Below are 48,022 nucleotides of genomic sequence, written 5' to 3' on the forward strand. Positions count from 1 at the left end.
GATAGGCTATAGATGTAAAGGCAGTAATGTCATAGTCGAGTAGTACTAATAACCCGTAAGCTTATGTACACTTTTCCTCCCGAGCAATCGGGAGGGAGAAACTTTCTTAATACTGAACTAGTTTCAGTATCTTTTTAATGGTTCCTGAAATAAATTCAGGATAAATCTTTATCTCAGTATGTTAAGATATTATGTAATTGCTAGTTATCATATGATAAGTATCATTACAATAATTGCCCAAAGCAATTGTAACCTCTTAAGGTGGTTATTGCGGCGGGGCTCACCTCTTCCCATCCCGAACAGAGTAGTTAAGCCCGCCTGCGCAGATGGTACTGCAGTTATGTGGGAGAGTATGTCGTCGCCTTTCTTTACCCTGAATTTATTTCAGGGTCTTTAAAAACCCTGTTCTAACGAACGGGGTTTTTTGTTTTTAATTGGATCGACGGGTTCGCTAAGCTCGGATCAAGCGCAAAAGTTGGGATCAAGTCGAAAACCTGTGGAGCGATAAAAATTAGGCATAAATATTAGTTAGCCTAAAAAGAAAGTAAATCTTTAATTTAATGTTAAATCAATTTAGTTGTTCGTCATTATTACCATAGATGTAAATCAGTTTGTTGTTTAATGCTTATTTTTGTATTCAAAAAATAAATTTAAAGATGAAAAAACTAATTTTGTTTTTGGCTGTTATTATCATGTCAAATTTACAAGCACAAGAGCGACCTAAACTGGTTGTTGGTATCGTTGTTGATCAAATGAAAATGGAATACTTGTATCGTTTTTCAGATGATTTTTCGCCTAACGGATTTAAAAGATTAATGGGTAATGGGTACACGTTTCAAAACATGCATTTTAATTATATGCCAACGTATACTGCTCCCGGACATGCGTCTATTTATACAGGAACTACACCTGCAACTCATGGAATTGTAAGCAATGAATGGTTTAGTAGAAAGTTAGGTAAAGAAATGTACTGTACCGATGATACAAGCGTAAGCACTGTGGGAGACGGAACAAAAGAAGAAGGTGAAATGTCTCCTAAAAATTTGCTGACCACGACTATTACAGACGAATTGAGAATGGGCACTAACTTTAAAGGAAAGGTAATCGGTTTGAGTCTTAAGGATCGCGGCGCCATTTTGCCTGCAGGTCATTTTGCAAATTGGGCTTTTTGGTATAGCAAAACGGGTTCTTTTATTTCTAGTTCTTTTTATGGTGAAAAACTACCGGATTGGGTTCAGAAATTTAATGATGAAAAGCATTATATGCCATACATCAATAAAGGATGGGATTTATTAAAACCGAAAGCAACTTATGATGAAAGTTTAGAGGATAATAATCCATATGAGGGTAAGTTATATAATAGTACTTCTCCAGTTTTTCCTTATGATTTAAAGGATATGTATGCTAAGAATGATGCTGGTGTATTACGTTCTACTCCGTTTGGTAATAATCTATTAGCTGAATTTGCGATGAAAGCAATAGAAAAAGAAGAATTGGGGAAAGATAATATCACTGATTTTTTAACGGTTAGTTTTTCTTCTACGGATTATGTAGGTCATTTATTAGGGCCAAGGTCTATGGAATTACAAGATACTTACTTGCGATTAGATCAAACAATTGCTGATTTCTTAAATTATTTAGACAAGACAGTAGGAAAAGACAATTACTTATTGTTTTTGACTGCGGATCATGCTGGTGCAGAAAACGTAAATTACTTAAAAGATCATAAGTATAATGTAAATAGCGTTAGTCCAAAAGACATTAGGAATAATTTAAAGGATTTTTCTATCAAAACTTTTGGAGCTGATTTAGTTTTGAATTACTCTAGTTTTAATTTATTTTTTAATAAAGAAACTATAAAAGCAAAAAACCTGGATTTGAATGTAGTTAAAGAGGCTTTTAAAGGGTATTTAATGACTCAAGATTATGTAAAAAGAGTTTATACTGAAGAAGAAATTTTACATTCAACAGGAAATGATTACTATTTGAACTTTATTGCTAAAGGATATGATGTTACTCAAAATGGTGATTTAATAATTCTTGATAAGCCTGGATATATTGAATATCAAGGTACGGGAACTTCTCATGGAACGACTTATACTTATGATACGCACGTTCCGGCAATTTTTTACGGATGGCATATTAAAAAAGGAGAGTCTTTTAATAAAAAGGAGATTACTCAAATTGCTCCTACTATCGCTCAGAAAATAAAAATTTCTTTTCCTAATGGTACTGAAGCAAACGTTCTGGAAGAAGTTTTAGGTGATAAGTAAAATAAAACAGCTTTAGAATAATAAAAAAATCCCATCTCTGTAAATATTGAGATGGGATTTTTATTTTGTTATGCTTTTGTAGCTTCTATCGGTAATGGAATTTGATTTTTAAGTAGATCTTCAAACGTCTCATGTGCTCGTATTAAATGACCTTTTCCATTCATCCATAATACTTCAGCAGGTCTGTATCTTGAGTTGTAATTGGAGGCCATAGAGTAGCAATAGGCACCAGCATTTCTAAAGCTTAGTATATCTCCTTCTTTAATTTCTGATATTCTTCTGTTATTTGCAAAAGTATCTGTTTCACAAATGTATCCTACCACTGAGTAGAAACGCTCTTTTCCTTTAGGATTTGAGATATTGTCAATATGATGTTGTGAACCATATAACATTGGACGAATTAAATGGTTGAAACCACTATCAACTCCTGCAAAAACAGTAGAAGTAGTTTGTTTGATTACATTAACTTTTACTAAAAAAGATCCTGCTTCACTCACTAAGAATTTGCCTGGTTCGAATATTAAAGTTAAATCTTTACCGTATTCAACGCAGAACGCGTTGAATCTTTTTGATAGTTTTTTACCTAACTCTTCAATATCGGTTTCGATATCGTCTTTTTTGTATGGTACTTTAAATCCACTTCCGAAATCTAGGAATTCAAGATTTTTAAAGTTTTTTGCAGCATCAAATAAAATTTCGGCAGCATATAAAAACACTTCGATATCTAATATGTCTGAACCTGTATGCATGTGGATACCTACGATGTTCATTTTTGTGTTTTCAACAATTCGAACTAAATGAGGCAATTGGTGGATTGATATTCCAAATTTACTATCAATATGTCCAACAGAAATGTTAGTGTTTCCACCTGCCATTACATGAGGATTGATACGTATACAAACTGGAACGGTAGGATGTTTTGTTCCAAATTGTTCTAATATAGATAAATTATCAATATTGATTTGTACTCCCATGGCATGTACTTCTTCAATTTCTTCCAGAGATACTCCGTTTGGTGTATAAAATATTTTTTCTGGATCATATCCTGCATGAAGTCCTAATTGAACTTCTTGTATAGATACTGTATCAAGACCTGATCCCATTTCTTTTAATAGCTGAAGTATGGCAACGTTAGACAATGCTTTCATTGCATAATTGATACGCAACTTCTCTACCTTAGAAAATGCCTTTGTTAATCTATTGTATTGAGATTTTATTTTTTCGGCATCGTAAACATATATTGGACTTCCAAATTGTTCGGCCAATTGAAGTAGGTCTTTTGATTGCATCGTTATTATTTTTTAGCAAATTTATTATTCTTTATTGATATGACAAGGGAATATTTAATTTTTAACAATTTGTAACAAAAAGTTATAAATTAAACAAATGCATATGTTTTTAGTAGTGTTGTTCTTTTTTGGGTGAGGGATAGAAGCGAATAGCCCGCAGATGCTGAAGCTTTTGCGAAAGCGACGAGGACTTGTAGCGGATAGCCCGACCAAGCTGGAACGATAGTGTATGCGTGGTCAGCCCCAAATTAAAATGGCTGTCGGAAAAATTATTCTGACAGCCATTTTTCAGTATTATTATGATTTATAAGGCTGGTAAGTCTCCATTTCCCTTCGTAGGTAGATTAGTATAACCCATTAAATAATTATCGACTTCTCTCGCTGCTTCACGACCTTCAGATATTGCCCAAACAATTAAAGATTGTCCTCTTCTCATATCACCAGCGGTGAAAATGTGTGGTACATTTGTTTGATAATTACTCGCTTTATAGTTGCTTCGCATGTCTGTTTCTAAACCTAACTGATTGCTTAATGTTTTTTCAGGGCCAGTAAAACCAAGAGCCAATAACGCTAAATCACAAGGCCATATTTTCTCAGAACCTTCTTTTTCAATTAATTCAGGTCGTTGTCCTGGTGTCATTTTCCAAGCTACTTCTACAGTTTTTAATCCTACAAGTTGTCCTTTTTCATCAGCAATAAATTCTTTAGTATTGATTAACCAATTTCTATTACAACCTTCCTCGTGCGAAGAAGAGGTCTTTAATTGTAAAGGCCAATACGGCCAAGGTGTAGTTTCGCTTCTTCCAACAGGGGGTTTAGGCATGATTTCAAAATTGGTAACCGATTTAGCTCCCTGTCTGTTTGAAGTTCCTACACAGTCTGAACCCGTATCTCCACCACCGATTACAATTACATCTTTCCCAGTAGCTTTGATTTGGTTAGGGATTTCCTCTCCATAAACTACTTTAGTTTGCTGAGTTAAAAAATCCATTGCTTGAACAACTCCATTTGTTTCAATTCCTTTTGTTGGTAAGCTTCTTCTTTCGGTAGCGCCACCACATAATACAATTGAATCGAATTGATTTAATTCTTCTATACTATAGTTTACACCAACATTTACATTAGTTTTAAAAACAATTCCTTCGGCTTCTAGTATTAATACGCGTCGGTCAATAATTCCTTTTTCTAATTTAAAGTTGGGAATTCCATATCGCAATAATCCTCCGATAGCATTATCTCTTTCAAAAACTGTTACAGTATGACCTGCTCTGTTTAATTGTTGAGCAGCGGCTAATCCTGCAGGACCAGAACCTATTACAGCTACTGTTTTTCCTGTTCTTTGAGCAGGAATTTGTGGTTTGATCCATCCCTCTGCAAACCCTCTTTCTATTATGTTTTTTTCAATATTTTCGATTGCTACAGGCTCTTCGATAATACCTAGCACACATGATTTTTCACATGGAGCAGGGCATAAGCGACCTGTAAATTCTGGAAAGTTATTAGTTGATTGCAAAATTTCTAAAGCACTTTGCCATTCTTCTTGATGTACCATATCATTAAAGTCAGGAATTAAATTCCCTAATGGACAAGCGCTATGGCAAAATGGAATTCCACAGTCCATACATCTTGATCCTTGTTCTTTAATTTTATCTTTTGCTAAAGGAATGGTAAACTCATTATAATTTGAGACACGTTCCTTTACTTCTACATTACTTTCGTCAGTTCTATTGTATTCTTTAAATCCACCTATCTTTCCCATGACTATGCTATTAGTTCTTCAATTTTCTTTTCTTCTGCTAATCGTTGTAATGCTATTTTATAATCTTTAGGCATTACTTTGATGAAATGTTTCTGTTGGTTTTCCCAATCTTCCAATATTCTTGTTGCCAATGGACTGTTGGTGTACATTGCGTGATTTTTGATTAAACGTCTAAGTTTTTTCAAGTCATCGTCTTCCAATGTTTCTAAAGCAACCATTTCCATATTACACAATCCATTTTCGAATTGTTTTTTCTCATCAAAAACGTAAGCAACACCACCACTCATTCCAGCAGCAAAATTTCTTCCTGTTTTACCTAATACCACTACAATACCTCCGGTCATATATTCACATCCGTGATCTCCAATTCCTTCTACAACTGCTGTTGCTCCAGAATTTCTTACCCCAAAACGTTCTCCAGCCATACCGTTAATGTATGCTTCACCAGTTATGGCACCATATAATGCTACGTTACCGATAATTATGTTTTCTTCTGGTTTAAACGTTGCAGTAGGAGGGACTTTAATAATTAATTTTCCTCCTGATAGTCCTTTTCCTAAATAGTCATTACAATTTCCATGAATTTTAAATGATAATCCATTAGTGGCAAAAGCACCAAAACTTTGTCCGGCAGAACCTTCAAAATCAACTAGGATAGTATCTTCTGGTAATCCTTGGGCACCATATATTTTGGAGATCTCATTACTTAAAATAGCACCTACAGAACGGTCTGTATTTTTAATTTTAAAGTTTACTCTTGTTTTCTCTTTTCTATAAATAGAAGGAATTGCTTCTTTTATGATTGCAAAATCAAGTACATTTTCTAATGCATGGTCTTGAGTTGTTGTATTGTGATTCGGTACTGTTTTTGCTTTTTCAGGCTTGTACAAAATAGTAGATAAATCTAAACCACTTGCTTTATAATGCTTAATGGCTTTGTTTACATTCAGTTTTTGTGATTGTCCTACCATTTCTTTTAAAGTTCTAAAGCCTAACTGAGCCATGATTTCTCTTAGTTCTTCAGCAATAAAATACATGAAGTTAATGATGTGCTCTGGAGTTCCTTTGAAATTTTTTCTTAACTCAGGATCTTGAGTAGCAATACCAACTGGACATGTGTTTAAATGACAAGCTCTCATCATGATACAACCTGAAGCTACTAAGGGTGCAGTGGCAAAACCAAATTCTTCTGCCCCTAGTAAAGCTGCAATTGCAACATCACGTCCTGTTTTTAATTGTCCGTCACATTCTAATACTACGCGACTTCTTAAATCATTTAGTATTAAAGTTTGTTGTGCTTCGGCAAGTCCAAGTTCCCAAGGAATACCTGTATGTTGTAATGAAGTTAATGGTGCTGCACCAGTTCCTCCATCATAACCTGAAATCAAAATCACATCTGCTTTTGCTTTAGCAACACCAGCAGCAATTGTTCCAACACCTACTTCAGAAACTAACTTAACATTTACGCGGGCTTCACGATTGGCATTTTTTAAATCAAATATTAATTGTGATAAATCCTCAATAGAGTAAATATCGTGATGTGGAGGCGGAGAAATTAGTCCAACATAGGGAGTTGAATTTCTAACTTTTGCAATCCACGGCACTACTTTTTCACCAGGTAGTTGTCCACCTTCTCCTGGTTTAGCGCCTTGAGCCATTTTAATCTGAATCTCTTTAGCACTTGTCAAATAATTGATAGATACACCAAAACGTCCAGAGGCAACTTGCTTAATCGCACTATTTTTTGAATCTCCATTTAATTCTTTTTGGAAACGTTTAGGATCTTCTCCTCCTTCTCCAGAATTACTTTTTCCACCGATTCTATTCATGGCAATTGCCAAGTTTTCATGTGCTTCCTGGCTAATTGATCCGTAAGACATGGCACCAGTTTTGAATTTTTTTACAATTTCTGTCCAAGGCTCCACTTCGTCAATTGAGATAGGGTCCAAGTTGTTGAATTCAAATAACCCTCTGATTGTCATTAGGTTCTTACTTTGGTCGTTGACCATAGTTGAGTATTCTTTATAACTTTCTGGACTGTTCAAACGTACTGCCTGTTGCAATTTAGCAATAGTAGTAGGGTTAAACATGTGTTTCTCACCAGTTCTTCTCCATCTGTAAATACCTCCAATTTCTAGAGATAATAAGCTGGCAACTGTCGAATTAGGAAATGCTTTTTGATATCTTTTCTTAACCTCTTTTTCAATTTCCATCAAACCGATTCCTTCGATTCTAGAAGGGGTATATGGAAAATATTTAGAAGTAAAAGTTTTGTTTAGACCTAAAATTTCAAAAATTTGAGCAGCTCGATACGAATGTAAAGTAGAGATGCCAATTTTATTCATAATTTTCAGAATCCCTTTTGCGATAGCTTTATTGTAATTTGCAATTGCATAATCTGGTTCTATTCCTGTGATGAAACCTTTATCCACTTGATCACGAATAATTTCGTTTACCAAATAGGGGTTGATTGCACTTGCGCCATATCCAAATAATAAGGCAAAATGATGTGGTTCGCGTGGTTCTGCAGACTCAATAATGATTCCGAATTTAGAACGAACTTTTAGGATATTCATCGAATGATGAATGTAAGAACAAGCTAATAGCATTGGTATTGGTGCCATTTTTTCACTAACACCTCTATCAGAAAGTATTATGATATTGTGTCCTTCTTGCACTGCCTTATAGGTTGCTTGAACACATTTTTCTAATGCACGCTCTAGTCCATTTGCTCCTTTTTCTATTTCATATAAGGTAGAAATGGTTTTAGACTTGAAATCTGGGTGATTGATATTTCTTATTTTATCAAGATCTTCTTTTGAAATAACCGGATTTTGAATTTTTAACTTCTTACAATGTTTTTGGTCAATATCAAATATATTGTAGTCTCCACCTATTGCCAAACTAACGTCTGTAATAATTTCTTCACGAATCCCATCCAACGGTGGATTAGTAACCTGAGCAAATAATTGTTTGAAATAATTATATAAAAGCTGTGGTCTATCTGATAATACGGCTAATGGAGTATCGTTACCCATTGAACTGATAACTTCAGTCCCTTTAGTTCCCATTGGGATTATTATTGTCTTTAAATCCTCAATAGTATATCCAAACAAACGTAATCTTGTTTCGTAATCTATATTTTCGGTAGGCGTACTATTATTAGTATAAGGTACTTGAGCTAAATGCAATAAATTGTCATCTAACCATTTTCTATAAGGGCGTTTAGTTACAATAGCATTTTTGATTTCATCATCTTCAATGATTCGACCTTCATTCATATCAACTAAGAACATTTTTCCTGGCTCTAATCGCCCATGTTGCACTACGTCTTCTGGTTTTATATCCAGAACACCTATTTCAGATGCCATGATTACAAAACCATCTTTTGTAAGTGTGTAACGAGAAGGTCGCAAACCATTTCTATCAAGAAGGGCACCTATCACATTACCATCCGTAAACGGAATAGAAGCAGGACCATCCCAAGGTTCCATAATACAAGAGTTATACTCGTAAAATGCTTTTTTGTCATCAGACATGGTTTGATGTTTTTCCCAAGCTTCAGGAACAACCATCATCATAACTTCTGGTAATGAACGTCCTGTCATTAATAACAGTTCAATAACCATATCCATAGAAGCCGAATCTGATTTTCCGTCTAATATTATGGGGAACAATTTTTTGATATCATCTCCAAATACATCACTTTTCATCAATTCTTCACGGGCACGCATTCTGCTTACATTTCCACGAAGAGTATTAATCTCTCCATTGTGACACATATATCTAAATGGTTGTGCTAATTCCCAAGAAGGAAATGTATTAGTAGAGAATCGTTGGTGAACTAATGCTAGTCGAGTCACTAAATCATCATCGGTTAAATCAGTATAGTATCTGCTGATGTCTTCTGGCATCAATAGCCCTTTGTATATTATTGTAGTAGTAGATAGACTAGAGAAATAAAACATATGACTTTCTGAAATCTTAGAATTCAGTATAGCGTGTTCTGCTATTTTTCTAGCTGCAAATAATTTGGCATTGAATTGTTGTTCGGTTAGTTCCAATCCATTCTTGCCAATAAATATTTGTTTTACTGTTGGTTCTTTTTCGGCTGCAATTTGTCCAAGATTAGATACATCTACAGGAACATCTCTCCATCCGATAATATTCAAATTTTGATTGCGAATAGCTATTTCAAAAGTAGATTTGCAAAAATCAACTTGGTTTTTCTTTTTTGGTAAGAAAACCATTCCCACTGCATATTCTCTCGTTTCTGGAATAGTGAAGTCACATACTTTTTTAAAAAAATCATGAGGAATATCAAAAAGAATTCCTGCTCCATCTCCAGTTCGTCCATCTGCACTCACTGCACCACGATGCTCTAATTTTATTAAGATATCGAGTGCTTTATGAATAATGTCATTAGATTTAATTCCGTTTAAATTACAAATAAATCCTGCGCCACAGTTGTCATGTTCAAATTCAGGCAAGTAAAGGCCTTGTTCTTTAATTTTCATGCTTTATAATTTTTTTTATACAAAAATAGAGTTTTCATTAAATATAATGTAGAGAATGTGTTTAAAACGGGTTATTTTTGCAGTAAAATTATAATAACGTTTAATAAATGATAATAATCATATTTAAGCGTATGTGAATTACAAAATCGGCAACCTGATTTAGTTTTAAAGACGATTTATCGTGATATATAATGGATGTTACCAAATTTACGCATTAAATTTCAAACGATATAGTGACTTTTGCTGCAATGTTTTAACAGACTTGTACTTTTATTAAAATTTAAATTTCTGTGTTATTTTGAAATTATTGTTTAAGTCGTAATATAAGAAATTTAAATAGGTAAAAGATTTTTCTGTTAAGATGAATTTTGCTATTTTTGTGCCACTTATATTCTGAAATAAATTCAGGATCCAGACAAATTCTATATTATGAACATACACGAATATCAAGGAAAAGAGATTTTAGCTAGTTACGGAGTTCGCATTCAGCGCGGTATCGTTGCTAATAATGCAGTTGAAGCTGTTGCTGCTGCAAAACAATTAACTACTGAAACAGGAACAAGTTGGTATGTAATCAAAGCACAAGTTCATGCAGGTGGACGTGGAAAAGGTGGGGGAGTAAAACTTGCCAAAAATTTACAACAAGTAGAAGAAGTTGCAGAACAAATTATTGGAATGCAATTGGTTACACCTCAAACTTCTGCAGAAGGTAAAAAAGTACACAAGGTTTTAGTTGCTGAAGATGTTTATTATCCTGGTGAAACTGAAACTTCAGAATTTTACGTATCTGTTTTATTGAATAGAGCGACAGGTCGTAATATGATCATGTATTCTACTGAAGGTGGAATGGATATTGAAGAAGTAGCAGAGCATACTCCAGATTTAATTTTTACTGAAGAAGTTGATCCTTCTGTTGGACTTCAAGGTTTTCAAGCAAGAAGAATTGCTTTTAACTTAGGTCTTTCTGGAAATGCTTTTAAAGAAATGGTGAAATTCATCGATGCTTTATATAAAGCATATATTGGTTCTGATGCATCAATGTTTGAAATCAACCCAGTTTTAAAAACATCTGACAATAAAATTTTAGCTGTAGATGCTAAAGTTAATATTGACGATAATGCTTTGTACAGACAAAAAGCTTATGCTGAAATGCGTGATATTCTTGAAGAGAATCCAATCGAAGTAGAAGCAAAAGAAGTAGGATTAAACTATGTAGATCTTGACGGTTCAGTTGGATGTATGGTTAACGGAGCTGGATTAGCAATGGCAACTATGGATTTAATTAAATATGCCGGTTTTGAGCCTGCAAACTTCCTTGACGTAGGTGGAACTGCAGATGCAAAACGTGTTGAAACTGCTTTCCGTATTATCTTAAAAGATCCAAACGTAAAAGCAATCTTGATTAATATTTTTGGTGGAATTGTTCGTTGTGACCGTGTGGCACAAGGAGTTGTTGATGCTTACAAAAATATGGGAGATGCTATTAAAGTGCCAATCATTGTTCGTTTACAAGGTACTAACGCAGCAATTGCAAAAGAATTAATTGATAATTCAGGAATGCCAATTTTATCGGCTGTTGAATTCCAAGAAGCAGCTGACCAAGTAAAAGCAGCTCTTTCTTAATTAGAAAATTAGTTAGATATAAAAAAATCCTGAGTGAAAGCTCAGGATTTTTTCTTTTTAAATCTATTTCGAGCCAATTGCATTATAGCCTCTTAATAGAATCTTATTTTCGTTGTCTAAATTTTCTTTGGTTTTCCCCAAGATATTAATGATATCAAATTGGGTTGGACTATTTCTAAAATTATAAAACTCGTTTGAATTGGTGATTTCAACTTTTAAAATATAGTTTTTATCTATTTTAAACGTTTCGTTATTTTCTTTAATAAAGGCTCCATTTACCATATAAATCACATCGTTACTTTTGATTTTGGTAAATTCAGATTTAACTTGCTCTAAACTTATAAAAGTATATTTTTTTGGATTTTTGGAAGTAATATGAATCTGTCCAACATAATGGTTGCTATCAATTATTGTATCATTTTTAATAATATTTATAGACTCTATTCCGTTAGGATCGATGTATTTCATTGATTCAGCAGAAATAAAAGTTGAATCAAGAAACATTGCAGCTTCTTTAGTTTTATTATTTTGTCCAAAAAATAGTGTCGTAATGAATAGTAATAAAAGAGTGAGTAGTGGTTTCATATTTAGGCAGCTATAATATTTCACAATAAATTAAATGTACAAAAAAATCCTATCTGCCATGGCAAATAGGATTTTTTGTTTTTATTAGTTTCCGATTTGTTGGAGTTCATCGGATTCATATATGTCAAAACCTTTTTTATTTTTTTGTGCAATTCTAAAAAGGGCTTTTGCTACGGTTTCACTTTCTATGGGTTTGTATTTTTTTAGTCCTCCAATAAATATAAAGGAAAATAGTTTCATAAAAATGCCGCCTATTTTTTCTCCCATCCTAAATTCCTTCCGGTCTCCTAGAAGTAACGAAGGTCTCATGATGGATACACTTTCAAAACTTGATTGTTTCAAGAATTCTTCTAGTTCTCCTTTAGTCTTCAAATAAAAATTCCCAGAAGCTTTATCTGCACCAAGGGATGAAATAGTTAGAAATTGCTTTACATCATTTTTTAATGCAAAAGTTGCAAAATGCTGAGGATATTTAAAGTCTACTTTTCTGAAAGCCTCTTTACTACCTGCTTTTTTTATAGTGGTACCAATGGTACAGAAAAAATCATCACCAACAACTAAATTTTGATAGGTCTCCGGTTTATCAAAGTCTATAATATGTTGTGTTAATTTGGGATGTGTTTTTCCAGTATCTCTTTTTACAAAAGCGATTACTTTATCGTAGGCTGGACTTTCTAAAAGAATATCCAATAATTGTGAACCAATTAAGCCTGTGCTACCAATAATTAATGCAGTTTTCAAAGGCGAGTTATTTTTTATTTTTTCCGAAATTGTATTTCACTTTTTCTACTACTTGAGTTTTTGAATTTCCTTTAGGGTAATCTTTCTTAGACGGTTTTTTTGTCGCAGATTTTGTTTTTGAAGGAGCTTCATCACCTCTTGACTTTTCTTGATCTTTTGGTTTTGCTTTAAATTCAGGTCTGTCTTTAGATCCTTCTTTTGCAGGTATTTGTGCTTTATGTTTTGCTAAAACGTCATTAGGGTTTTTAGGATTTTCTTTTGTTCCACGCAAGTGGATAACTAAAGCATTTAAGAAATTGCGTAACACTTGGTCACCACATTCCATATAATTTTCATGTTTTTCATCACGAAAAAAAGCACCTAATTCTGATTTAGTAATTCGAAAGTCTACTAATTCCAATATTTCAACTATTTGATCATCACGCAACATTAAGGCAACGCGTAGCTTTTTGAAGATATCGTTATTTGTCATCATATTCTATATTTTTTACAAAGGTACGTTTAAAAAGTAAGTGGTTGTAATTTTAGGTTCAGAATTGGTGTTGGTTCAGAATAGTAATTATTTTGTTTAAATCATCTTCTGTATGATTTGCGGTAAATATAATTCTGTTCAAATCTTTACCGCCGGTAGGATATTTAAAATTAGTAACGATTATATTATTAGCATTGAAGAGTTCGTTTACTCCTTCTATTTCTGGATAGATAACAGGATATTCAGGATTAAATGCAAACGCTTCATTTTTTACCAGATGTTTGTCAATGTAGTTAAGATTATTTTTTAACTTCATATGTTGGCTCTTGTAGATCGTCTCCGCTTCTCCCAATGCTTCAATTAGTGCTGGGCTCATTCCTGCACTTGAAACAAAAGAGGGATTATTCATTATTTGATTAATGAAGGATTGATCAGATGCAATTACACCGCCAGTAACTCCCATTGCTTTTCCCAGTGAAGCAACCATAATTTTTCGTTTGATGTTTTTAAAATCAATAGAGGAAATAATTCCGCATCCGTTATTTCCTAAAACACCTAAAGAATGAGATTCATCAACAACCAAAGTGATTTCCTTGTTAGCTGCAATTAAATCTATAGCGGCTAAATCAACTGCTTTTATCTGAAAGCTGGCAACTGCATCAGTTAAAATTGTTATCCTTTCGTTTTTACTGTCTAGTAAGCGGGGATTTAATTCGTTTTCGATAAAAAACGGTACGCTGTTGGCTACTTTTAGAGCTGTGTGAGTATTTGGAAAGTGAAAGTAAACATCTGTATGAGGGGTAAGCTCTTCTATTACTAATTTTGCGGCAAGCATTCCTGAGGAAACAGTAACTGTAGCTTCGGCATTAATATAGTTTTTTAGAAAATCTTCTCCTTTTTCGTATGCTGTAAGTTGGATGTTAGAATTTCTGGAACTTCCGTAAGCAGAGCCCCAGCGTAGTATGTTTTTAACAATGAGCTGCTGAAATTCTGGGTTGGCAGGCATTCCTAGGTAGGCTGTTCCGCCAAAATATAAATAACTTTCCTTCTCAAACTCAATTATTCTGTCTGGAAATTGATTGATTTTCATTTTAATTATTTTAAAACAACTCCAGTACCATTTCCTTCAGCATAAATAATTTTTCCATTTTTTATGGTGACGCCATTTGCTATATCTTCTGCCAGAAGTAGTGCGCCGTCCATATCAACATAATCTAACTGTGGAAGCAATTGAGCAATGGCTGAAATACCTACTGAGGACTCAGTCATGCATCCTACCATTGTTTTTAAACCCAGTTGCTTTGCTTCTTGAATCATGCGTCTGGCTGGAGTTAGACCGCCACATTTTACTAATTTGATATTTACTCCATGAAAATGGTTATGACATTTAGCAACATCTTCTTCAATAATACAACTTTCATCGGCTATTATTGGTAGAACAGAATGTTTGAAAACTTCCTTATGTCCTTCCCAGTTGTCAGCTTTCATAGGTTGTTCCAAGAATTCGACACCAAGTTTCTTTAAGGCGATTGCATTGTTGATTGTCTCCTCAACTCCCCAGCCGCAGTTAGCATCAATTCTAAAAATGGCATCAGTATGTTTTCGAAGTTCAGTTACAATAGCAAGGTCTTCTTGGGTTCCTAATTTAATTTTATAAATTGGCCACGGCAGTTCCTTCATTTTAGAAACCATTTTTTCTATCGACGCAATCCCGATAGTATAATCTGTTAATGGGTTATTCTCTGTAGTATAGTTCCAATATTCATATAATTTTTTTCCTTTTTTCCGTGCATACAAATCATTGTAGGCCATGTCTAAAGCGCATAGAGCAAACATATCCTCTTTTAAGTAAGGATACATTTTGTCCCAAAAATTTTCGGGGGTTTCACCATCGCTTGATTCGATAATACTGCGAATTTTGTTTAAATCTGCCGTCATTACTGGCACTGTAGTGTTGTAATACGGATTTGAAGTTGCTTCACCAAAACCGGAAAAATCTTCACTTTTTAATTCTACAATTAAAGAAGGCTGGAAATCGATTGATTCTCTTGAAATGGTAAACGTGTGTTTTAGTTTTAGGTCGTATGCTCTTATTATTAATTCCATAATTGATTGAAGCTGTAAAATTTTATATAAATCAGTAATAACTAGGTTTTGTAAATATAAGGAATAAGTTAATATCCCAACCATAGAATGGCCTCAGTAAATCCATCACGCCATAATTTTTCATTGTGTTGGCCTCCTTTTATAATTTTCTTTTCATTCAGATTTAAACAATAACACCGCTTTGTATTTAAGAGATATTCCATTTTATTCAATTCTGTGACCATATCTTCACTTTCTTTATCGCCACATAGAAAATAAATTTTGCTTTTTATTTTTTTTGTGTTTTCGGCGAAATCATATATTTTATCTGAAAACCAAAATGAAGGGCTAAAAACGGCCGCTTTTCCAAACACTTGTGGGTATTTCAAAATAGCGTAATAAGAAACTAATCCACCGAGGGAGCTTCCCATAATTAGAGTGTTTTTCTTTTCTGTCTTTGTCCTGTATTTTTGGTCAATTTGAGGTTTTAATGTTTTAACAATAAATTCAAGATAAGCATCGGCATTTCCTCCTCCATATTTTTCATTTTTAAAAGGCGTCAACTCTTCAATGCGTTTATCATTACCATGCTCGATACCTATAACGATGAGCTGTGCGTTGATACTGTCTAGCTTTTCGTCAACATTCCATTCGCCGGCATAGGAAGTTTTTGCATCAAATAAATTCTGCGCGTCGTGCATGTAAACAACAGAATATTTTTTTTTGGAGTTTTTATAATTCTTGGGAAGGTAAACCCAGATTTTTTTTGATGTGTGTAATTGAGGAGCTTCAATCATAAAGGTAGAAACTTGTTTTGAAGCAGTGCTTTCTTGAGCTATTGTGTTAGTTAGTGTAAAAAATAGTGCAAGAAGAAGGAAGAGTCGTTTGGTCATTAAGGTGATTTTTGATTTAGAAGTAATTTCGTAGCTAAAAATAGTGATTATTTTTATAATTTGATTTTGATTGCTATTTAAATCAGGAGTCTTTTATAAATATAGATGGCTAATTCTAAGAAATAAATTAGTCAATCTATAGAGCTTGATTTACTTGTTAGTTTGATTTAGTTCGAATACTATTTTTTAATCTATTGATTTTTATTTCTTTTTCGGTTTGCTAGTTTGATGTTTAAATAGTTGATATTGAATAGTTTGTTTTTTTATTCTGCAGTTTTTAGTTTGTTTTTGGAATTCTTACATTGCTCAGAATCATTAAGTGGCACAGTTATTGGCTTTAACCAAATAGCTAATAATTAAAATTTTGAAAAATGAAAAATATAAAACTACTCGCAATATTAGGAATTGCCTTTTTTGCCTCAAGTACAATAAATGCACAAGTTTCAGTGGGTGTAAATATTGGATTACCTTCAATAGTTCTATCGGGTCATTATGAGCGTGGATACGAACCACAAAGGCGGACTGTTGAATATCAGCAGGAGCGTGTCATTTACGTAGACAATAGAGATTATGATGAAGATAGATGGTATGATGAAAGAAGATGCGAAGAAAAAAAACATCATGGAAAATGGCATAAAGATAAAAAATATAAAGAAAGAGATCATGATGATAGGTATGATGATTAATTCCCCTTTCAAATAAATAGTAAAAAGAGAACTAATTTGGTTCTCTTTTTTTATTTGTTCGTTTCTCATCATTCGATTGTTGTTCTGATATGAATGTTTAGAATCTAGGGATGTTTTTATAGCTGTCTCTAGGACCTCTGGCTTTTTTTAATGAAATATACTTTGACGAAACAAATGAGTTGATAGTCATCAAAAAAAACAATATAATTAGGATAAATTGTTGAATACCTGCTTGTTTTAGGGTTTTAATTATAAAAGCTATATTTTAGCTAAAAAAAATAATTTGATGAACATGTACGAAGAAAAAAAGAGCTTACTTTTAGAGATGATTGCTTTTTCAACAGTTGACGGTCATTTAGATAAAAAAGAATATGAATTTTTATTTCTAATTGCCAATGAATTGAATATCAAAAAAGGAGGGTTCAATGATATGTGTCATCAAGAATTACCAAAATTGCCTGTGAAGAATGAATCTCAAAGGATTCAACAATTCTATAGATTAGCAGTATTATTGAATAGTGACGCTATCCTGAACGGTAAAGAAAGTACAGCCGTCAAGCAAATTGCAATGCGAATGGGGTTGAATCCAGATGCCGCCAAACGTGTATTGAAAAAAATAGAAAAAGCTCCCAATACTGCTATTCCAATGGATGTATTGTTGAAAATTTTTAAAGAAGAGCACAACTAGGTAAGCTGTTCCTGCAATTTCTTAATTTCATCACGCAATTTAGCAGCTTGCATAAAGTCTAGGTCTTTTGCCGCTTTCTCCATTGATTTTCGTTTTTCGCGAATGCGTTTTTCTATTTCTACTTTTGATAAATATTCTGTTTCAGATTCAGCAGCTGTATTTAAAGTGAGTCCTAATTCGTAATCTGCCAAAGGATTCTTTGTAAAAGCACTTTCAATTTTTTTGTTCAGTGCTTGGGGAACTTGGTTGTTCTCTACATTAAAATTAATTTGTTTCGTTCTGCGGTAGTTCGTTTCGTCAATTGTTTTTTGCATGCTAGAAGTGATTTTATCGGCATACATAATTGCTTTTCCGTTAAGGTTTCTGGCGGCTCGACCGATAGTTTGCGTGAGCGAACGGTGGCTACGCAGAAATCCTTCTTTGTCGGCATCTAAAATGGCTACAAGTGACACTTCTGGTAAATCCAGTCCTTCACGAAGTAAATTTACCCCAATCAAAACGTCAAACAATCCTTTTCGTAGGTCTTGCATGATTTCAATTCGTTCTAAAGTATCAATATCTGAGTGGATATAACGACAACGAATATTGATCTTTGTTAGGTATTTTGCTAATTCCTCTGCCATTCTTTTAGTTAAAGTAGTCACTAAAACTCTTTCGTCAACTTCACTACGCGCATGAATTTCCTCTATTAAATCATCTATTTGGTTTAAACTTGGTCGGATTTCAATTATGGGATCTAACAATCCTGTTGGGCGAATGACTTGTTCTACAACGACACCATCCGTTTTTTGCAATTCATAATCGGCTGGTGTTGCCGAAACATAAATAACTTGGTTTTGCATCGCTTCAAACTCTTCAAACTTCAACGGACGATTATCCATCGCAGCAGGAAGTCGGAAACCATATTCCACTAAGTTTTCTTTTCTGCTTCTGTCTCCACCATACATGGCACTAACTTGAGAAAGTGTCACGTGACTTTCGTCGACCACCATTAAATAATCTTTAGGGAAATAATCCAATAAACAAAACGGTCTTGTTCCAGGGAGTCTTCCATCCAGATAACGGGAATAGTTCTCAATTCCGGAGCAATAACCCAGTTCTCGAATCATTTCTAAATCAAAATTAGTGCGCTCTTCTAATCGTTTTGCTTCTAAGTGCTTTCCAATTTCTTTGAAATAGTCGACTTGCTTAACTAGATCTTGCTGGATTTCCCAAATAGCACCTTGCAGCACATCTGGAGAAGTCACGAACATATTAGCTGGGTAAATCGTCAATTTGTCAAATTTTTCGAGAACTTTAGAATCTTTTGTATCGAAACTTTCAATTTCCTCGATTTCATCACCAAAGAAATGAATGCGATACGCTTCATCTGCATAGCTAGGATAAACATCTACTGTATCGCCTTTTATTCTAAAACTTCCAGGATTAAAATCGGCTTCTGTTCTAGAGTATAAACTTTGTACCAGCTGGTGTAGCAGTTTAGTTCTTGAGATGATTTGTCCCTTCTCAATTGGGATTAAATTTTTCTGAAATTCCACGGGATTACCAATACCGTATAAACACGAAACTGATGCAACTACCAAAATATCTCTTCGTCCGGAAAGCAAGGAAGCCGTAGTAGACATTCGCATTTTTTCAAGCTCTTCATTGATGGATAAATCCTTTTCAATAAAAACTCCAGTAACCGGCATAAATGCTTCGGGTTGATAGTAATCGTAATAGGATACAAAATATTCTACTGCATTATTAGGGAAAAACTGTTTAAATTCTGAATACAGTTGAGCAGCCAACGTTTTATTATGTGCTAAAACTAATGTAGGCCTTTGTACTTCCTGAATAACATTAGCTACGGTAAATGTTTTACCGGAGCCAGTAACTCCTAGTAAAGTTTGGAATTTTTCTCCGTCAATGATACCTTGAGTTAATTTTTCAATGGCTTGTGGCTGGTCGCCTTTGGGCTGATAATCGGATTCTACTTGGAAATTCATTTGTATTAGGGACAATGTTTTAGAATTACAAAGTTACAACGTTTATAATTATTCTAATCGAAAGTTAAAACCAAAAAAAAACCATCATGCTTTGCATGATGGTTTTTTTAAAAACAAAGAAATTTTTATTAGAAACTGAAACTTAATCTAGCAAAAACAAATCTTCCGTTTTGTCCAAATTGAGATGTGTTTCTTGAATATGTAAATTGATTTGCATTTGATAAATCGATTGAATTGTTTGAAGATGTAGTAGGGGAATAAATAACATTTCCGCTAGTGTCAACTCCAGAGGCTCTTTTAGCAATTGTTTGTGGTCCTAAGTTAGCTGTTGGATAAATATCAAAAATATTATTAGCTCCTATAACAACTTTTGTCGAATTAGAAACTTTATACCCTACAGATAAATCAGTAATGATTTTTGCAGCCCATACTGGGTGCTCATTTTCAACTGCTTGGTTATTTACAACAATAGCATTGATAGTTCCGTCTCCATTTGCATCAGCTATGTTTGGATCAGTTACTTCACCAAAGTATACATTTCTCAAGAAGAAATCGAATTTTTTAACTGTCATAGAGTTTGTTAAATTTGCTTTTACTCTTGGTACAGCTTCTTGCAAGTAAACTCTACTAGATTCAGAGAAATATCTGTTTATTTGTCCATTGTCAATTAATATCTGTGAACCGTGTATATCACCTACTTTTTTAGTGTTTGATATAGTTCCAGATAAGTCTGTTTTTAAAGTTAATCCATTTCCAACTTCTGCTTTATGGCTTATTACGATGTCAATACCTTTAGATTCTGTGTCAATAGCATTGGCAAAGAATGTTGCAGCAGTAGCATTAGCATTATCAAATAAAGTGTTTAACTGTGCTGCTGAACTTCCAGCAACAGGAGTTCCTCCTGGTCTAGAAAATTGATCCGTAAGGACCACTCTGTCAGCAATTTTAACAAAATAAGCATCAGCTGTTATAGTCAGTTTTGCTTCAGGTACTTTAGCTGTGAAACCAACACTAGCACTTTTTGATTCTTCTTGTTTCAATTGTGGAATCCCTAATAGTTTTGCAGCAGGTGAATCGTTACTAAATGTTCCTACTTCAAATGGTACACCTCCTACAAATTGTGTAGCAGTTGAGTTAAAGTAGATTTGGTGTAAAGATGGCGCTCTAAATCCTGTAGATACTGCACCACGTAAGTTAATGTTGTCAGTTAATTTATAACGAGTAGCTATTTTATAATTAGTGGTACCACCAAAATCAGAATAGTTTTCATAACGTAATGCTCCGTTTAGCAACCATTTTTCAGTTACATCGTATTCTAAGTCTGCATATACAGCAGCACTATTACGGCCTTTGTCTACAGTGTTTGCCGGTTTGAACCCTGGAAAAACTTGCGCTCCACCAGCTCTTACTGAACCATAAAAATCGGTAGCTTTTAATGTAGCAGCAGTTGTTGCAGTAACAACTGCTCCATTTATATCATATTGATTGTATGAATCTGGTTCACCAGCTGTAATTTGGAAATTTTCATGTCTATATTCTGCTCCAAAAGCAACATTCAATTTGTCAATTTTTCTAGACACATCAAAGTTAGTTGTGTTTTGAGAGAAGGCTAATCCACCAGCATCAAATTCAGTTGAAGATTTTTCTCTCAGTGAAGAATTTAAAGTATTTTCAATATTATAATCGAAACCGTTTCTACCAAACGTGTTACTCAAATCAAAGTTCCATTCTTTAAAGATTTTACCTCTAAGACCAGCTGCAGCAGATACGTCATTTATAGTAGAGTGAATTTCAGGTAAGAAACCATTTGGATATAAGAAGGTATATGTTCTTGATTGATTTGGTTTTCTATAAAAACCTGCAGCTTCACCAGTTCTATGACTTGTTCCTCCAAAAGCGTATACTTCAAGATTCTCGTTAATAGGGTAAGCAGCATTCAAAAAGAACTGTGCGCTTTGTAGTGAAGATTGTCCCACTTTCATGTTGAAAGCACTTCTCTCTAATTTTCTATAAGCTAATTCCCCTGCAGTTGCATCAAAGTTTAATGCAGTTTGCATCTGTCCAATAGTCCCCGCATTCGATATTGCATCTTTTTGTGGCTGCGTAAAATAACTTATTTGCGGTGCATAAGCTTTAATAGCAGTAAGTATTTGTGCAGTATTTGGAGTGTTATTAATATTTCCCCATAATGAATTGATGTTTGTACCTGCTTCTGTAGCTCTTTGTTCAATAGCATTAAAAGCACTGAATAATCCACCAGTTACATCATTTGCTCTACTCGTTTGTCCTCTTAATTGAAAACTTCCAGTAGCGTTGATGAAACTTTTTTCTTTTCCTAGGCTTGTACCGTAATTTAAATCTATTTGTAAATTGTTACCGTCATTACCACCTCTATGGTCATTAGCACCACTAGATAACTGTGTTCCTCCTAGGATATTAATGTCTAATTTATTGGTTGCTTTTTTAACATTTACGTTAATTACACCTGCAATTGCATCTGAACCGTATTGTGCAGAAGCGCCGTCTCTTAAAACTTCGATTTTATCAATTGCAAATGCTGGAATAGCATTTAAATCTGTTCCTACAGACCCTCTTCCTGGAGAACCATTAATATTTACTAAGGAAGAAGTGTGTCTTCTTTTTCCGTTTACCAATACTAAAACTTGGTCTGGACCTAAACCTCTTAATTGAGCTGGGTCAATATGGTCTGTTCCATCAGCTACAGTTGTAGTATTTGATGTAAACGAGGGTGCTACCATATTTAAGATTTGGTTTAAGTTAGCTTGTGGCCCTTGTGACGCAATATCTTTCATGTTAATTACATCGATAGGAACGGCTGATTCCGTAACTGTTCTAGCAGAACTACGTGATCCTAATATGACTACATCTTGAAGTGTTTCACCGCTTTCAGCTAATGATACATTTACCGTGCTTCCAGTAACCTTTATGTTTTTTGATTCAAATCCAATAAAAGTAAATTGTAAAATATCGCCAATGGAAGCAGATATTGTATATTTTCCATCAGCATCAGTCGATGTTCCTTTTGTTGTTCCTTTCACGAGGATTGAGGTTCCTGGTAAGGGTCCTTTTGTGTTGTCAGTTACGACTCCTGTAACTTTAATCTCTTGAGCAGTCAATCCTGCCGAAAAAATTAAGGTTAAAATAAATAATAGTTTTTTCATGGTGTAGTTTGTTTAGTTTGAGCGTCAAATTTACAATTAAAAAAAATAATATGTTATTTAAATGTTAATTATTAATAATAAAGTAATAAAATCTTGTTAATGCGGTGTGATATTGAGTGTTTATTTGTTCTTAAGCCCTTTTTAAATTAAATCAATTTTTTTTTGACTAATTTGTGAATTAGAATTATACCAGTATTTAAATATTTAAAAAATAAAGAACTATTGCTTTATTTTAGACAGATAAAAACGACAAAGCCCTTTTCTCAATGAAAAAGGGCTTTGTCGTTTTTATCTGTTTTTCGCCGCTTTACGGGCTATATTTAATAAGTAACTGTATGATTTAACTATTCAAACTTCCATTGTTTTTGTTGTCCTTCGCTCAAAAAGGTCCAAGCGATTATCCGGCTTGTTTTTTGGCCTTGAGCCATATCAATGGTTTTTATTTCGACAACATTAACCTTGTTTAATGTTTTATAAATACTGGAAAGATGAGACTGTTTTGATACTAAAGTGGTGAACCAAAAACATTGCATCGGATATTTAGCACTTTCGTATATCATTTGTGTAATAAAGCCTAATTCTCCACCTTCACACCATAATTCCGCATTATGTCCTCCAAAATTTAAAACGGGTTTTGTTGCTTTATTTGAAAAATCACGAGATTCTAAATTATTAACTTTTCGCAAAGAGCCCTTTGTTGCTTCTTCTTGTGATTTGTGAAAAGGAGGATTGCAAATCGTAAATGCAAATTTATCTTCAGGTGTAATGATATTTTTAAAAATAAAACGAGCTTCAGTTTGTTGTTGCAGACTTATAAAATCGACTAACTTTGGATTGGCTTCAATTATTTTACTGCAATTCTCAATCGCTTTTTCATCAATATCAGTTCCTACAAAACTCCAGCCGTATTCTACATTTCCAATTACTGGATAGATACAGTTAGCTCCAACGCCAATATCTAAGCCTTGAATAGCATTGCCTTTTGGGATTATGCCATTGTTACTACTAGCTAGTAAATCAGCGATGTAATGGATGTAATCTGCTCTTCCCGGAATAGGAGGGCAAAGATAATTTGCGGGAATATCCCAATTTTGAATATCGTAATAGGTAGCTAATAGCGCTTTATTTAAAGCTTTTACAGCTTCAGGATCACTAAAATCAATCGTTTCTATATCGTGTTCATTTATTGAAACATATGTGTTTAATTCTGAACTATTTGCTATTAAAAGTTTAAAATCGTATCGAAATCGGTGTTGGTTCCTTGGGTGTAGATTTGTTTTCTCAGTATTCTTTTTAGGTGTCATTTTTTTTATTTCAAGGCAAATATAGAGATTTATTTTAAAATCAAGATTTGTAGCAAGTTATGTAAAAAAGTATAGCTTTAGTGATTTACTAAAGATTTGTTTTAGTTTTCTTAGATTAAAAACTAATCAATGCACTCCATCATTAATAAATCACCAGCATCATGTTCTATAGTGACGATTCCATCTTGTAGTACATGGTTACTACTACCGGTGCGATAACCAATGGTTAAGCTATCGTTTTGCAAAGGATAAAATAAATTTTCAGAATGGATGCCAGTTACATGGCCTATTGGAATTAGAGAAATAGGTGTATTTGCAGTGTACCATTTTTCGAATCTTTTTGACAATAAAAAAACTTTTGAATGGTCGTCTAGAATTACAATTTTCAGCTGCTCTCTGTATTGGACAATGGTAGTCAAATTTGTAATGGTGTGATCCGTACGTCTTCCAGTTGCCCAAACTACATTTACAGCAGGGATTTTTCTTTTGATTAAATAATCAAAGGCTTTTTCAAGGTCTGTCTTGTTTTGATCTGGAGTATGCACAATTTCAATAGGATATTGCTTCTCTTTATAGTAATTAGCATCAAAATCGCGGTCAAAATCACCTAGTAGAACATCTACTTTTATATCTAATTTCATGACTCTTTCCATGGCCGAATCTAGCACGATAACTAAAGGAGACCATTCTAGTAATTGCCCTAATAATTCTGGATTACAAGCGGCTCCATTTGCTATGATTAATGCGGGTTCTTGGTCGTCGCGAACAATATGGTGTGATGACATGAAGTATAAATTAAAGGGCAAAGATATAAAAAACAACCTAAAAAATAGTGATTTTCAGGAGCTATTAGTTCGCCAGCGTGCTTTGCTTGCGTCCTGTTCCCGAAGTTTCGGGATGCACTGGCCCTAATCCAAACGACGATCTATTGTATCGTAATCGTTCTTGTATCTATTTCGCCAAGGGAGAAAAATCCTAAAGGATAATTGTCTTTGTCGATTGTGTTTACAATGTTTCCTCTTACAGTTGCAGGTGGCGACTGGAAAGGACCACCGCTATTACCGCCAGAAATAGTTATAAGGATAACGAGATAGTTGTAATATGTTTTTGATATTCCGTAATGCGTTATCTTAACTTCGTCACCAATTTGTAAATCATCTTTTTGCGACAAGCTAAAAAAGCGATTGCCTTGAAAGAAATCATCATCAGTGGCTGATAAATTTTGAAAACGCTCTTCTTTATATGTGTATTGAAAAAGATAGTAATTTATTGCAGCAGGGTCATTAAAAAATGTTTTGATCTGGATTTCATCTTTAGCAATTCCACCTTCATTGTTTTGGGTAACTTCATCAATAGGAGCAACTGATTTCAATGTCTCTGTAGCGCTGTAAATAGTATTGTTTAGTTTCACTGTTAGCGTGTAGATTCCATCAATTACAGGAATAAAGTTAGTACATATGTATTCTCCTGAATTAGCGATTTCTGTAAAAATAAAAGGAACATTGGCACTGTTTTTTACAATTATTTCTGCTCCAGAAACAGTTGGGATTTTATCACTAAAAAAAGAGGTCGTTGTAGACAGTTTTATTTTTTGCTGGCTTCCATCAGTACCTTTTTGCCATTTTATATTGGCTTCGATAACTAAACGAGGCGCTTCGGTATCTAGATCAACTTGGATAACTTCTTCGCAACTACTCATAAAAAAGGTAAAGAGTAGGACTATAGCTAGGTTTATTTTTTTCATTTCGATTAAAATTTAAAATTATAACTCACTGCAGGAACGATTCCGAAAATGGAAGTTTTTACTGCCTCATTTACACCGGTGTCTAAGTTTTGGCTAAAATTAATAGAAGCCGCATTTTTTCTATTGTATAAATTGTAGATACTAAAAACCCATTCTCCTTTCCAGTTTCTGCCTTGATTTGCTGTGGGAGTTAATGTTGCTGAAACATCTAAATGGTGATACGCAGGAAGTCTGTTTTCGTTTCTCAAGCCATAACTCGGAATAACGACACCTAAGTACGTGTATTGTCCTGTAGGATACGTTACCGGTTGCCCCGTTTGTAAAGCAAAATTAGCTCCAAAACTCCATTTGTCATTCTTTTGATATGCTGCTGTTACCGCTAAATTATGCGTTTTGTCATAGGCAGAATTGTACCAATCCCCGTTGTTAATTCCTGATTCTTCTGGAGTTCTTCCTGGAGTTTGCTGCTCTGATTTTGATAAGGTATAAGAAATCCATCCGTTTAATCTTCCTTCGTTTTTACGGAGCATAAGTTCTAGCCCGTACGAACGCATTCTACCATTTAATATTACTTGTTCAATAGCGTCGTTAGCAATTAAATCAGCGCCGTCGATATAATCCAAACGGTTTTTAATTTTTTTGTAATAGGTCTCTACTTCTAGAGAATACATATTATCATTAAAATTTTTAAAATAACCCAAAGCCACTTGATCAGCGAGTTGCGGTTGGATGTATTTGTCGCTTGGCATCCATATATCTAAAGGAGTAGGCGAAGAGGTGTTAGAGATTAGCTGTAAATACTGTGTCATACGATTATAGCTTGCTTTTAGAGCATTATTATCGTTGAATTGGTACGAAACTGCTAATCTAGGTTCTAAGTTGTTGAAACTTTTAATGACTTTGTTTTTATCATAAAATTGAGTTCCTGTAGGAGTTGCCTTTTCATAGATTTGCTGTTCTGTATTAAAAACTACAGGGTTGTTATCTGCGTAAAGATTTAGCGTTGATTCTCCTAGTCTATAAAACATACTGTATCGTAATCCGTAAGTTACCGCAATTTTTTTAGATATTTCATGTTCAGCACTTACATATAGAGCAGGTTCAAAAGCATATTTTTTGTCTAATTGGTCAGGGTTAATTGCCGAATCTGAATCAGTTGGACTAATTCTTCCAGGGTTAAAAGAATAATAAATAGCATTTATACCGTAATTTAGTTTGAATTTATCGGAGATGTAATTCTTGAAATCATACTTGATGTTGTAGTTTTTTATACCTGAATCCCATTTGAAACCAATGAAATCCAAATCTAGCCCATAATAATAATCACTGTAAATCATTGAGAAATTAGAGAATAGTTTATCTGAGAATAAGTGATTCCAACGTAAATTAAGCGTTGTGTTTCCGTAAATGTTAGAGAAGCTATCGTTAATAGAAAAAACATCGCGGCCAAAATAGCCTGAAAAGTATAAATTGTTATTTGGATTTAGTTTATAACTTAATTTGGCATTCAAATCATAGAAATAAGCGGTGTTGTCTTTTGTGCTTTCTGAAAGTTTTAAAAATAAATGGGCATATGAACTGCGACCACCAATTAAGAAGGAACCTTTGTCTTTTACTATTGGGCCTTCTAATAACAATCGACTTGAAATCAGTCCAATTCCACCACTAGCATGAAAAGATTTGCTGTTACCGTCTTTTTGATAGATATCTAAAACGGACGAAGCTCTACCTCCAAAATTTGCCGGAATACCTCCTTTGTATAATTTCAAATCTTTGATAGCATCAGGGTTAAAGACAGAGAAAAAACCAAAAACATGCGATGAGTTAAAAATAGTTGCTTCGTCTAATAAAATTAAGTTTTGATCAGCGCCACCACCACGCACGTTAAATCCTGAAGCGCCTTCGCCAGCATTAGTAACTCCTGGAAGCAGTAAAAGTGATTTTATTACATCAACCTCACCTAATACAACAGGCATCTTTTTTATAGAGGAAATCGAAAGTCTATTTACGCTCATCTCTGGCGATCTAATATTGCTGCTTTTATTCGTGTCTTTGATGACTACTTCTCGCAACATTTCGCCACTTTCAGATAGACCGAAGTTCATTTTTGTACTTTCAGATAATTCGATTTGTTCAGATACAGTCTGAAATCCAATATAGCTAATTAAGACCGTGTAATTAGCGGCAGGAAGTGTTATCGAATAAAAGCCATATTCATTTGTTGTGGTACTGGACTTAATTTCAGGAATGTAAATATTTACACCTATTAGTGTTTCGTTATTTTTTATATCTGTCACTGTACCACTAAGTGTAAATTTCTCTTGGGAATAGCAGGAGAGTGTAAATAAGAATCCGACAATTAGGATTATGATTTTCTTGTGAAACATATTGTTTATTTAGAGTTACAAATTTGGTCTAACGGTAAGTAAAATGCTATTAAACAAAGGTTAAAAAAATATTAATAATAAAAAAGACAACCGTTGCTGGTTGTCTTTTAAAATAGTGTAATAAAAATTAATTAAGCAATTTTAGCTAAAATAGCATTAAATGTTTCGCTAGGACGCATTGCTTTGCTTGTTAATTCAGGATTAGGCTGGTAATAACCACCAATATCCTGAGGTTTTCCTTGAGTTCCAATTAATTCAGAATTAATTTTTGTTTCGTTTTCTTCCAGTTCTTTTGCGATAGGAGCAAATGTAGCTTGTAATTTAGTGTCTTTGGTTTGAGCTGCTAGAGCCTCTGCCCAATACATTGCTAAATAGAAATGAGAACCACGGTTGTCTATTTGTCCAATTCTACGAGCTGGAGATTTATCGTTTTGTAAAAACTTCTCTGTGGCTTGATCTAATGCTTCAGATATAACCAATGCTTTTGGATTATTATAAACAGAACCTAGATGTTCTAATGAAACGGCTAAGGCCAAGAACTCTCCAAGAGAATCCCAACGTAGATATCCTTCAGATGTGAATTGTTCAACGTGTTTTGGAGCAGATCCACCAGCACCTGTTTCAAATAAACCACCACCATTCATTAATGGAACGATTGATAACATTTTAGCGGAAGTTCCTAATTCCAGGATAGGAAATAAATCAGTAAGATAATCACGCAATACGTTTCCAGTTACTGAGATCGTATCTAATCCTGCTTTAGTTCTTTCTAATGTAAAATTAGTAGCTTCAATTGGGTTTAAAATACGTATATCTAAACCAGTTGTATCGTGATCTTTTAAATATTTCTCTACTTTTTCAATTACTTTTCTATCATGTGCTCTGTTTTCGTCCAACCAGAATATAGTAGGTACGTCTGTAGCACGAGCTCTGTTTACAGCTAGTTTTACCCAGTCCTGAATCGGAGCGTCTTTTGCCTGACACATTCTGAAGATGTCTTTTTCTTCAACAGATTGTTCCATTAAAACGTTTCCTTTTGTATCTGTAACACGAACAACGCCGTCTCCAGTCATTTGGAATGTTTTATCATGTGATCCGTACTCTTCTGCTTTTTGTGCCATCAAACCTACGTTTGGAACACTTCCCATTGTTGTTGGGTCAAAAGCACCGTTCTTTTTACAGAAATCAATAGTTGCTTCATAAACACCAGAATAGCAACGGTCCGGAATCAAAGCAATAGTGTCTTGTAATTTTCCTGCAGCATTCCACATTTGTCCAGAAGTACGAATCATTGCAGGCATAGAAGCGTCTACAATTACATCTGAGGGAACGTGAAGGTTTGTAATTCCTTTATCTGAATTTACCATGGCTAAACCAGGCCCATTTTCAATTGCTTGAGTAATTGCAGCTTCTACTTCAGCTTGTTGCGGCTGACCTGCAATTTTTGCATAAACATCTCCTAATCCATTTCTGGTATCAATGTTTAATTGAGTAAATAGAGTTTTATATTTTTCAAATACGTCTTTGAAAAAAACTTCAACTATGGCTCCAAAAATAATTGGATCTGAAATTTTCATCATTGTTGCTTTCAAGTGTACAGAAAGCAATACGTTTTCTTTTTTAGCTTCTGCAATTGCATTGGCTACAAAGTTTTTTAATGCCTTTAAGTTCATCACTGAACTATCGATTATTTCTCCGGCTTTTAATGGAGTGCTCGCTTTTAAAACAGTAGTCGTTCCATCTTTTCCTACGAATTCAATTTTTACGTCAGTAGCTCCTGGAACTGTTATGGATTTTTCACTTCCGTAAAAGTCACCATTTTTCATTGCCTCTACTTTTGTTTTTGAATCTGCAGACCATGCTCCCATGGAGTGAGGATGTGCTTTTGCAAAGTTTTTAACCGCTTTTGGTGCTCTACGATCAGAATTTCCTTCACGTAAAACTGGGTTTACTGCTGAGCCTAATACTTTTGAATATTTAGCCTTAATTTTCTTTTCTGCGTCGCTTTTTGGGTCTTCAGGGAAGTTTGGTATTTTGTAACCATGTTTTTGTAATTCAGCAATAGCCTCTTTTAACTGAGGGACAGATGCAGAAATATTTGGTAATTTAATAATGTTTGCTTCAGGCGAGTTGGCTAGTTTTCCAAGTTCAGATAAAGCATCTTCCACTTTTTGGTCTTCATTTAAAAACTCAGGGAAGTGAGCTAAAATTCTTGAGGCTAGTGAAATGTCTTTCGTTTCAATTTCAATGCCTGCTGTTGCAGTGAATGCTTGTACAATTGGTAAAAAAGAATAAGTTGCCAACAAAGGCGCCTCATCAGTCAAGGTGTAAACAATCTTTGATTTCTGTGTCATTTTTTTATTTTTATAATCGTATCCTCCCTAAGTAGGATGTCAAATGTATGGTCTGCTTAAAATTAAGCGTAGCAAATATAAGGAAATCAGACTGAAAAGAGGCTCGGTTTGATACAGAAATATATGATTTTTCAGATAACTAACGCGTTCGTCTAAAAATGTTATTTTTATTAATGATTGTGACTGGGCTTGTTATTAAAAAATAAGCATAAAAAAAGTCCCGATTCCGAATATTCGGAATGGGACTTTTATGATAAAGAGATATTTTACTATCTTCTTTTGTCTTTAATTTTTGCTTTTTTACCAGTAAGTTCTCTGAAGTAGAAAATTCTAGCTCTACGAACTGCACCTTTTTTGTTGATTTCAACTTTTTGTAAAGCTGGCAAGTTTACAGGGAAGATACGCTCAACACCTACAGCACCAGACATTTTACGAATAGTAAAAGTTTCTGTGTTACCAGAACCTCTTCTTTGGATAACAACTCCTTTGAAAAACTGTGTTCTAGTTTTTTCACCCTCTTTAATTTCGTAGTATACAGTGATAGTATCACCAGCTCCGAATACAGGGAAATCTTTTCTAGCTACTAATTCGTCTTGAACGAATTTCATTAAATCTGCCATGATAATTTTAATTATGGTTTTTTATCAAATCAACATTCACGGATCTCGCCAGAGGTTGGTCTAAAGTGACCGCAAAAGTAGAAAATTATTTTGAATTATAAATTATAAATTTCGAATTATTTAAAGCCTTATTCTGAGTCGTTTAAAATTTAAAATTCAACATTTAAAATAATTATTCTTCTAATAAATCTGGACGACGATTCTTAGTATGTTCATACGCCATGTCTTCGCGCCATTTGTCAATTTTAGCAAAATTACCGCTGGTTAGTACTTCAGGAACCTTCCATCCTTTATAGTCTGAAGGTCGTGTATATATAGGTCCAGATAATAAACCATCTTGAAAACTATCTGTTAATGCTGAGGTTTCATCACTCAAAACACCCGGAATCAATCGGATTAAGGCATCTGATAACACTAACGCACCTAATTCTCCTCCTGATAAAACATAATCACCTATAGAAATTTCTTTAGTAATGAAATGGTCACGCACGCGTTGATCCACTCCTTTATAATGACCGCATAAGATGATAATATTCTCATACATGGACATGGTGTTTGCCATTTTCTGGTTTAACGTTTCTCCATCAGGCGACATATAAATGATCTCGTCGTAAGTTCTTTCACTTTTCAAATGTGTGATACAAGCGTCGATCGGTTGAACTGTCATTACCATGCCGGCACCACCGCCATAAGGGTAATCATCAACACTTTTTTGTCTGTTGGTTGTGTAGTCGCGTAGATTATGAAAATGTACCTCCACTAATCCTTTGTCAATAGCACGTTTCATAATGGAAGCCTCAAACGGACTTCTTAATAATTCAGGTAAAACGGTAACAATATCAATTCGCATGATTTTATATCTTAGTTTGAAAGCGCAAAGGTACAAAGTTTTTTAGGAGTTATCTGGCTTCATTTTATCAATGAATGAACCTTTTAACTAATATTTTCGGACTAAAACATTAACAGCTGTTAACTTTCTGAGGTGCTTTTTTTTATTTACTTTTATCAAAATTAATAATCAATTTATGAAAATTTTATCAAACTTAATTTTATCAAGCGCTATGCTTGTTATGGTTACGTCTTTACAATCGATTAATGCTCAAAATAAATCAGTAAAAATGACCAATCCATTATTACAAAAAAGTGCGTTGCAGTACCAAGCTCCCGCTTTTAATTTAATAAAAGACGCACATTTTAAACCTGCTTTTGAATATGGTCTAGCGGTTCACGACAAGGAAATAGTAGCAATTGCAGATAACCCTGCTAAAGCTACTTTTCAAAACACCGTATTGGCTTTAGAAACTTCGGGAGTAGATTTAAAAAGAGCAGCTAGCGTTTTTTATAACTTGACAGGTTCTAATACCAACCCAACATTGCAAGCGCTACAAGCAGAATATGCACCTGTATTTTCAGCGCATAGCGATAAAATGTACTTGAATTCTAAGTTGTACAAACGTTTTAAAGCAGTTGATTTGAATGCTCTTAAAGGAGAAGATAAAAAACTAACGCAGTACTATTTGCAAGAATTTGAATTGGCAGGAGCTAATTTATCTGATTCTGACAAAGGAAAAATGAAAAAAATCAATGAGGAGTTGGCTAGTTTAGGAACTCTTTTTGGAAACAAATTATTAACCGCTCGTAAAAACGGGGCTATACTTTTTGATAATGTAGCAGATTTAGATGGATTGAGCGCTAATGATCTTGCTGCTGCAAAAGTGAAAGCGACTGAAGCTGGTCATGACGGACAGTATTTAATAGGATTGCAAAACACAACGCAACAGCCTTTATTGCAAAGTTTAACTAACAGAGCAACTAGAGAAAAAATATTTAAATCGTCTTGGACTCGTGCCGAAAAGAATGATGATGGGGATACTCGTGAGGTATTAGAAAAAATGGCCAGATTGCGTTTGCAAAAAGCCAACTTGATGGGGAAAAAGAATTTTGCTGAGTGGAAATTGCAAGATCAAATGGCACAAACGCCAGAGAGAGCAATGAACTTATTAGCAAAAATCGCTGGGCCAGCAGCTGCTAAAGCAAAAGTAGAAGCTAAAGAAATTCAAGATTTGATCGATTCTCAAAATGGTGGATTTAAATTAGAGCCATGGGATTGGAATTTTTATTCAGAGCAAGTTCGTAAAGCCAAATATGATTTGGACGAAAGTCAAGTAAAGCCATACTTTGAATTGACTACAGTTCTTGAAAAAGGAGTGTTTTTTGCAGCCAAAAAAATGTACGGAATCACATTTAAACAACGAAAAGATTTACCAGTTTATCATCCAGATGTAGTGGCTTACGAAGTTTTTGATAATGACGGTACATCAATCGCAATCTACTATTTAGATTTCTACACTAGAGACAATAAAAATGGTGGTGCCTGGATGAATAATTTTGTGGATCAATCACATTATTTAAAACAAAAACCAGTTATTGTAAACGTGTATAACTTTGCAAAACCAGTAAACGGAAACCCATCTTTGATTAGTTTTGACGATGTAACGACTATGTTCCATGAATTTGGTCATACTTTACATGGCTTATTTGCTAATCAAAATTACACCAGCCTTTCTGGAACATCAGTGCCTCGTGATTTTGTTGAGTTCCCTTCTCAAATCAATGAGCACGCTGCTTTAGATCCTGAAGTATTGAAAAATTACGCGATTCACTACAAAACAAAAGAAGTGATTCCTCAGGAATTAATTGACAAAATTAAAAAAGCAGAAACCTTCAATAAAGGATATGATGTAACGGAACTTTTAGCAGCATCGACCTTAGATATGAATTGGCATAGTGTAGAGAACGAAGCCAATTTTAAACCTACTTTAATTTTCGAAAAAGAAGCGCTTGAAAAATACGGACTTTTAGTTAACGAAGTACCTACAAGATACCATACTCCTTATTTTGCACACATTTGGTCTGGCGGTTACTCTGCTGGATATTACGCTTATACTTGGTCAAAAACGTTAGATTACAATGTATATGACTGGATGAATGCTAACGGTGGTTTAACTAGAGAGAACTCTGAGCGTTTTAGAAAATACATTTTATCAGTAGGGAATAGTGTAGATTTAAACGAAGCTTTCAAAGAATTTATAGGTCACGATATGGAAATCGAACCGTACTTAAGAAACGCCGGACTTTTAGAAAAAGAATAACTATTATTATACTAAAAAATGACATTCGTAAAGGATGTCATTTTTTTTTGGAGCAATTTCCAGCTGTCCACTCTATCTATTGTGCCGAACACCGGCACAATAGGATGCCGTTTCCATCTGGGCTAGCGTATGTAATTACGTTTAAGTTTTACTTTCCAAATTGTAAAGTTTCCTTAATATTTTTCATACAAAACTCTTTATACCTAAATTTACAATTCTAATAAAAAAACACTTAAAATGAAATTCAAACTTTTGATAGGACTCTTTTTTATAACGCTAGGGTCTTTTGCACAACAAGAAGAACTAAAATGGTTAGATATTAATTTAAGTAATTATGAATATCCTTATCCGGTGCATTTTATCACTTTAAATGTGCAGCAACAAGAACTCAAAATGGAGTACATGGATGTGAAACCCGATAATTATAATGGAAAAAATGTACTGCTCCTTCATGGGAAAAATTTCAACGGTGCCTATTGGAAAACAACCATTGACGCTTTGACGAAAAAAGGATTTCGTGTTATTGTTCCTGACCAAATAGGTTTTGGGAAATCTACAAAACCAGATAATTTTCAATATACTTTTCAGCAACTGGCACAAAACACAAAACAGATTCTAGATTCTCTTGGAATTCAAAAAACAGCCGTTTTAGGACATTCTATGGGCGGAATGGTAGCCACGCGTTTTGCATTGATGTATCCTGAGATTACGGAGAAATTGATTCTAGAAAATCCAATAGGTTTAGAAGATTGGAAACTTAAAGTGCCTTATCAAACAGTGGATTGGTGGTATCAAAATGAATTGAAACAGAGTTATGCTGGAATTAAAAAATACCAATTAGACAGTTATTACGATGGGAAATGGAAACCAGAATATGATGAATGGGTAAATCTATTAGCAGGTTGGACTCTAAATTCTGATTTTAAGAAAATAGCTTGGAATTCGGCTCTAACGTATGATATGATTTTTACACAGCCGGTCGTTTATGAATTCCAAAACATAAAAGCTCCAACACTTTTAATCATTGGAACAAGAGATAGAACCGCTTTAGGGAAACCATTAGTAAGCAAAGAGGTGCAAAGTACAATGGGATTATACGCTGTTCTGGGAAAAGAAACGCAAAAGAAAATACCAAATTCAAAACTAGTCGAAATTCCGAATATTGGACACATGCCACATATTGAAAGTTTTGATAAATTTATACAACCACTAACAGCGTTTTTAGAAAAATAAAAAACAGCAGCCTTACGACCAGAATCGGGAAATGTTGTAACATTTTCGCTAAAAATTGATAAACAATAAAGGCAGATGTAATAGTACATTTGTACAATTAATAAACAAATATAAAAATGAGTACAGAAAATAATACAATAGGTTTACAAGCCACTTTAGATAACGCAAAAAACGCATGGGAAGCAAAAGCACCTGAGAGAACTAAAGAAATATATGCAGAAGGAATTGCTGATGTAACACGCCAGAATATTGTTTTAAACGCCAAGAAAAATGATGATATAGCACCTAACTTTAGCCTTACCAACGCTACAGGAAAAGAAGTGCAATTAAGTGATTATCTAAAAAAAGGACCTGTTGTTTTAACATGGTATCGCGGTGGATGGTGTCCTTATTGCAACATGACGTTACATTATTTACAAGAGCAATTGCCCAATATTCAATTAAAAGGAGCTAATTTATTGGCATTAACACCTGAGTTGCCTGACAAATCAATGTCTACTACTGAAAAACACCAACTAAAATTTGAAGTGTTAAGTGATGTAGGAAACAAAGTGGCTAAGGAATATGGTATCGTTTTTAAATTAACTGATGATGTAGCTGAATCTTATCAAAAAGGATTTGATTTACATGGTTATAACGGTGATGAATCAGATGAATTACCTTTGGCGGCTACTTATGTAATTGATCAAGAAGGGAAAATTGTTTACACTTTTTTAGATGCTGAATATAGAAACAGAGCTGAAGCCGATGATATTTTGGCGGCACTTGATGCTATTCAAAAATAGTTAAAGCAAGCCTTTATTTAATACCCTCAAAAGAGAAAATCTTCTGAGGGTATTTTTAATTAATAGCTTTATTTTTTGTTTGAAATTTAGCTTTTGTTTAAAACAATAATCTAGAAACCCAACGTATTTTTGCGCGATGAATTTATCAAAAAAGAATGTCTTGTTTATGGCGGCGGCCACGGGACTTATAGTAGCTAATTTATATTATTGCCAACCCTTAATCGTTTTAATCGCAGATGAGTTTAAAATACCTCACGCCGATGCAGGAACAATAACCTATCTTACGCAAGCTGGGTATGCTATTGGGTTGTTTTTTATGGTTCCGCTAGGAGATAAAATAGAACGAAAGACTCAAATATTATACACCACTTTTGCTTCTGTAATTGCTTTGATTATTGCGGCTACAGCACAAAGTTACCTGATATTAGAAATTGCTTCACTATTAATCGGAATCACATCTATTGTTCCGCAACTTATCTTGCCTCTGGCAGCGTCATTAAGCGCACCCGAAGAACGCGGTAAAGTGGTAGGAACCATCATGAGCGGACTCTTAGTTGGGATCTTGTTATCAAGAACATTAAGTGGTTTTATTGGCGAAGTGCTAGGATGGCGCGCCATGTTTTGGATTGCATCAGGACTTTGTCTCCTTTTATTTTTTATGATTAAAAAACAATTTCCTTATAACAAACCTGTTTTCAATGGTTCGTATGGCCAACTTATTGGTTCGCTTTTTACTTTAATTAAAGAGCAACCTTTACTGCGTGAAGCTACTTTAATTAATGTATTTAGTTTTGCACAATTTGGTGCTTTCTGGACGACAATGGTTTTATTACTTTCGGCAGAACCTTTCAATTTTAATAGTGCTACAATTGGATTATTTGGTATTGTAGGTGCTTCAGGAGCTTTGGCAGCACCTTTGGTGGGGAAACTTGGCGATAAAGGAAGTTCCAGAGTAGCGGTAGGGTATGGATGTCTGCTAATCGCTTTGAGTTTTATCGTTTTCTACTTCTCAGGAGCGAGTGTTGTTGGGATAGTTATAGGTATAGTTCTAATTGATATTGGTTTGCAAGGCGTGCATATTTCAAATCAAACCCGTGTGTATTCCATAGTTCCCGAAGCTAGAAATCGTATGAATACCGTATTTATGTCTTTTAGCTTTTTAGGAACAGCAGCAGGATCTGCCTTTGGATTGTTTTTATGGCAATTGGGTGGCTGGCATGCGGTAGCATTAGGATGTTTACTGTTGTCAGGATTAGCGTTGTCAGTGTATGCCTATACCTATAAATCAAAAGGGAAAGCTTTAGAAAGAATCAATGAATAAAAAATTAATTCGTAAATTTGCAATTCAATAAAAATAAATAAAGATGGAAAACGGAATATACGCTAAATTCAACACTGCAAAAGGAGCGATTTTAGTAAAATTACAGCATGAATTAACTCCAGGAACAGTAGGGAATTTTGTTGCTCTTGCTGAAGGAAATATGGAAAATAAAATTAAGCCTCAAGGACAAAAATTCTATGATGGTTTAAATTTTCATAGAGTAATCCCTGATTTTATGGTTCAAGGAGGATGTCCTCAAGGAACTGGAACAGGAGATCCAGGGTACAAATTTGATGATGAATTTCACAAAGATTTACGTCACAATGCACCTGGTGTATTGTCTATGGCAAATTCTGGTCCCGGTTCAAATGGATCTCAGTTTTTTATCACTCACGTTGCAACACCTTGGTTAGATGATAAACACACCGTTTTTGGAAATGTAATCGAAGGACAAGACGTGGTAGATGCTATCGCTCAAGGTGATGCTTTAGATTCAGTTGAAATCATTAGAGTAGGTGAAGAAGCTAAAAACTGGAATGCTATCGAAGCGTTTGTAGGTTTAAAAGGAGCTCGTTTGAAAAAACAAGCAGCTTTAAAAGCAGAATCAGAAGCAAAAATGGAAACATTAGCGGCAGGTTTTGAAAAAACAGAAAGTGGATTGCGTTACCAATTCATCCAAAGAGGGGATGGAAAACAAGCTGAAGCTGGTAAAACAGTTGCTGTTCACTACGAAGGATCGTTAGAAAACGGAAAAGTTTTTGATTCTTCTTACCCAAGAAAAAAACCAATCGAATTCAAATTAGGGCAAGGACAAGTTATCGAAGGATGGGACGAAGGTATTGCTTTATTGAAAGTAGGAGACAAAGCTCGTTTTGTAATTCCTTCTGATTTAGGATACGGACCAGCAGGAGCAGGAGGAGTTATTCCACCAAATGCTACTTTGATTTTTGACGTTGAATTAATGGACGTTAAATAGTATTTAGTATTTAATGATCATTTTTTTCAGTGATCAGTTTATATAATTAAAAATCCCATCTCGTTTTAAACGAGAGGGGATTTTTTTATGCGATATAATATTTTTATTCGTCTGTTTGTAATGATTAACGGCTTGTAAAACAAAATTGCTACGAAGTATCACAATACTTTTCTAATATATTTAAATCCGTTTATTTTGAGAATTTCCATGTCAAAAATGGAAGTAGTGACTATGCATTTTTATTTTTCTCTAACCTTTAACCTCTAACCTTACTTCCATTTTATACTACACCCAATACTCGGTTTCTGTTCTGGATTCATCGTACGGTTGTAAACAACGCTGTCAATTGCCCCACGTAAATCGCTACCACTAAGAGGAATTCCGTTTCCGGGTCTGCTGTCATCCATTTGTCCGCGATAGACTAATTTGTCCTGGCTGTCATATAAAAAGAAATCAGGAGTACAGGCAGCATGATACCCTTTAGCTACTTCCTGTGTTTCATCGTATAAGTAAGGAAATTCAAAATTATTTTCGAAAGCAAATTCTGTCATGAGTTCTGGTGCATCCTGTGGATAATTGACTATGTCGTTACTAGAAATGGCAATAATACCAAGTCCTTGTACCTGATAGTCATTAGCAATCATAACGACTTCTTCGATTACATGAAGTACAAACGGACAATGGTTACATATAAATAGTACTAAGGTTCCTTTTTCACCTTTTAAATCAGCAAAAGAAAATGACTCCGTAGTAGACTTCATGTCTTTCAGATAAAATTCTGGAGCTTTCGTCCCTAGTGGGGTCATATTTGATGGAGTTCTTGACATTGACTTTATTTGTTTAAAGTTTCAGGCTTAAAGTTAAGAAAAAAGGTTTGCTTTTAGTCTGAAATGATTATTTTTAGTTCTCGTAACTCATTGGAATAAAACCATAATTGAAGATGGAGAATAATTTAAGTTGGCAAGAATTTGAAAGAGTAGCAATGCATGTGGGCACCATCTTGGAAGTTAGTGATTTCCCCGAGGCGCGGAAACCAGCTTACCAACTCACAATTGATTTTGGAGAGGCTATTGGAATCAAAAAAACTTCGGCACAAATTACTAAACGCTACGCCAAGTCTAATTTACTCGACCGTCAAATTGTTGCCGTCATTAATTTTCCAAAAAAGCAAATTGGCAAGTTTATGAGTGAATGCCTCGTGCTTGGGGCAGTCGGAGAAGAAGGAGATGTTATTCTACTGGCTCCCGACTTTAAAATTAAAAATGGACTTCGAATCGGTTAAGAGGTATACTTTTTTCTTCGGATTGATGTTTTTAAAATACGTATCAAATCTCATACTATTGACCTCAATTAATACGTATCATTTTAATAATTAAAATGTTAATGTATTATTAATCAGTGTTTTAATTTAAAATTTATCGTAGATTTACTTTAGACTTAATTACGCGCCTATTCTTTTTGCTCCATCGACTTTTTACGCCAAATTAACTTTTGATTGCGAAGACATTATTACTTAGTATAAAAATGGCGGCTATGAAAATATTGCATTTATATGTAGTGCTAATTATCACCCATAGCCTAGAGGACCTACACTTTTTACGCTTCTTAAATTAATTTAAAAAACACCTAATTAGGAATTTAAATATTTAGAAAAGTATGGAAAAGATTGAATCAAAGTATACAGCGCCTGGGATTTTAGATGTGAGAAAGTTAATTCTTGATAATTCAATAGAGTTAAATGAAGAAAGTGATTTGGATAAACTGATTGAAAAAATTGGTGATGCTAAATATGTACTATTAGGAGAAGCTTCTCATGGCACCCACGAATATTATACTTTGCGGATGAAAATCAGTAAAAAATTAATAGAAAAGAAAGGGTTTTCATTTATTGCGGTAGAAGGGGATTGGCCAGACTGCTATAACCTGAACCGATATGTAAAAAATTATCCTGATTCAGGCGACTCGGCTCTAGCTGTTCTCCACTGTTTTAATAGATGGCCAACTTGGATGTGGGCTAATTGGGAAACTGTTGCATTGGCTGAGTGGCTAAGGGAACATAATGACAATTATTCTAAGGCAGATAAAGTGGGGTTTTATGGTTTAGATGTTTATAGTCTTTGGGAGTCTTTTGATGAGATTATTAAGTATTTAGAAGAAAAAGATCCCGCAACAAAAAAGGCTGCGATGGCTGCCTTAAAATGTTTTGAACCTTACAACAGAGGAGAAGGACAAGAATATGCACGGGCGGCACGAATGGTATCATTGTCTTGCGAAGATGAAGTAGTTAATCTGTTGACAAAAATAAGAAGAGAAATTGCAACGTATAGTGGAGATCCTGAAGATGCCATGAATATTAAACAAAATGCGGAAGTGATTGTTAATGCAGAACGCTATTATCGTGCGATGGTAACTGCGGGGCCTAAATCTTGGAATATTCGGGATCGTCATATGGTTCATACTTTAGAAAATCTTATGGAGTTTTATGGCGCAGGCGCTAAGGGTATCATTTGGGAACACAACACCCATATTGGTGATGCAAGAGCTACGGATATGGTAAATGATGGAACAGTAAATGTGGGCCAAATCATAAATGAAGAACACAAGCCAGAAGAGGTGTTTTCTGTGGGCTTCGGTTCTTATCAAGGGACTGTTATCGCGGGCCGGGAATGGGGCGATGTGATGCAAGTAATGAAAATTCCGGAAGCGGTAAAGCACAGTTGGGAATATGAATTGCACAAACTCGAGGCTAGAGACAGAATCGTATTTATGAACGATGAAATGAAAGATAAACTTGGGGAACGTGAATTTGGCCATCGGGCCATCGGAGTTGTATATCGCCCTAAATACGAGCATTTTGGTAATTATGTTCGGTCTAAAATCCCATATCGATATAACGCCTTCATTTATTTAGACGAAACTACGGCACTGCATCCACTTCACATAAAACCCGATGGAAGTCAAATGCCAGAAACATTCCCATTTGGAGTATAAAATAGAAACAAGGAAATAAATCTAAAAATTGATTACAATGGAAAAGCAAAAAATGATTGAGGTACTGCAATTTTGTGCTGCACAATGCACACATTGTTATGATGCATGCCAATTAGAAAAGGAAATGGATATGAGTGCTTGTATGATGCACGATCAGGATTGTGCTGACTTATGTCGTTTGACAGCCCAAGTATTGGACCGGAAATCAGAGAATATAGATATCTTTTTAAAAGTTTGTTTAGTAATGTGCGAAAGATGTGCCTCTGAGTGCGAGAAACACCCACAAATGGAACACTGTAAAAAATGCGCTGAGGCCTGTCGTAAATGTGCAGATATGTGTCATGAATATGAAGTGGCGCATAGAGAGTAGCATTGTGATTTTAAAGAGGATACTTTGATACTTTAGCTATAAAACCGGAATAACTTTGCGACCATATTAAGAAAAGAACTTTTGGGAGTAATTAAGCGACCTATTCTTTCTATGCAGGTTAGGTATGCTTGTGTAACAACTAAGCCAAATTTTATAGAAAATGGAATAGCTACTTTTTAAGAAGGTAGCTATTTTTTATTTTTAATGTAGGCTTATTACCTTTGTAATGTGCCATTTGGTGTTTTTATACTGCCACATTATTATAAATTTACTTGCTTTGGATGAAGTTCCAGCGGGCTCCTGATTATTGTAGAATTTATGCAATCCTATTTCTACAGCACCGTAATCTTTGATAGGATATACTTCAACACTTCCTTTTACTAATTCTCTGGTTACTTTACCGCAAATATTTCTTTTTGTAGCGTCTAGAAGTTCTTGTTTTGAGGTCATCAATCCTCCTTTGTCATGATAAAACTCTAGGCTGTCGGCATAGATTGCTGCTTGCGTATCCATATCACAGTTGTTGTAGGCGTGAAAAAAAGTACTGTCCATATCCACTATTTCATTGTACAGCACTTGGTCATCTATAATATAAGGATAGTCTTGTTCGTGGATCGGAATTTTCTTTGAAGAGCAAGAAGAAAGAAAAAGGACAATTATTAAGGAAGGAAAAAGGAACGCATTTATGTTTTTCATAACTTCAAAGTATTTATTGTTTCATATATTTTAGCAGTATCGAATGTAGAAAAAAACAAGTTATTGTAAAAAAAAGTAGGCGCAACCACTGGTTAATTAGTGTTTTACTCTTCCTTCTTTATAATGTTCCAAAAACTGATTTTTCTCCTCGTTTCAAAGCCTAACTTTTCATATAGTTTGATAGCACCTATATTTTTTTCATATACATGTAAGAATGCTGTTTTATTTTGATTCAAAATAGCATTAACAGTATGGGCTACTAGCTGTTTTGCGTATCCTTTTCCAATGTAATCAGGATGAGTAATTACAGCACTGACTTCAATAAAATCATTCATTTGCATTCGTTCTCCAGTAACAGCGACTAGTTGACTGTCTTTGAAAATCCCATAATAGTTACCTAATGTGGCTGTTTTAGATTTGAAATATTCAGGATACACTATTTTGACTAATCCAAGAAGGGCCTCTCTGTGACTTTCTTCTAGCTTTACAATAGAATCGCTAATCGGAATTGTTATTGGTTCCCTAACAATCATTTGTAGACAAACCAATTCATTTTCTATTTTTAAAGTATTGGGGATTTCTGGCTTTTCGCCAACAATAAAAAAATTAGCAGATAATTTAGAATAGTGAGCAATCGCGTTGGAACTCGTCTTGGTATCTAGTGCCGCTCCAAAGGGACAATATTCAGGATCGTAAAACTGAGTGTCTTCATAGTTTATTGCTTGTTTTTCATGGCTTTCTGATAAGGAATACCAAACAGGATTGTCTAGTTTATATTCTTCGTTCCTGGTTTGATTATTCAATTGGCAAACTTTCGTTTTGTCCCCATTCTGTCCATGAACCATCATAAACAGCTTTTGGGTTCGTATCTCCAATAAGTTCGTAGGCTATCAAATCAATACAAGCCGTTACTCCAGAGCCACAGCTAAAGTATAAAGCAGTATTTTGTTTTGGCAGTATTTTTGTCAATTCTTCTTTGGATAGAAATTTTCCTTCACTTAATAAATTAGAGTATGGAATGTTAATTGATCCGGGAATATGTCCACTGCGTAGTCCGGCTCTTGGTTCTTTAGTTTCTCCCAAGTAACGATCACTAGAACGCGCGTCAATCAAAACTGCTTCTTTTGAATCTATATTTCCTAAAATTTGCGCTGTGGTTTTTACCATTTCGGGTTTGAATTTAGATTCGAAATCGCCACTTTTATACGTTCTTTTTTCGGGTTTTTCGACCGGAAGATTTTCTTTTGCCCAAGCGGGAAGACCACCATCGAGAACCCAGACATTATGATGTCCCATAATGGTGAATAACCACCAGGCTCTCGGACTCGTATATATTCCTAAGCTGTCATAAACTACAATTTTACTGTCTTTATTAATGCCTAGTTTTTGGGCTGCTTTTGCAAAAGCATCAGCATTTGGTACCGTATTGGGTAATGGATTTGTAGTATCACTGAAATCATTTTTAATGTCAAAAATGCGTGCTCCTTTTATTTGGAGATCTTCAAGTGGAGATTCGTCTTTATTTTGATTTACTTTTTGAGAAGCATCCAGAATAATTAATTCAGGATCCTGCAGATGTTCATGAAGCCAGGCTACAGATACGATTGGATTTTTCATGATTTTTATGTTTAGTTGGGTTGTATATTATTTTTTCGTTTGTTCCATTTCCAGATTTCAATCCAAAGCACTGAAACGCTGCTTACCGCCAAACAAATTAAAACTTGAGAAAGCTGTAAAGGAAGAACATCAAAGAAACGGGCAATTGGATTTACGTATATAATCAAGGCTAGGAAAAATAACGTAACTGAATTGGCAATTACCATCATATTATTTTTATTTTTTAACGAGGTAAGTACAGAATAGTAAAACGAGCGGTTTACCAGTGACAGTATCACATTCGAAAAAACTAAAGTGGTAAATACCATTGTTCGTGTTAGTTGTTCGTTAGCTCCATTTTGGACGGTCCATTGATACATAAATAAAATTCCTATTGTAATCCCAATTCCTTGTACAATGCTTATTCCTAATTCTTTTAGCGATAGGAATGTACTACCTATGGATCTTGGAGCTTGTTGCATGCTGTTTTTTTCTGCAGGTTCATTTTCATATACGATAGAGCACATAGGCCCCATGACTAATTCTAAGAAAATTACGTGAACTGGTGTGAAAATATCGGGATAAATCCACCCTAAAAATAAGGGTAGAGATACCGTTAGTATGATAGGAATATGGATGGAAACGATATAACGTACCGCTTTTTTAAGGTTCGAATATATGCGACGTCCCGCCGCTATTGCTATAATCATTTTTGATAAATCATCATCAACCAAAATTAGATCTGCGGCTTCTTTTGCAATTTCAGTTCCCTTTTTTCCCATTGCCACACCTATACTGGAAGCTTTCAATGCAGGTCCGTCATTTACACCATCGCCCACCATGGCTACCACTTGCTTGTCTTTTTTTAGGGCATTCATCACGGCTAGTTTAGCTTCTGGAAACATGCGGGTTAAAAGCGTCGTGTCGTGAATGGCTTTTAGCATTTCGACTTCGTTTAATTTCATGAATTCTTCGCCTTCCATCACACTATCAGAATTTTTAATTCCTGCTTTTTTAGCAATGGCTTTTGTGGTAATGGTATTATCTCCCGTTATAACTTTTACTTTGATACCGGCTTCATAGAATTGTTGAATTACGCTTTGTATATTTGGTTTAGGAGGGTCGTAAAATACAACCAAGCCTACAAAATAGAAAGGTAAGTCCTGTTGGTTTTTTGGGTAATTGGTTTCGGCATAATCAGAGTAGCCAACACCAAGGATACGATACCCCTTCGAAGCCAATACTGTTATTGCATCATTAATTTTTTTTTCTTGATCTGTGCTGAGGTTGGATATCTTTATAATCGTTTCGGGACCACCTTTGGCCGCAATAATACGTTTACCGTCCTTATTTTCAAAAACGTGCGTCATCATGGGCGGTTTCCCGTCCAGCGGATATTCATGTACCATAGAAAACTTTCTGCGGGTATCGTCGTTTGTTGTTTTTGCATACTCTTTATGCAAGGTCTTTTCCATCGGATCAAAAGGCACGGGTTCGCTCGCCCACATTGCGATTTCAATGACTTTTTTAGCCTCTTCTGTATTCCAATGCTCTCTTTCGTATAATTTGTCGTTACTAAAAGCATAAACAGATTGCAGGCTCATTTTGTTTTCTGTCAGTGTTCCTGTTTTGTCGGTACAAATGACGGTCGCTCCTCCTAAGGTTTCTACGGTTCTAATTTTTTTGACTATAACGCCTTCTTTCATTAGTCTCCATGACCCTAAGGCCATGAAAGTAGTAAACGCCACGGGAATTTCTTCGGGAAGAATTGACATCGCGAGGGTTAGTCCTTTTAATAAACTGGTTAATATGTTCTGTGTTTTCCAAAAATAGACACCCCAAACTAATAAGAAAATAGCAACGCCAATAATGGCCATCACTTTTACAAAATTTTGAATCTGAACTTGTAATGGGGAAGGGGTTTCTTTGATGCTTTGTAGGGAACTACTTAATTTTCCAACTTCTGTATTAGAGCCAATTTTAGTTACTCGATAAACTGCTAATCCAGAAGCAACTAGTGTTCCACTGAAAACAGATTTTAACTCCGTTTTTTCTGACTTGAAAACAGCATAGGGTTCGCCGGTTAGCAAGGATTCATTGACTGAAAAATCATTACTGTGTATGATTTCTCCGTCTGCATTGATGGTGTTTCCTTCCTGCGCGATTACCAGATCATCGATGACAATTTCTGCCGTGGGAATTTTTGTAGGTTCTCCATTTCGTAAGACCATAGTAAGTGGCTCATTCAATTTTTCTAAAGATTCAATTGCAATCCGACTCCGGTTATCTTGATAAAAAGAAATTCCCGAGACAGCTACTATTGCGGCTAGCATAAAGTACGCCTCGTTATTTTGCCCCATGATGAAATAGATAATTGCGACGGCTATCAATAATAGTAACATTGGCTCTTTGAATAGATCAGCGAGGGCTAACCACCATTTGTGTTTTTGCTTGTAAACTTGTTTGTTCTGACCAAATTTGTCGCTTGAAGCTTGTACTTGTGTATCGGTTAAGCCTACGATATTTTCGGGAATATTAATTTTTATTGACATAGTTTTGTGAATGAGTACTGCTACTCAAATATAAGATTTTTAGTTATAATATAAGCGTTATAGGAAGTGGTTTATAAGGTAAAAGGGTATAATTAATGGAAGGGTATTCATATTATATTTTTTCGGTGGTCATGAGAACAAAATATAAACCAATTAAAATACTGGCGCATGCGGTAACTATGAAAGTAGCGTCGGCTCCAAATTGGTACCAAATCAATCCAGCCATTGAACTGGCTAACATAGTGAAAAAGCTTTGAAAAGAAGAATAGGTGCCAATAGCAGTTGCGATGTCCTTTTTATTCGAAATATTGCTAATCCACGCTTTAGAGATGCCTTCCGTTGCTGCGGCGTAGATTCCATAAAGAGCAAAAAGCCCAGCAAAAACATAAATATTTTGACTGAATCCCATACCAAAATAGACAATGGAAAAAATGCCTATTCCGAAAACTAGCATTTTCTTTAAGCCTATTTTATCTGCCAAAATCCCTATTGGAAAAGCAAATAAAGCATAAACGAGATTGTAAAAAATATAAATACCAATAACCAGCGAGTCACTTAATCCAGATTCTTTGGCTTTAAGTAGAAGGAAAACGTCAGAGCTGTTAAACAAGTTGAAAGCTAAAAGGCCTACAACGACTTTGCGGTACATTGGTGGGCTTACTTTCCAGTAACCCAAAAAGGAGAAGAAAGGTGTTGCTTTTATTTCGGATGTAATAGTTTTCTTTTTCTCCTTTAACAATAGAGAGGCTGCTATCGCCAAAAGTCCAGGAATGAACGCAATGTAGAATAGGGTAACGTAATTTTCAGGGTAGAAGTAGAGGTAGAGTAGTGCTAATGATGGACCGAAGACAGCGCCTAATGTATCCATGGAACGATGAAAACCAAATATTTTTCCCTTAGTTTGCGGAGTGGCTTCATCGGAAAGGATTGCGTCTCTTGCTCCAGTACGGATTCCTTTTCCAAAACGGTCGATGGTTCGAGCAAAGAAAATCCAAAGCGGGTAAACGAACACCGCCATCATAGGTTTTGAAATGGCGCTAAATGCATAACCTAGTTGAACAAACGGAACTCTTTTTCCGGTCGGACACTGTCCCGTAAAGTGTGTAAGTTAAAAAAATAGGGGTTTGCCTTTTTAATTAAAGTTGAACCCTTTTTTCAAA

At 34.7% G+C, this 48,022-nt stretch carries 35 protein-coding genes, 1 rRNA gene and 1 pseudogene; 13 read left to right on the forward strand and 24 right to left on the reverse strand.

The window, feature by feature from the left end:
- The first annotated feature begins 257 nt into the window (after positions 1-257).
- Both rrf and pafA read left to right on the forward strand, forming a co-directional pair.
- Positions 258-367 (forward strand): 5S ribosomal RNA (gene rrf / locus QO182_RS16680).
- Positions 368-656: 289 nt separating this feature from the next.
- Positions 657-2,273 (forward strand): alkaline phosphatase PafA, encoded by a 1,617-nt coding sequence (gene pafA / locus QO182_RS16685; RefSeq protein WP_371562922.1) that lies wholly within the window; start codon positions 657-659, stop codon positions 2,271-2,273.
- Between the two features lie 68 nt (positions 2,274-2,341).
- On the opposite strand, the gene lysA is transcribed toward pafA, so the two are convergent.
- The 3 genes from lysA to gltB form a co-directional block, all read right to left on the reverse strand.
- Positions 2,342-3,562, reverse strand: a complete 1,221-nt coding sequence (lysA, locus tag QO182_RS16690) for a diaminopimelate decarboxylase (protein ID WP_371562924.1) — start codon at positions 3,560-3,562, stop codon at positions 2,342-2,344.
- A gap of 304 nt (positions 3,563-3,866) precedes the next feature.
- Positions 3,867-5,321: a glutamate synthase subunit beta gene (locus tag QO182_RS16695; protein WP_371535995.1), complete on the reverse strand. Its 1,455-nt coding sequence runs from the start codon at positions 5,319-5,321 to the stop codon at positions 3,867-3,869.
- A gap of 2 nt (positions 5,322-5,323) precedes the next feature.
- Entirely contained in the window at positions 5,324-9,838 is a 4,515-nt protein-coding gene (gene gltB, locus QO182_RS16700) for a glutamate synthase large subunit (protein WP_371562926.1), read from the reverse strand.
- A 429-nt stretch (positions 9,839-10,267) separates the two neighbouring features.
- On the opposite strand from gltB, the gene sucC reads away from it, so the two are divergent.
- Complete coding sequence (gene sucC / locus QO182_RS16705; protein WP_371536001.1) at positions 10,268-11,461, forward strand: ADP-forming succinate--CoA ligase subunit beta; 1,194 nt, start codon at positions 10,268-10,270, stop codon at positions 11,459-11,461.
- A gap of 63 nt (positions 11,462-11,524) precedes the next feature.
- On the opposite strand, the gene QO182_RS16710 is transcribed toward sucC, so the two are convergent.
- From QO182_RS16710 to QO182_RS16735, 6 genes are all read right to left on the reverse strand, one after another.
- Positions 11,525-12,046 (reverse strand): hypothetical protein, encoded by a 522-nt coding sequence (locus tag QO182_RS16710; protein ID WP_371562928.1) that lies wholly within the window; start codon positions 12,044-12,046, stop codon positions 11,525-11,527.
- 84 nt (positions 12,047-12,130) lie between these two features.
- A complete protein-coding gene (locus tag QO182_RS16715) occupies positions 12,131-12,787 on the reverse strand; it encodes an NAD(P)H-binding protein (RefSeq protein WP_371536006.1) in 657 nt (218 codons plus the stop codon).
- 7 nt (positions 12,788-12,794) lie between these two features.
- Positions 12,795-13,259 carry a DUF1456 family protein gene (locus QO182_RS16720; RefSeq protein WP_074723960.1) on the reverse strand — a complete coding sequence of 155 codons (465 nt, stop codon included), beginning with the start codon at positions 13,257-13,259 and terminating at the stop codon, positions 12,795-12,797.
- A 58-nt stretch (positions 13,260-13,317) separates the two neighbouring features.
- Entirely contained in the window at positions 13,318-14,349 is a 1,032-nt protein-coding gene (locus QO182_RS16725; protein ID WP_371562930.1) for an aminotransferase class I/II-fold pyridoxal phosphate-dependent enzyme, read from the reverse strand.
- 5 nt (positions 14,350-14,354) lie between these two features.
- A complete protein-coding gene (locus QO182_RS16730; protein ID WP_371562931.1) occupies positions 14,355-15,365 on the reverse strand; it encodes a dipeptide epimerase in 1,011 nt (336 codons plus the stop codon).
- 68 nt (positions 15,366-15,433) lie between these two features.
- On the reverse strand, positions 15,434-16,237 hold the full coding sequence (locus QO182_RS16735; protein WP_371536014.1) for an alpha/beta hydrolase: 804 nt from the start codon (positions 16,235-16,237) through the stop codon (positions 15,434-15,436).
- Positions 16,238-16,608: 371 nt separating this feature from the next.
- Between QO182_RS16735 and QO182_RS16740 the strand changes: the two genes are divergently transcribed.
- Together QO182_RS16740 and QO182_RS16745 are read left to right on the forward strand one after the other, a co-directional pair.
- Entirely contained in the window at positions 16,609-16,923 is a 315-nt protein-coding gene (locus QO182_RS16740) for a hypothetical protein (RefSeq protein WP_371536017.1), read from the forward strand.
- A gap of 286 nt (positions 16,924-17,209) precedes the next feature.
- A complete protein-coding gene (locus QO182_RS16745) occupies positions 17,210-17,611 on the forward strand; it encodes an excinuclease ABC subunit B (protein WP_371536019.1) in 402 nt (133 codons plus the stop codon).
- On the opposite strand, the gene uvrB is transcribed toward QO182_RS16745, so the two are convergent.
- The 9 genes from uvrB to trmD all read right to left on the reverse strand — a co-directional run bounded on the left by uvrB (position 17,608) and on the right by trmD (position 32,040).
- Positions 17,608-19,599: an excinuclease ABC subunit UvrB gene (uvrB, locus tag QO182_RS16750; RefSeq protein ID WP_371536022.1), complete on the reverse strand. Its 1,992-nt coding sequence runs from the start codon at positions 19,597-19,599 to the stop codon at positions 17,608-17,610. The two genes, QO182_RS16745 and uvrB, sit on opposite strands and share 4 nt — an antisense overlap.
- Before the next feature lie 128 nt (positions 19,600-19,727).
- Complete coding sequence (locus QO182_RS16755; protein WP_371536025.1) at positions 19,728-22,781, reverse strand: TonB-dependent receptor domain-containing protein; 3,054 nt, start codon at positions 22,779-22,781, stop codon at positions 19,728-19,730.
- 344 nt (positions 22,782-23,125) lie between these two features.
- Positions 23,126-24,085: a 23S rRNA (adenine(1618)-N(6))-methyltransferase RlmF gene (gene rlmF, locus QO182_RS16760; protein ID WP_371536027.1), complete on the reverse strand. Its 960-nt coding sequence runs from the start codon at positions 24,083-24,085 to the stop codon at positions 23,126-23,128.
- A gap of 122 nt (positions 24,086-24,207) precedes the next feature.
- Positions 24,208-24,870 (reverse strand): thiamine diphosphokinase, encoded by a 663-nt coding sequence (locus QO182_RS16765; protein ID WP_371562934.1) that lies wholly within the window; start codon positions 24,868-24,870, stop codon positions 24,208-24,210.
- Positions 24,871-25,010: 140 nt separating this feature from the next.
- Positions 25,011-25,829: a DUF4249 family protein gene (locus tag QO182_RS16770; protein ID WP_371536031.1), complete on the reverse strand. Its 819-nt coding sequence runs from the start codon at positions 25,827-25,829 to the stop codon at positions 25,011-25,013.
- A 5-nt stretch (positions 25,830-25,834) separates the two neighbouring features.
- Positions 25,835-28,216 carry a carboxypeptidase-like regulatory domain-containing protein gene (locus QO182_RS16775; protein ID WP_371562937.1) on the reverse strand — a complete coding sequence of 794 codons (2,382 nt, stop codon included), beginning with the start codon at positions 28,214-28,216 and terminating at the stop codon, positions 25,835-25,837.
- 131 nt (positions 28,217-28,347) lie between these two features.
- The gene (locus QO182_RS16780; RefSeq protein ID WP_371562940.1) at positions 28,348-30,570 is read right to left on the reverse strand and encodes an NADP-dependent isocitrate dehydrogenase; all 2,223 of its coding nucleotides are present in this window, start codon (positions 30,568-30,570) and stop codon (positions 28,348-28,350) included.
- 269 nt (positions 30,571-30,839) lie between these two features.
- The gene (gene rplS, locus QO182_RS16785) at positions 30,840-31,190 is read right to left on the reverse strand and encodes a 50S ribosomal protein L19 (protein WP_367751816.1); all 351 of its coding nucleotides are present in this window, start codon (positions 31,188-31,190) and stop codon (positions 30,840-30,842) included.
- 172 nt (positions 31,191-31,362) lie between these two features.
- Positions 31,363-32,040: a tRNA (guanosine(37)-N1)-methyltransferase TrmD gene (gene trmD, locus QO182_RS16790; protein WP_371536038.1), complete on the reverse strand. Its 678-nt coding sequence runs from the start codon at positions 32,038-32,040 to the stop codon at positions 31,363-31,365.
- 175 nt (positions 32,041-32,215) lie between these two features.
- Between trmD and QO182_RS16795 the strand changes: the two genes are divergently transcribed.
- The 5 genes from QO182_RS16795 to QO182_RS16815 all read left to right on the forward strand — a co-directional run bounded on the left by QO182_RS16795 (position 32,216) and on the right by QO182_RS16815 (position 38,657).
- Positions 32,216-34,342, forward strand: coding sequence for a M3 family metallopeptidase (locus QO182_RS16795; protein WP_371536041.1), 2,127 nt, complete (start codon positions 32,216-32,218; stop codon positions 34,340-34,342).
- Positions 34,343-34,579: 237 nt separating this feature from the next.
- On the forward strand, positions 34,580-35,575 hold the full coding sequence (locus QO182_RS16800) for an alpha/beta fold hydrolase (RefSeq protein ID WP_371536044.1): 996 nt from the start codon (positions 34,580-34,582) through the stop codon (positions 35,573-35,575).
- 116 nt (positions 35,576-35,691) lie between these two features.
- Positions 35,692-36,360 carry a peroxiredoxin-like family protein gene (locus QO182_RS16805; RefSeq protein WP_371536046.1) on the forward strand — a complete coding sequence of 223 codons (669 nt, stop codon included), beginning with the start codon at positions 35,692-35,694 and terminating at the stop codon, positions 36,358-36,360.
- 136 nt (positions 36,361-36,496) lie between these two features.
- Complete coding sequence (locus QO182_RS16810; RefSeq protein WP_371536049.1) at positions 36,497-37,681, forward strand: MFS transporter; 1,185 nt, start codon at positions 36,497-36,499, stop codon at positions 37,679-37,681.
- A gap of 43 nt (positions 37,682-37,724) precedes the next feature.
- Positions 37,725-38,657 (forward strand): peptidylprolyl isomerase, encoded by a 933-nt coding sequence (locus tag QO182_RS16815; protein ID WP_371536052.1) that lies wholly within the window; start codon positions 37,725-37,727, stop codon positions 38,655-38,657.
- Between the two features lie 269 nt (positions 38,658-38,926).
- Here QO182_RS16815 and QO182_RS16820 read toward each other — a convergent pair whose 3' ends face one another.
- Entirely contained in the window at positions 38,927-39,484 is a 558-nt protein-coding gene (locus QO182_RS16820; protein WP_371536054.1) for a thioredoxin family protein, read from the reverse strand.
- Positions 39,485-39,597: 113 nt separating this feature from the next.
- Here QO182_RS16820 and QO182_RS16825 point away from each other — a divergent pair, with 113 nt between their 5' ends.
- The 3 genes from QO182_RS16825 to QO182_RS16835 all read left to right on the forward strand — a co-directional run bounded on the left by QO182_RS16825 (position 39,598) and on the right by QO182_RS16835 (position 42,018).
- A complete protein-coding gene (locus QO182_RS16825; protein WP_371536057.1) occupies positions 39,598-39,939 on the forward strand; it encodes a tRNA-binding protein in 342 nt (113 codons plus the stop codon).
- 374 nt (positions 39,940-40,313) lie between these two features.
- Positions 40,314-41,648 (forward strand): erythromycin esterase family protein, encoded by a 1,335-nt coding sequence (locus QO182_RS16830; protein WP_371562941.1) that lies wholly within the window; start codon positions 40,314-40,316, stop codon positions 41,646-41,648.
- Between the two features lie 52 nt (positions 41,649-41,700).
- Positions 41,701-42,018 carry a four-helix bundle copper-binding protein gene (locus QO182_RS16835; protein WP_371536063.1) on the forward strand — a complete coding sequence of 106 codons (318 nt, stop codon included), beginning with the start codon at positions 41,701-41,703 and terminating at the stop codon, positions 42,016-42,018.
- A 201-nt stretch (positions 42,019-42,219) separates the two neighbouring features.
- Here the strand turns inward: QO182_RS16835 and QO182_RS16840 are convergent, their stop codons facing one another.
- From QO182_RS16840 to QO182_RS16860, 5 genes and pseudogenes are all read right to left on the reverse strand, one after another.
- Positions 42,220-42,714: a nuclear transport factor 2 family protein gene (locus QO182_RS16840; RefSeq protein ID WP_371536067.1), complete on the reverse strand. Its 495-nt coding sequence runs from the start codon at positions 42,712-42,714 to the stop codon at positions 42,220-42,222.
- 104 nt (positions 42,715-42,818) lie between these two features.
- Positions 42,819-43,517, reverse strand: coding sequence for a GNAT family N-acetyltransferase (locus QO182_RS16845; protein WP_371536070.1), 699 nt, complete (start codon positions 43,515-43,517; stop codon positions 42,819-42,821).
- Positions 43,510-44,331, reverse strand: a complete 822-nt coding sequence (locus tag QO182_RS16850; protein WP_371536072.1) for a sulfurtransferase — start codon at positions 44,329-44,331, stop codon at positions 43,510-43,512. The genes QO182_RS16845 and QO182_RS16850 overlap by 8 nt, the downstream gene beginning before the upstream one ends.
- A gap of 11 nt (positions 44,332-44,342) precedes the next feature.
- Positions 44,343-46,862: a cation-translocating P-type ATPase gene (locus QO182_RS16855; RefSeq protein ID WP_371536074.1), complete on the reverse strand. Its 2,520-nt coding sequence runs from the start codon at positions 46,860-46,862 to the stop codon at positions 44,343-44,345.
- 112 nt (positions 46,863-46,974) lie between these two features.
- Positions 46,975-47,928 (reverse strand): annotated as a pseudogene (locus QO182_RS16860) (MFS transporter); the annotation flags it as partial.
- Positions 47,929-48,022: the final 94 nt, after the last annotated feature.

The sequence above is a fragment of the Flavobacterium sp. Arc2 genome, assembly GCF_041431385.1.
GTDB lineage: Bacteria > Bacteroidota > Bacteroidia > Flavobacteriales > Flavobacteriaceae > Flavobacterium.

Excerpts from the sequence above, each read along its gene's own strand:
- rlmF (WP_371536027.1), bottom strand. The coding sequence starts at position 24,085 with ATGACACCTAAAAAGAATACTGAGAAAACAAATCTACACCCAAGGAAC.
- QO182_RS16775 (WP_371562937.1), bottom strand. The coding sequence starts at position 28,216 with ATGTTTCACAAGAAAATCATAATCCTAATTGTCGGATTCTTATTTACA.
- QO182_RS16855 (WP_371536074.1), bottom strand. The coding sequence starts at position 46,862 with ATGTCAATAAAAATTAATATTCCCGAAAATATCGTAGGCTTAACCGAT.
- uvrB (WP_371536022.1), bottom strand. The coding sequence starts at position 19,599 with ATGAATTTCCAAGTAGAATCCGATTATCAGCCCAAAGGCGACCAGCCA.
- QO182_RS16800 (WP_371536044.1), top strand. The coding sequence starts at position 34,580 with ATGAAATTCAAACTTTTGATAGGACTCTTTTTTATAACGCTAGGGTCT.
- QO182_RS16755 (WP_371536025.1), bottom strand. The coding sequence starts at position 22,781 with ATGAAAAAACTATTATTTATTTTAACCTTAATTTTTTCGGCAGGATTG.
- QO182_RS16780 (WP_371562940.1), bottom strand. The coding sequence starts at position 30,570 with ATGACACAGAAATCAAAGATTGTTTACACCTTGACTGATGAGGCGCCT.
- trmD (WP_371536038.1), bottom strand. The coding sequence starts at position 32,040 with ATGCGAATTGATATTGTTACCGTTTTACCTGAATTATTAAGAAGTCCG.
- pafA (WP_371562922.1), top strand. The coding sequence starts at position 657 with ATGAAAAAACTAATTTTGTTTTTGGCTGTTATTATCATGTCAAATTTA.
- QO182_RS16825 (WP_371536057.1), top strand. The coding sequence starts at position 39,598 with ATGGAGAATAATTTAAGTTGGCAAGAATTTGAAAGAGTAGCAATGCAT.
- QO182_RS16850 (WP_371536072.1), bottom strand. The coding sequence starts at position 44,331 with ATGAAAAATCCAATCGTATCTGTAGCCTGGCTTCATGAACATCTGCAG.
- QO182_RS16815 (WP_371536052.1), top strand. The coding sequence starts at position 37,725 with ATGGAAAACGGAATATACGCTAAATTCAACACTGCAAAAGGAGCGATT.
- sucC (WP_371536001.1), top strand. The coding sequence starts at position 10,268 with ATGAACATACACGAATATCAAGGAAAAGAGATTTTAGCTAGTTACGGA.
- QO182_RS16745 (WP_371536019.1), top strand. The coding sequence starts at position 17,210 with ATGAACATGTACGAAGAAAAAAAGAGCTTACTTTTAGAGATGATTGCT.
- QO182_RS16770 (WP_371536031.1), bottom strand. The coding sequence starts at position 25,829 with ATGAAAAAAATAAACCTAGCTATAGTCCTACTCTTTACCTTTTTTATG.
- QO182_RS16730 (WP_371562931.1), bottom strand. The coding sequence starts at position 15,365 with ATGGAATTAATAATAAGAGCATACGACCTAAAACTAAAACACACGTTT.
- QO182_RS16720 (WP_074723960.1), bottom strand. The coding sequence starts at position 13,259 with ATGACAAATAACGATATCTTCAAAAAGCTACGCGTTGCCTTAATGTTG.
- QO182_RS16725 (WP_371562930.1), bottom strand. The coding sequence starts at position 14,349 with ATGAAAATCAATCAATTTCCAGACAGAATAATTGAGTTTGAGAAGGAA.
- lysA (WP_371562924.1), bottom strand. The coding sequence starts at position 3,562 with ATGCAATCAAAAGACCTACTTCAATTGGCCGAACAATTTGGAAGTCCA.
- rplS (WP_367751816.1), bottom strand. The coding sequence starts at position 31,190 with ATGGCAGATTTAATGAAATTCGTTCAAGACGAATTAGTAGCTAGAAAA.
- QO182_RS16735 (WP_371536014.1), bottom strand. The coding sequence starts at position 16,237 with ATGACCAAACGACTCTTCCTTCTTCTTGCACTATTTTTTACACTAACT.
- QO182_RS16710 (WP_371562928.1), bottom strand. The coding sequence starts at position 12,046 with ATGAAACCACTACTCACTCTTTTATTACTATTCATTACGACACTATTT.
- QO182_RS16695 (WP_371535995.1), bottom strand. The coding sequence starts at position 5,321 with ATGGGAAAGATAGGTGGATTTAAAGAATACAATAGAACTGACGAAAGT.
- QO182_RS16805 (WP_371536046.1), top strand. The coding sequence starts at position 35,692 with ATGAGTACAGAAAATAATACAATAGGTTTACAAGCCACTTTAGATAAC.
- QO182_RS16820 (WP_371536054.1), bottom strand. The coding sequence starts at position 39,484 with ATGTCAAGAACTCCATCAAATATGACCCCACTAGGGACGAAAGCTCCA.
- QO182_RS16835 (WP_371536063.1), top strand. The coding sequence starts at position 41,701 with ATGATTGAGGTACTGCAATTTTGTGCTGCACAATGCACACATTGTTAT.
- QO182_RS16795 (WP_371536041.1), top strand. The coding sequence starts at position 32,216 with ATGAAAATTTTATCAAACTTAATTTTATCAAGCGCTATGCTTGTTATG.
- QO182_RS16765 (WP_371562934.1), bottom strand. The coding sequence starts at position 24,870 with ATGTCATCACACCATATTGTTCGCGACGACCAAGAACCCGCATTAATC.
- QO182_RS16840 (WP_371536067.1), bottom strand. The coding sequence starts at position 42,714 with ATGAAAAACATAAATGCGTTCCTTTTTCCTTCCTTAATAATTGTCCTT.
- QO182_RS16830 (WP_371562941.1), top strand. The coding sequence starts at position 40,314 with ATGGAAAAGATTGAATCAAAGTATACAGCGCCTGGGATTTTAGATGTG.
- gltB (WP_371562926.1), bottom strand. The coding sequence starts at position 9,838 with ATGAAAATTAAAGAACAAGGCCTTTACTTGCCTGAATTTGAACATGAC.
- QO182_RS16810 (WP_371536049.1), top strand. The coding sequence starts at position 36,497 with ATGAATTTATCAAAAAAGAATGTCTTGTTTATGGCGGCGGCCACGGGA.
- QO182_RS16740 (WP_371536017.1), top strand. The coding sequence starts at position 16,609 with ATGAAAAATATAAAACTACTCGCAATATTAGGAATTGCCTTTTTTGCC.